38 protein-coding genes and 1 pseudogene are annotated in these 44983 nt (G+C 54.0%); 15 read left to right on the top strand and 24 right to left on the bottom strand.

Annotated features, from left to right (window positions below; translation table 11 throughout):
• From QZ517_RS06995 to QZ517_RS06955, 9 genes are all read right to left on the bottom strand, one after another.
• A partial coding sequence (locus QZ517_RS06995; RefSeq protein WP_294224203.1) for a biotin carboxylase N-terminal domain-containing protein occupies positions 1 to 1657 on the bottom strand: 1657 nt, incomplete at its 3' end.
• 182 nt (positions 1658 to 1839) lie between these two features.
• The gene (locus tag QZ517_RS06990) at positions 1840 to 3234 is read right to left on the bottom strand and encodes a TRAP transporter large permease (RefSeq protein WP_294224200.1); all 1395 of its coding nucleotides are present in this window, start codon (positions 3232 to 3234) and stop codon (positions 1840 to 1842) included.
• Positions 3231 to 3905, bottom strand: a complete 675-nt coding sequence (locus QZ517_RS06985; RefSeq protein WP_294224197.1) for a TRAP transporter small permease — start codon at positions 3903 to 3905, stop codon at positions 3231 to 3233. The genes QZ517_RS06990 and QZ517_RS06985 overlap by 4 nt, the downstream gene beginning before the upstream one ends.
• 83 nt (positions 3906 to 3988) lie before the next feature.
• Positions 3989 to 4990, bottom strand: a complete 1002-nt coding sequence (locus QZ517_RS06980) for a DctP family TRAP transporter solute-binding subunit (protein ID WP_294224194.1) — start codon at positions 4988 to 4990, stop codon at positions 3989 to 3991.
• A 91-nt stretch (positions 4991 to 5081) separates the two neighbouring features.
• Complete coding sequence (locus QZ517_RS06975; protein ID WP_294224191.1) at positions 5082 to 5882, bottom strand: AraC family transcriptional regulator; 801 nt, start codon at positions 5880 to 5882, stop codon at positions 5082 to 5084.
• Complete coding sequence (locus QZ517_RS06970) at positions 5879 to 6700, bottom strand: CoA ester lyase (RefSeq protein WP_294224187.1); 822 nt, start codon at positions 6698 to 6700, stop codon at positions 5879 to 5881. The genes QZ517_RS06975 and QZ517_RS06970 overlap by 4 nt, the downstream gene beginning before the upstream one ends.
• Positions 6700 to 7875 (bottom strand): CaiB/BaiF CoA-transferase family protein, encoded by a 1176-nt coding sequence (locus QZ517_RS06965; protein ID WP_294224184.1) that lies wholly within the window; start codon positions 7873 to 7875, stop codon positions 6700 to 6702. Before QZ517_RS06965 ends, QZ517_RS06970 begins: the two co-directional genes overlap by 1 nt.
• Positions 7875 to 9026: an acyl-CoA dehydrogenase family protein gene (locus QZ517_RS06960; protein WP_294224181.1), complete on the bottom strand. Its 1152-nt coding sequence runs from the start codon at positions 9024 to 9026 to the stop codon at positions 7875 to 7877. Before QZ517_RS06960 ends, QZ517_RS06965 begins: the two co-directional genes overlap by 1 nt.
• An 8-nt stretch (positions 9027 to 9034) precedes the next feature.
• Positions 9035 to 9883 (bottom strand): MaoC family dehydratase N-terminal domain-containing protein, encoded by an 849-nt coding sequence (locus tag QZ517_RS06955; protein WP_294224178.1) that lies wholly within the window; start codon positions 9881 to 9883, stop codon positions 9035 to 9037.
• A gap of 103 nt (positions 9884 to 9986) precedes the next feature.
• Here QZ517_RS06955 and QZ517_RS06950 point away from each other — a divergent pair, with 103 nt between their 5' ends.
• The gene (locus QZ517_RS06950) at positions 9987 to 10895 is read left to right on the top strand and encodes a LysR family transcriptional regulator (RefSeq protein ID WP_294224175.1); all 909 of its coding nucleotides are present in this window, start codon (positions 9987 to 9989) and stop codon (positions 10893 to 10895) included.
• Between the two features lie 9 nt (positions 10896 to 10904).
• On the opposite strand, the pseudogene QZ517_RS06945 reads toward QZ517_RS06950, so the two are convergent.
• From QZ517_RS06945 to QZ517_RS06935, 3 genes and pseudogenes are all read right to left on the bottom strand, one after another.
• Positions 10905 to 11687, bottom strand: a pseudogene (locus QZ517_RS06945) (IS481 family transposase); the annotation flags it as partial.
• Positions 11662 to 12585 (bottom strand): SLC13 family permease, encoded by a 924-nt coding sequence (locus QZ517_RS06940; RefSeq protein WP_294224210.1) that lies wholly within the window; start codon positions 12583 to 12585, stop codon positions 11662 to 11664. The gene QZ517_RS06940 and the pseudogene QZ517_RS06945, both read right to left, overlap by 26 nt.
• A gap of 157 nt (positions 12586 to 12742) precedes the next feature.
• Positions 12743 to 13264, bottom strand: a complete 522-nt coding sequence (locus QZ517_RS06935) for a DUF3124 domain-containing protein (protein ID WP_294224171.1) — start codon at positions 13262 to 13264, stop codon at positions 12743 to 12745.
• Between the two features lie 350 nt (positions 13265 to 13614).
• On the opposite strand from QZ517_RS06935, the gene QZ517_RS06930 reads away from it, so the two are divergent.
• The 4 genes from QZ517_RS06930 to QZ517_RS06915 all read left to right on the top strand — a co-directional run bounded on the left by QZ517_RS06930 (position 13615) and on the right by QZ517_RS06915 (position 19608).
• Entirely contained in the window at positions 13615 to 15186 is a 1572-nt protein-coding gene (locus QZ517_RS06930) for a tannase/feruloyl esterase family alpha/beta hydrolase (protein ID WP_366766014.1), read from the top strand.
• Positions 15187 to 15258: 72 nt separating this feature from the next.
• Positions 15259 to 16521, top strand: a complete 1263-nt coding sequence (locus QZ517_RS06925; RefSeq protein ID WP_294224168.1) for an MFS transporter — start codon at positions 15259 to 15261, stop codon at positions 16519 to 16521.
• A gap of 81 nt (positions 16522 to 16602) precedes the next feature.
• The gene (locus QZ517_RS06920) at positions 16603 to 17652 is read left to right on the top strand and encodes a calcium:proton antiporter (RefSeq protein ID WP_294224165.1); all 1050 of its coding nucleotides are present in this window, start codon (positions 16603 to 16605) and stop codon (positions 17650 to 17652) included.
• Positions 17653 to 17724: 72 nt separating this feature from the next.
• On the top strand, positions 17725 to 19608 hold the full coding sequence (locus QZ517_RS06915; RefSeq protein WP_294224162.1) for an alkyl sulfatase dimerization domain-containing protein: 1884 nt from the start codon (positions 17725 to 17727) through the stop codon (positions 19606 to 19608).
• A 332-nt stretch (positions 19609 to 19940) separates the two neighbouring features.
• Here QZ517_RS06915 and QZ517_RS06910 read toward each other — a convergent pair whose 3' ends face one another.
• The gene (locus QZ517_RS06910) at positions 19941 to 20981 is read right to left on the bottom strand and encodes an IS110 family transposase (RefSeq protein ID WP_294224159.1); all 1041 of its coding nucleotides are present in this window, start codon (positions 20979 to 20981) and stop codon (positions 19941 to 19943) included.
• A 436-nt stretch (positions 20982 to 21417) separates the two neighbouring features.
• Here QZ517_RS06910 and QZ517_RS06905 point away from each other — a divergent pair, with 436 nt between their 5' ends.
• Positions 21418 to 24384, top strand: a complete 2967-nt coding sequence (locus tag QZ517_RS06905; RefSeq protein WP_294224155.1) for an ATP-binding protein — start codon at positions 21418 to 21420, stop codon at positions 24382 to 24384.
• 240 nt (positions 24385 to 24624) lie between these two features.
• Positions 24625 to 25257 (top strand): tyrosine-type recombinase/integrase, encoded by a 633-nt coding sequence (locus QZ517_RS06900; RefSeq protein ID WP_294224152.1) that lies wholly within the window; start codon positions 24625 to 24627, stop codon positions 25255 to 25257.
• Between the two features lie 378 nt (positions 25258 to 25635).
• Here QZ517_RS06900 and ugpC read toward each other — a convergent pair whose 3' ends face one another.
• From ugpC to urtA, 11 genes are all read right to left on the bottom strand, one after another.
• Positions 25636 to 26685, bottom strand: a complete 1050-nt coding sequence (gene ugpC, locus QZ517_RS06895) for a sn-glycerol-3-phosphate ABC transporter ATP-binding protein UgpC (protein ID WP_294224150.1) — start codon at positions 26683 to 26685, stop codon at positions 25636 to 25638.
• On the bottom strand, positions 26685 to 27953 hold the full coding sequence (locus tag QZ517_RS06890; RefSeq protein ID WP_294224148.1) for a hypothetical protein: 1269 nt from the start codon (positions 27951 to 27953) through the stop codon (positions 26685 to 26687). The genes ugpC and QZ517_RS06890 overlap by 1 nt, the downstream gene beginning before the upstream one ends.
• Entirely contained in the window at positions 27950 to 29158 is a 1209-nt protein-coding gene (locus QZ517_RS06885; RefSeq protein WP_294224146.1) for a carbohydrate ABC transporter permease, read from the bottom strand. The genes QZ517_RS06890 and QZ517_RS06885 overlap by 4 nt, the downstream gene beginning before the upstream one ends.
• Complete coding sequence (locus QZ517_RS06880) at positions 29155 to 30396, bottom strand: sugar ABC transporter permease (protein WP_294224144.1); 1242 nt, start codon at positions 30394 to 30396, stop codon at positions 29155 to 29157. The genes QZ517_RS06885 and QZ517_RS06880 overlap by 4 nt, the downstream gene beginning before the upstream one ends.
• Positions 30397 to 30478: 82 nt before the next feature.
• Positions 30479 to 31831, bottom strand: coding sequence for an ABC transporter substrate-binding protein (locus QZ517_RS06875; protein ID WP_294224142.1), 1353 nt, complete (start codon positions 31829 to 31831; stop codon positions 30479 to 30481).
• A gap of 21 nt (positions 31832 to 31852) precedes the next feature.
• The gene (locus tag QZ517_RS06870; protein ID WP_294224140.1) at positions 31853 to 32968 is read right to left on the bottom strand and encodes a substrate-binding domain-containing protein; all 1116 of its coding nucleotides are present in this window, start codon (positions 32966 to 32968) and stop codon (positions 31853 to 31855) included.
• Between the two features lie 229 nt (positions 32969 to 33197).
• Positions 33198 to 33893 carry an urea ABC transporter ATP-binding subunit UrtE gene (urtE, locus tag QZ517_RS06865; protein ID WP_164646220.1) on the bottom strand — a complete coding sequence of 232 codons (696 nt, stop codon included), beginning with the start codon at positions 33891 to 33893 and terminating at the stop codon, positions 33198 to 33200.
• A gap of 3 nt (positions 33894 to 33896) precedes the next feature.
• Positions 33897 to 34637: an urea ABC transporter ATP-binding protein UrtD gene (gene urtD, locus QZ517_RS06860; RefSeq protein ID WP_294224136.1), complete on the bottom strand. Its 741-nt coding sequence runs from the start codon at positions 34635 to 34637 to the stop codon at positions 33897 to 33899.
• Positions 34634 to 35863: an urea ABC transporter permease subunit UrtC gene (gene urtC, locus QZ517_RS06855; RefSeq protein ID WP_294224134.1), complete on the bottom strand. Its 1230-nt coding sequence runs from the start codon at positions 35861 to 35863 to the stop codon at positions 34634 to 34636. Before urtC ends, urtD begins: the two co-directional genes overlap by 4 nt.
• Positions 35864 to 35866: 3 nt before the next feature.
• Positions 35867 to 37822: an urea ABC transporter permease subunit UrtB gene (gene urtB / locus QZ517_RS06850; RefSeq protein ID WP_294224132.1), complete on the bottom strand. Its 1956-nt coding sequence runs from the start codon at positions 37820 to 37822 to the stop codon at positions 35867 to 35869.
• 65 nt (positions 37823 to 37887) lie between these two features.
• Entirely contained in the window at positions 37888 to 39168 is a 1281-nt protein-coding gene (gene urtA, locus QZ517_RS06845; protein WP_294224130.1) for an urea ABC transporter substrate-binding protein, read from the bottom strand.
• A 551-nt stretch (positions 39169 to 39719) separates the two neighbouring features.
• Between urtA and QZ517_RS06840 the strand changes: the two genes are divergently transcribed.
• The 8 genes from QZ517_RS06840 to ureG are packed head-to-tail and all read left to right on the top strand — an operon-like array spanning position 39720 to position 44653.
• A complete protein-coding gene (locus QZ517_RS06840; RefSeq protein WP_294224129.1) occupies positions 39720 to 40391 on the top strand; it encodes an urease accessory protein UreD in 672 nt (223 codons plus the stop codon).
• Position 40392: 1 nt separating this feature from the next.
• Positions 40393 to 40695, top strand: a complete 303-nt coding sequence (locus QZ517_RS06835) for an urease subunit gamma (protein WP_294224128.1) — start codon at positions 40393 to 40395, stop codon at positions 40693 to 40695.
• 14 nt (positions 40696 to 40709) lie between these two features.
• Positions 40710 to 40877 (top strand): hypothetical protein, encoded by a 168-nt coding sequence (locus QZ517_RS06830; protein WP_294224127.1) that lies wholly within the window; start codon positions 40710 to 40712, stop codon positions 40875 to 40877.
• A complete protein-coding gene (locus tag QZ517_RS06825) occupies positions 40874 to 41206 on the top strand; it encodes an urease subunit beta (RefSeq protein ID WP_294224126.1) in 333 nt (110 codons plus the stop codon). The genes QZ517_RS06830 and QZ517_RS06825 overlap by 4 nt, the downstream gene beginning before the upstream one ends.
• Entirely contained in the window at positions 41181 to 42941 is a 1761-nt protein-coding gene (gene ureC, locus QZ517_RS06820; protein WP_294224125.1) for an urease subunit alpha, read from the top strand. The genes QZ517_RS06825 and ureC overlap by 26 nt, the downstream gene beginning before the upstream one ends.
• Positions 42942 to 42952: 11 nt before the next feature.
• Positions 42953 to 43405, top strand: coding sequence for an urease accessory protein UreE (gene ureE / locus QZ517_RS06815; protein WP_294224124.1), 453 nt, complete (start codon positions 42953 to 42955; stop codon positions 43403 to 43405).
• Positions 43389 to 44033: an urease accessory protein UreF gene (locus QZ517_RS06810; protein WP_294224123.1), complete on the top strand. Its 645-nt coding sequence runs from the start codon at positions 43389 to 43391 to the stop codon at positions 44031 to 44033. The genes ureE and QZ517_RS06810 overlap by 17 nt, the downstream gene beginning before the upstream one ends.
• On the top strand, positions 44030 to 44653 hold the full coding sequence (gene ureG, locus QZ517_RS06805; protein ID WP_294224122.1) for an urease accessory protein UreG: 624 nt from the start codon (positions 44030 to 44032) through the stop codon (positions 44651 to 44653). Before QZ517_RS06810 ends, ureG begins: the two co-directional genes overlap by 4 nt.
• Positions 44654 to 44983 lie beyond the last annotated feature (330 nt).

Below are 44983 nucleotides of genomic sequence, written 5' to 3'. Positions count from 1 at the left end.
GCATCCGGGTCGCCAGCAGCGACTGGTGCCCGTCGCGCATGGTGGTGTCGGTCAGAAGCAGTTTCTTCTGTGCGAGCATCCAGTCGGCCACAGCCTTGGCGCCCTTGTCTTCCAACAGGTTGAGGCTGCCCGTCGGGATATCGGTGCCATGGGCCGGTGCCTTCGGCGCTTTCAGCCCGTCCGCAGGTGCCGCGCGGCCCTCGGTTTCCGGGTGACCGTTCACGGTGATATCCGCGATATAGGTCAGCACCTTGGTGCCGCGGTCACGCCGTTTCTTGAAGTTGAACAGGTCCGGCGTCTCGTCGATGAACTTGGTGGTGTATTCATTCGACAGGAAGGTCGGGTGCTTCAGCAGGTTTTCCACGAAGGCAATGTTCGTGGACACGCCGCGGATCCGGAATTCGCGCAGGGCGCGGTCCATCCGGGCAATCGCCGCTTCAGGGGTTTGCGCATGCGCCGTGATCTTCACCAGAAGCGAGTCATAGTAGCGCGTGATCACACCGCCTGCGTAAGCCGTGCCGCCATCCAGACGGATGCCCATACCGGTCGCGGAGCGATAGGCGGTGATCCGGCCATAGTCGGGAATGAAGTTGTTCTGCGGATCTTCCGTGGTGATCCGGGTCTGCAGTGCATGACCATTGAGGCGGATTTCCGACTGGTCGGATTTTCCGGTCGCCTCGGCGAGCGTCTTGCCCTCGGCAATCCGCACCTGCGCCTGCACGATGTCGATGCCGGTCACCTCTTCGGTCACCGTGTGTTCCACCTGCACCCGCGGGTTCACTTCGATGAAGTAGAATTTGCCGGTTTTCATATCCATCAGGAACTCAACCGTGCCGGCGCATTCGTAATTCACATGGGCGCAGATCTTGTGGCCCAGTTCACAGATTTCTTCGCGCTGCTCTTCGCTCAGATAGGGGGCCGGGGCGCGTTCCACCACTTTCTGGTTACGGCGCTGCACCGAACAGTCGCGCTCCCACAGATGGTAGATCTCGCCATGGCTGTCACCGAGGATCTGGACCTCCACATGGCGCGCGCGGGTGATCATCTTTTCCAGATAGCCTTCGCCATTGCCAAAGGCGGCTTCCGCTTCGCGGCGGCCTTCCAGAACCTTCTCTTCCAGCTCATCCGGCCCGTGGATCGGACGCATGCCACGTCCGCCGCCACCCCAGGAAGCTTTCAGCATCAAGGGATAGCCAACCTCGTCAGCTTCCTTGCGGATTGCGTCCATGTCGTCGCCCAGAACCTCGGTGGCCGGAATCACCGGGACGCCGGCCTCAATCGCCACGCGACGGGCCGAGGCCTTGTCGCCAAGCGCACGCATGGTGGCCGCCTTGGGGCCGATGAAGGTGATGCCATTGGCTTCACAAGCATCCACGAAATCCGGGTTTTCCGACAAAAGACCATAGCCCGGATGGATCGCATCCGCGCCGCTTTCCAGCGCCACGCGGATGATCTCGTCAATCGACAGATAGGCGGCCACTGGCCCCATACCTTCGCCGATCTTATAGGCCTCGTCCGCTTTGAACCGGTGCAGGCCCAGCTTGTCTTCTTCGGCATAGACGGCAACCGTCTTCTTTCCCATCTCGTTGGCCGCCCGCATCACACGGATCGCAATTTCGCCACGGTTGGCAATCAGGATTTTCTTAAAGTCGGTCATGTAAGCCACTTTCTACTTTGAAAGTCAAAGAGCGATTAGTCACTTCGCCAGCGTATTCCATCGTGACAGTTTCAGCGGCACAAACCGAAAAGGCACCATGTGGGACAAGGCTTTTGCGAACCGATGTCTTTGAGTGTTCGAGTTTCTCGGGCCACAGAATTTCAATTGCCCGAGAATAGCTCTTACTTGGTGATGATCTCCGGACCCATAAAGGTGTTGGGTAGAAACGTAGATATCGCAGGGATGTAGGTCACCATAATCAGGAAGACGAACAATACAGCAAGGAACGGTAGGGCTGCTCGAACCACACCCATCATCGGCATCGCAGCAACGCCGGAGGTCACGAAGAGGTTCAGCCCGACCGGCGGCGTAATCATACCGATTTCCATGTTGACCACCATGATGATGCCCAGGTGAATCGGATCAATTCCAAGCTCGATAGCAATCGGAAACACCAACGGAGCAACGATCACCAGCAGGCCAGAGGGCTCCATGAATTGTCCGCCGATCAATAGGATCACATTGACCACCACAAGGAACATGACGGGTCCGAAACCTGCCGATAGCATCGCGTTTGCAACGGCTTGTGGGATCTGCTCCTCCGTCAACACATGTTTCAAGATCAGAGCATTCGCGATCACGAACATCAAAGTGATGGTCAGCTTACCCGCCTCAAAAAGCGTTCGACGTGTGTCGACATGCACCCAGGCGGTAATCAATGCTTGTGGTTTTTTGAGTATCGAACTTGGCTCACCTTCGTTTTTGGCTGCCAGAGGCCCCATATCCCGGTAGATGAAAGTTGCAACAAAGAAAGCATAAACAGAAGCAACGGCCGCCGCCTCGGTTGGCGTGAAGAACGCCCCTGTAACCCCAGGGATACCATAGATACCAACCATGATAATGACGATGAGTAGCAGGCCCCACGCTGCATCTTGGAAACTATACCAAATCTCGCGCCAACCTTGCCATTCGCCTTTCGGCATGTCCTTGATACGCGCCATGACATAAATGGCGATCATCAACATCAGGCCTGCCAAAATTCCAGGAATTACCCCTGCGAGGAACATACGCCCAACCGAAACCTCGACGGCGGCGGCATATACAACCATAACGATGGATGGCGGAATAAGGATGCCCAAGGTGCCTGCATTACATATCACGCCAGCGGCAAATTCTTTTGAGTAACCTGCTTGACGCATTGCAGCAATCACGATGGAACCGATGGCAACCACGGTGGCTGGCGATGATCCAGACAAAGCGGCAAACATCATGCATGCAAAGACGCCCGAAATTGCCAGCCCACCGCGCAAGTGGCCAACACAGGCAATTGAAAAGCGGATGATCCGCTGAGCTACACCACCTGTAGACATAAAGCTGGAGGCAAGGATGAAGAATGGAATGGCCAATAGCGTAAAGTGTCCTTCAAAAGCGCTGAAAAGAGTTTGCGCCACAGAGGCCAGCGAGGCGTCCGAAAACCACAACAGAAAAAGAACGGACGACATACCCAGGGCAACTGCAATCGGCACACCGATCAACAGAAAGCCAATAATCATGACGAAGAGGAGAAATACGGTCATTTGTAGGTCTCCCCGTGCAGCTCTTTGACTTCCTGGATTTCGTCTTCAACTTCATGGCTCGCAACGATCCGATCGTTTTTGCCAATCCAGACGAAGTAGACAGATTGTGAAAATCGAAACAGCAAGAGTGCCATGGAAAGCGGCAGAACCGCATACGGCACCAATCGGGGGAGCTTTTCGTAAGGCTCGCCCTCGTTAAAAACAGTCTCCATCCATCCCAAAAGGAACGGATGCGGAATGTCATTTACTTCATACCAACCCTTCCCAAGGTACTTGCTCTCGAACCCAAGAGGAAACCAACGCCCTTCGGTGCCGGGTAGGTTGGCAAAATTTGCCCAATAGTCCCAGGATCCCTTCAGCAAAAGAAATGAGAAGCCAACGCAGATGAGTGCTGCGATGATTGCGAGTAACCGTCGTGCGGGCGCAGAAAGTAAACTTATAATGGCATCTACGCCGAGGTGCGCCCCCTTTTGGACTGCATAGGATGCACCTAGCAACACAAGCCAGCCAAACAGGAACACCGTCAACTCCAGACCCCACAGAATGTTCGAATTAAACGCTTTGCGCGCTATCACATTGGCAAATGTCACCAATGTCATCACCCCCAACAAGATCGATATCAGGTTCTCTTCCAACCTATCGATCAGGGATTCTCCCGGATTTTTGTACATGATTTTCCTCCCATGTCTTGGTGTGGGATCAGCAATAAAAAAAGAAGGCCCGAACTTGCCGGGCCTTCTGGCAAAGTAGAAATTCAGAGACCGGCGTTGATCGCCTGCGCGGCATCGATGTTCTCTTGACCAACATCACCTGCAAACTGATCCCAAACTGGTTTCATGACATCGACCCATTGCTGACGTTGTTCGTTGGTCAGCTGACGGATGGTTCCGCCTGCCTCGATGATAGACTGCTTGGCCGCTTCGTTGACCGCGGTAGATTCACCGTTACGTGTTTCTGTGACCTCTGCCAGAATGGTCAGGAACTGGTCGCGAACGCCAGGTTCTAGACTCTCAAGCCAGTCGACAGAGGTCACGACGAGGTAATCAATAATACCGTGATTGGTTTCGGTCACACCGTCCTGTACTTCGAAGAACTTCTTGCCGAAGATATTCGACCAGGTGTTTTCTTGCCCGTCGACAACACCTTGTTGCAGAGCACCATAAACCTCCGAGAAAGACATCTTCTGAGGTGAGCCACCGATAGCCTCCATTTGCGCCACCAGAACATCAGACGATTGTACGCGGAATTTGAGCCCATCGGCATCGGTCGGCACTACAAGCGGAACATTGGCCGACATCTGCTTCATGCCATTGTGCCAGTAGGCCAGGCCTTGAAGGCCACGGCGCTGCATCGAATCCAACAGGCCTTGACCGGCATCAGACGACTGGAATGCATCGACCGCATCAACGCTCTTGAACATAAACGGCAGGTCGAAGATACGGAACTGTCTGGTGAACTTCTCGAATTTCGACAACGAAGGCGCTGCGAGTTGAATGTCACCCTGCAACATGGCTTCCAGCACTTTGTTGTCGTCATAGAGTGTCGAGTTGGGAAACACCTCCATACACACCTTGCCGTCCATCTCGTCATTGACACGTTGTTCCAAAAGAGATGCAGCTATCCCCTTTGGGTGCTTGTCTGTGTTAGTGACATGGCTGAATTTGATCACGGTTTCGCCGGGGTCACATGCCGCCAGTGCTGCCTGAGATGTGATTGTGAAAAGTGCGGCGCAAGCCAGTGTTTTTAGTTCCATCATGGTATCCTCCCATTTTGTTGTAGGGCCTTGTAAGTACATACTTTTGCTTCAATGATCCGACTCTCTCCTTTCTTGATCAGATCAAATTCTGTTAGATCTCGTTCAATTGCGGTTCTCCTCGCCCCCTCAGATGACTGGGGGGAAATTCGAAGTGCTTACGGAACACATCCGTAAAGTGGGAATGCGAAGAAAAACCCGTATTGTAGGCGATTTCGGCCAGCGATTGTTCCGACGTCTGAAGGCGTTCAAGTGCGCTTTGGAGTCTTGCCTCGCGCAAGACTTTCGAAAAACTTGTTCCTTCCCGGGCCAGGTTTCGACGCAAAGAGGCTTCACTCATTCCAAGTTTCACAGCGACTTCCGTTCCACGCCAAGGGTGGGCCAAGTCACCTGCCAGCATCTCTCTGAGTCTATGAACCAGCGTCAGTCTGGCTGAATACGACAATCGAATTGCAAGCCGCGACAGCCAGGCCTTCAGCTCTGTGAAACGCGCGAAAACTACCTCATCGGGAAGCTCGGAATGCTGCGTGGCCATTCGCATTCGGGCAAACGCCTCAACCATTTCCGTTGGTGGTTTGAAGCATCGAAATGCCTCGCTCTTGTTTTGGCTGTGAGCCAATTGGTCAGACAGACCGTTCCCGTGGAAAACCAGACCCTGCGCTACGTAGTCGCCCAGTGGACCAGTATTGTTTCGAATGGTGAATTCTGTGTGGCTCTGCAAAAACACAAAGTCACCCGAAGACGCACACTGGGTTTTATTGTCAAGAGTGCTGATCTGTTTGCTTCCCGCTTCAATATGAAGAAGGATGGACGCCGGGAGAAGCAACGTGCGCACCTCAGTGTCTGCACATTGACGATAGGTTATAGCCCGTATGTCCGGAAGCCGCTGGTTCATCCCAAAACCTCTGCGTTCAGGATGCCCTTGGCCCTATCCAAGACTGGCTTGTCGATCATCTGACCACGAAACCGAAAGCTGCTTTTCTCGTTGGATGACGCTTCAATAACTGCCTGGGCCCATTCGATATCCATAGCGCTTGGAGCAAACGCAGTGTGCACCGCGCCTATCTGGCGAGGGTGAATGCACATCATACCGCCCATTCCAGATGCCCTGGCGTTTTCCGCGGCCGCTATCAAACCGGGTTCGTCATCCAGCGAAGGAAATACGCCATCGATCGGTGGTGAAATGGCGGCCATGCCCGAAGCGGAAACCAGCTTAAATCGCGCCTGATCCAACATGGACTTACCACCGGGGTGAGCCACGTCCAAACCCATCTCATTTGACAGGTCGATTGTGCCGAGCAACAAGCGCTGTACATTGTGTAGCACTGCAAATTCACGGACCTCGGAGACACCTTGAATAGTCTCGACCAAGGGCCAAACAGGGCACTCCATCTTGTGAAGCAATTCGGTAACATGCCGAGTGTTGGCCTTTGGGAGGATCACACCCGAAAGGTTTGGGTGCTGAGCTACATCAAGATCGCCTTCATAAAAGGCACTTGCTCCGTCATTGATACGAACGAGAACATTTCCACCCGCCCCGTCATTGAGGAATTTAATAATATTGAAACGAGCGTTAGCTTTGTCTTCAGGAGAAACAGCGTCCTCTAGGTCAATGATGATAGCGTGGGCACCCGACGCAGCCGCTTTCACAAAGCGCTCGGGGCGGTCCCCGGGGACAAAGAGAAGGCTGCGTGCCGAATTCAAATCGGTCATCAGATCACCTTCTCATTTTGCAGTTCGCCGATTCCTTCTTCGGAATAGCCAATTTCAGCCAAGATTGCGTGAGAGTGCTCACCGAGATCCGGCACCGCGTCCATGCGTGGTTCTGATCCGATCCCACCCGGAGGAAGGAGCGCGGGAATTCGACCAGCCGGCGTGTCTACCTCGCGCCAGCGATTGCGCGCTTCGAACTGTACATGTTTCCAGACGTCTGACATCTCGTTCAGGTTTGCGTTGGCGATGCCCGCGTGGTCCAGCCGCTCGATAACTAATTCGGTCGTCAGATCAGAGAATTTGGCTGTGATAATCTTTGTCAGTTCAGATTTGTTTTTTGCGCGCAAACTATTTGATACAAACCGCACATCAGTGGTCAGGTCATGGCTTTCAAGCACTGTCTCGCAGAAGGCTTTCCACTCCCGTTCATTTTGTAACCCGAGGATCACGGTGCGCCCGTCGCCCACTGCAAAAGGGCCATATGGAAAGATCGTGGCATGGCTTGCACCGGCGCGTGCGGGGGGTTCGGCCCCCTCATAAGCGTAGTACAGGGGATAGGACATCCATTCCGTCATCGCGTCGAGCATAGACAGGTCGATTTCGCAGCCTTTACCAGTCCTTCCGCGCTGGATAATCGCAGCCAGAATATTCGTGTAGGTATACATGCCCGCAGAAATGTCGGCGATTGAAATCCCGGCTTTGCTTGGGGTTTCAGTTGTGCCGGTTGTTGTGACAAATCCAGATTCCGATTGCACAAGCAGATCATAAGCCTTGCGCTTTTCATCTGGGCCACCTTTGCCGTAGCCAGAAATGTTGCAAACGATAACGCCTGGATTGGTCTTGGAAAGTTCATCGTAGCCGAGGCCAAGCCGTGCGGCGGCGCCGGGAGCAAGATTCTGAACAACCACGTCAGCTCCCGCGACCAATTTCTGAAGAATGACGCTGCCTTCCGCATGTTTAACATCGAGCGTCAGGCTTTCTTTCGACCGGTTCGTCCAGACGAAGTGCGAGGCCATCCCATTCACGCGGGTGTCGTAGTTGCGCGCAAAATCCCCAACGCCAGGGCGCTCAACCTTAATGACACGTGCGCCCATGTCAGCAAGCTGGCGGGTTGCGAAAGGCGCAGCAATCGCATGTTCAAGACTAACGACTGTAATTCCTTCAAGTGGGAGCATTAGAAAGACCTCGGCAGGCCGAGAACATGCTCGGCGATGTAGGAAAGGATGAGATTGGTGGAGATCGGCGCGACCTGATAAAGCCGGGTTTCGCGGAATTTGCGCTCCACGTCGTATTCAGTGGCGAAACCGAACCCGCCGTGAAATTGCAGGCAGGCATTGGCCGCTTCCCAGCTGGCTTTTGCCGCAAGATATTTGGCCATGTTGGCCTCGGCCCCAAAGGACTTCCCAGCATCAAAGAGCTGACAGGCGCGAAACCGCATAAGGTTGGCGGCTTCCAGCTCAATCTTGGCTTCTGCAATCGGGAACTGAACTCCCTGGTTCTGACCAATCGGCCTTCCAAAAACCTCGCGCTCTTTTACATAAGCGCTCACCTTGTCGATGAACCAATGGCCATCACCGATACATTCAGCAGCGATCAATGTGCGTTCTGCATTAAGTCCGTCCAGAATGTAGCGAAACCCCATGCCCTCTTCGCCGATCAGGTTCTCCGCAGGGATTTCCAGATCATCAAAGAAAAGCTCACTGGTCTCGTGGTTGACCATGTTCCGGATAGGGTTCACATCCAACCCATTGCCGATGGCATCTTTCAGATCGACCATGAAGATCGACATGCCAAGCGACTTCTTTTTGACCTGATCAATCGGTGTAGTTCGTGCCAGCAGAATCATAAGGTCCGAATGTTGTACTCGGCTGATCCAAACCTTTTGACCGTTGACGACGTAGCGGTTTCCCTTTTTGACCGCCGTGGTCTTGATCTTGGTGGTGTCAGTCCCGGTGGTCGGTTCCGTCACCCCCATAGATTGAAGCCGCAACTCGCCACTGGCGATCCTGGGCAGATATCGCTGCTTTTGCTCTTCAGAGCCGTGACGCAACAAGGTACCCATGTTGTACATCTGGCCGTGACAAGCGCCGGAGTTGCCCCCTGCCCTGTTGATTTCTTCCATAATGACGCTGGCTTCTGTAAGGCCCAGGCCCGATCCGCCATATTCTTCTGGGATCATGGCTGCGAGCCAGCCGGCCTCTGTCAGCGCATTTACAAATGCTTCTGGATAGCCCCGCTGCTCATCAATTTCCCTGTGATATTCAGCTGGGAAGGTCGCGCACAGCCCTTGAACGGCTTCGCGGATGTCAGTGTGCTCGAAATCCATGCTACGCCTCAAGCAATTGTTGCTTTGGCGTTCATGGCAAGCGAGCCATCCTGCCGGCGGGCCCAGAGACGGAAGTTTTTTCCATCCTCTTCCGCCGCGCCGTGCACCGAGAAAATTTCGTTATCGAAGATCGTCGACAACGCGCGGAATTCAAAGCTTTTTACAATAGCATCAGGCTTCTCGCGACGCAGCAGATCAAGCAACATTGTGGCAAGCAGTGGGCCATGCACAACCAAGCCCTTGTAGCCCTCAGAGGTCACGCAAAACGGCTGGTCATAGTGAATTCGGTGACCGTTGAAGGTCAGAGCCGAATACCGGAACAGAAGAACCGGGTCAGGATTGATGTCGCGACTAAACTCCCATTTTTCTGGAGCTTGAGGCGGCACCGGCGCGGGCGCATCGACGCTCGGCTCTTCGCGATAGACTATGTCATGCTCTTCGTCGCTTCCAAGCGTGTCGCCGTCAAAAATCTGGTGACCGACGGTTACGAAGACCAATTGACCAGACCGCCCAGACTTGGTTTTCACAGATTTGATCGTCGATACTTTCCTCAACTCTCGCCCAATCCGTAGCGGTGCATGGAAATTCAGTCGGCTTCCTGCCCACATCCGACGCGGGAGCGGCACCGGGGGCAGGAAACCTCCGAGTGCGGCATGACCATCATACCCAGCCTCGGAAAGTTTGAAGAGCTGAAGAAAATGCATCCAGTGCCAAAGGGGCGGCAAGGAAGTACCGTTAACATACTCCGGATCCTCGCGATCCAATGTCGCGGCTAGCGCATTTGAAGGAAATGGGCTGACAGTTTCGAGTCGGCTTTCCGACTTCCCAATCCAGTTTTCCAAATGCGCGATATCCATCTTCGTCTCACTCCCAATTTCGATGATGGATATTTGTTACATAATGAGTGCGTTCTGAAAATTCGTATTTACAACACGCCGCGTTCGCGCCAAACAAACACAAATGAAAATCGAATTGATTGACCTCAAACTGTTCAAGAACATAGCCGAATGCGGGAACCTCACCAGGGGCGCAGAGAAGTCTTATCTATCTCCTCCATCGGCAAGTGCGCGTATCAAGGCACTTGAACTGGAAACCGGCCAACAGCTGTTGTTTCGGGGAAACAAAGGTATAAGCCTAACTTCCGCCGGAGAGCTTTTCTTGCGTCAGGCACGTCTGGTCCTGAGGCAGATGGATTTTCTTCAAGAGGAAATGACGAACTCTGAAGCCGGTCATATTCGGCTTTTTGCAAACACCACGGCGGTCACAGAGTTTTTGCCAGAGATCATGGCAACCTTACTTTCAAGCCGCCCGGGCGTCACTGTCGATCTACAGGAACGATTGACACATGACATAGTTCGGTCCGTCCTCGATGGTAGCGCAGACCTCGGGATTATTTCGGGAGAAATCAACGAACAAGGGCTTGAGGCCATTCGGTTTTCAACTGACCATTTGGTGCTCGCGACCCCCCCTTCTCATCCTCTAGCCTCAGACAAGAGCATAAAACTTTCAGAAACACTGGAATATGAGCATATTGGCTTGCACGAGGGCAGCACTCTACTTGACTTTCTGCGACGCCAGTATCGGCGAAATGGGTATGACCGGACTTTACGCATCCAGGTTCGCAGTTTCGAAGCCATGTGCCGGGTTATCGAAGCGGGGGTGGGTATCGGTGTTGTTCCGGAATCCGCAGCGAAGCGGCATGCTCAGACTATGAACATCACCTTGCTAGACTTGGAGGATGCCTGGGCAACACGGGATCGTTCCGTGTTGTTCAGGGATAAATCCGCACTACCAGGTTCAGCGCTTATGCTTATCGAAATGTTAATTAACTCCGGTGCAGGTGGACGAAAGACTTCAATGCGATGCTAGAATAGCACCCTAGGTGTTCAGTCCCGGCATCTGGTGGATCGGATTTAAGATGAATCGATCTGGCTCGGATGTCCAGATTTTGCAGATGTATTCGTAAGGTGTGAGACCGCCGAGCGTCTTGAGACGGCGCGCGTAGTTGTAAGCATCGAGAAAGTCGCTGAGATGCGTGCGGAGTTGGTCATGGCTATCGTAGTGATAGCGTTTGACGGTAGCGTCTTTAATCGTGCGGTTCATGCGCTCGACCTGCCCGTTCGTCCAAGGGTGGTTTGGCTTGTTCAGGCGATGCTCAATGCCATTTGCAGCGCAAATCATGTCGAACCGCATGGGTCGAGAATAGGCTGTATTCCGGTTGCGAGGTTGTTCACAGAACTGGATCCCATTGTCCGTCAGTATTGTGTGGAGCTTGTAGGGCACCGCTTCCAATACGGTCTCTAGAAACTCCCATGCCGTCTTGCGGTTTGCTTTGTCGACCAGTTGCGCGACGGCAAACTTGCTGGTTCGATCAATGGCTACAAAGAGATACAGCTTGCCCTCATTGGTACGCAGCTCAGCGATATCAATGTGGAAATAGCCAATAGGATATCGTTTGAATTTTTGCCGCTTGGGCTTGTCGCCCTCCATGTCTGGCAGTCGATATATGCCATGCCGTTGCAAACAGCGATGCAGGGCAGAGCGCGTTAGATGTGGGATCGTTGGCTTAAGCGCATAAAGACAATCATCCAATGGCAGTAGCGTATGACGCCGGAAAGCCACGACCATTGCTTCCTCATCTGCGCTCAGCACTGTGGAACTGGGTTCCGTTGGCCTCGGTCACAGCTCCGAGATATTTAAATGACGAAAGTTCTGAGACTTTGCCCAGTTCATCCCGCGTCCCAGAAATCAGGAGTTGGTCGCCAGGTAAAAGCTCCATACCGGGGACAAAGGCATCCGATTGACTGTGCTGGTTCGAAGGGCGACTACGCGCGAGAACCCTGGCTTCACTGTCACGAAAAATCACCTCAAGGTCGGCTCTTGGCTTCGAGACCACTTCGACAAGGTGGAATTGGTCCAGTAGAGCGTAGTCGTCCAGAAACTGCAGTGTGGATTGCCGGTTCTTGGCTCGCCCCATTGTCTGTTCACTGGCGTCGTGTGCAAACCCGGTTAGAAGCTTGCGACCAAAGGCCAAGAAGTAGATGATGGTGGACATCAAAACGACCAGCCCGATAGGGAAAAAGCTAAAAAAGCTGAGCGCTTCGTAACCGGCTTCTTGCAAGCTATCGCTGACAACAAGGTTGGGTGGCGTTGCGATCAACGTGAGCATCCCGCTAATCAATGCGGCATAGGACATCGGGAGCAAAAGCCGGGATTGTTGCAATCCGGTGTCGGCCGCAATCCTCAGAATGACCGGAATGAAGATCGCGACCACGGCAGTAGAACTCATCACGCTGCCGAGTAATGCGGCTCCGAGTATCAACAATATGGTTAAGCGTGTTTCACTGCGCCCTCCATATCCCAAGATCAAGTTGCCAATGGTGTGCGCGATGCCGGTGCGTTCCAGCATTTCGCCGACAATGAGCAACCCAACAACCATTATGACAACGGGACTGCCAAAACCGGACAACGCCTCATCCGAGGTCAGCACACCAGACACAATCAGCGCGATTACTACTATGAGAGCAACCAGATCATATCGCACCCGATTGCTTGCCATCATTGCCCCGGCGACCGCGATCAGAACAAAGACAAATTCTGCGTCTCCCATCATGTCTGGGTTTTCTCCGAATTAGAACGTCAAATAGCTAAAGGTAGGGCTCGGTTGCCGGATGGCACATTTCGAAGCTTGGTTGCTGCCGGCTAAATTATGTTGGCTATTGATGGCGCTCGATGACTTTACCACTTGTTTGAAAAGACAACCCCTGAGTGCCGGTTCCGCCGACCATCAGGGCGTTGGCCATTGGTTCAACGACCATCGACGGCGCCTCCCACTTGACGACAAAATTAGCGCCGGTTCCGCCAGTGTTTTCGCGAATGCCAATCACGTAGTCACTCGATTGAAAGCTGGATAGCGGGAAAGGCTCATCGACAAAATCGCGTAACAAAGTACCATCCTTGCTATAGTACCGCACGTCCGTCAGCTTGATCTTTTCTCGGGTATCGACGTTGTGAACAACCAAAGTTGCTGCCAAGGGCTGCTGCTCAGAATCGCTGACGGCGACTTGTGAAAAGGCCGGAACATAGATTGTGCCGCCTTTGGATAGGACAATTTGATTGTCCGCCTGAGCTGCGGCTGAGCCGGAGACAAGCACAATTAGGGCAAGCAGTTTTTGAAAGACTCTGGTCTCTTTAAGTCTTGGCATCATCCTGTCCATTTGCTCGTTTGCTTGGGTCATAGTGACATGACTTCAGGGGGTGTGAAAGTGCGACTATCAGAAATGCATGCCAGTCAAAGCGAGAGAGTTGCAGTGGGTTTTCTAATGGTGCGTACCATCTGTTGGCCCGTAAACCGTTCCATTATTCCAACAACAAGTTCAAAGTCAGGGTCGACACTCGGCCCGGCTGTTTCAGGGCCCTCAAATTGAAGGCGTAAATCAGACGCATGTATTTGCTTTCTCAATGGCCTTGAGATCTTTATGTATTTCTGCAAGGCCAACATCTCACGGCGGTTGTAGTAGTTCGTTACTTTGTTCGTCCATCGGAACCCACTCAACACGCCAATCATTGTCTCTAAAGGAGCCTCAATATGCGTCGTAGGAAACCAATAAACGTCGCGGCGAGCTTGTCTCTTGTCTGTGTTGCTCTGACTTCTGAGGCGATGGCTGGTGAATGTAATGCGGCGGACATCCCAGTTGTGCCCGATGTTCGGATCCTAACCGCAGAGACTGTGACCTCTCCCGCCCCTCATTGCCGTGTGGTTGGGGAACTTGGGACCGAGACAGGGTTTGAGCTCCTTTTGCCGGATGACTGGAATGGCAAGTTCGTCATGGGCGGTGGGGGTGGCTTCTCTGGCGATTTCAACAACGCAGCTTTGCGGATGGCAAATATCCTTACCGACGGCTGGGCGACCGTCACGACAGACACTGGGCACAAAGGCAACAACATTGTAGCTTCCTGGGCCCTTAATAATCTGGAGCGGCAGGTCAATTTCGGGTTTCAGGCGGTGCACCGGACGGCCGTCACCTCCAAAGCAATCATTGCAGAATACTATGGGGACGATATCCAGAGAAATCTCTTCGTAGGATGTTCCCGCGGTGGTGGGCAAGCGATGATGGTAGCGCAACGTTCTCCAGAATTATTTGAGGGGATCTATGCCGGGGCGCCAGCCTATTATTGGACCAAGGAAATGGCCGGTCGCTGGACCTATGACGCTATGAACATGTTTCCTGACCCGACCCAAATCTCCACTCCTGTCATTGATGGCGAGGCTCAGGCCCTGATTGGGAACGCGATCATGGCGAGGTGCGACGCAATAGACGGGCTGAAGGATGGGATCCTGAACGACCCGAGGCAATGTGACTTTGAGGTCGCAAGCCTTCAATGCGGTGAGGGGGGCAGCAACCAGTGTCTAACAGAAGATCAAGTTCGAGTGGCCGAAGATCTTTTTCGTGAGGTGGAATTTGGCGGTACATCCTGGCCAGGTATGCCGATGGGCGCTGAGCTGCCTGGCAACCCCCTCGGATGGTCGATGTGGACCACAGGAGGGTTTGTCGAAGGCAATGACCTCGACTTCCACCCAGGTGAAAGCGACGGTGATGCATTTGAAATGCCTCCCATTCCCAATGCCACTTGGGGGTTCGCAACGCAGATGATGAAGTACTTCTTCTACAGCGATCCCGAATGGAGCTATGAGGGGTATGATTTTGCTGATTTTGCTTTTCACGCTGCGCGTCTGAGCACAACGCTTGATGCGAATAATCCTGACCTTTCTGGGTTCCGGGCCAAAGGTGGCAAGCTCATCCTCGACAATGGCTGGATGGATGGATCACTGTCAGCTTTCGGAACCATCGATTACTTTGAGGATGTCTTGAACTTTGACGCGACCGCGTACGAAGATGTGCGCTTGTTCATTCGGCCGGGGGTAACGCATTGCGCAAATGGTCCCGGCCCGGACGGCACCAACTACATCGCCGCATTGGAAGATTGGCTCGACTCGGGCGTTGCCCCTGATCAACTCCACGCCCCATTCGTGGATCCGCTCACGCGACAGGCGACCGGAGGGGGACGTATCATCTGCGCACATCCATCCATTGTCACCTACGACGGCAGTGGCGATCCCAATGCCGCCGATAGCTTCTCATGCCAAACTCCCGAATGACGTGACGGCTGCCCAAGCGCAGCCTCTGCGGCTGTGATGCCCAACAAAACGCCCCCTAATTAAGAGCAATAGATGGACCCGTTCAAAGAAAGACTGCTGACCTTGCGATCGCTTTTTGTTGCAATGGCTGCAGTTCAACTTGTCACCGCCGCCTCCGGCACGCTCGTTGCTCTCTATTTTGCCGAGACCGGCGCTTCACAAGAGGCAGCAGCACTTGCACCCGCATTTTATTCACTTGGGTTTCTCTTAGGCTGTTTTTACATCGCAGGCTGGCTGAGCGCGATTGGACATGTCAGGGCGTTTGCGGCAGGTGCGGCAATCTGCATCGCCTCGACGCTTGCCTTCTCGGTGAGTGAGGCGGTGCCATTCCTTCTATTGGTCCGCTTCTTAACAGGAGTCGCAACTGCCGGTCTTTTTGCCATCGGCGACGCATGGATCAGCGAATCCGCTGACAAAGAAAGCCGAGGCAGGCTTCTCGCGATCTACGCGATTATCCTGGGCACAATGTCGGTTGCCAGTCAGATACTTATTCAGGTCCTTCCGGATGACCTGAACGAAGCATTTGTTCTGATTTCTATGCTGTTCTGCATTGCAATCGTGTTCCTGACGGCCGCACGTACCGATCCGCCACCGCTGAAGGCCGTCGCCAATGTCCGCATCAAGGAGTTGTTCAAAGACTCCCCCACCGCTTGGGTTGGTTCGTTCGTCGTGGGCATGGTTGCGACAACTTTATTGAGCGTGGTGCCGTACCGAGCCGCTGTGCTTGGCATTGAAGCCACCGACATCGGTTTGGCGATTGGGGTTCTGTATTTTGGTCGCATCATGTTCATGTATCCGTTGGGCAAATTGTCGGACCTTTTTGATCGCCGGCTAATCATCTTGATCAACAGCATCATCGCTTCTCTCCTGCTCGCGGCCATAGCCATCCTTGGGTCTGGAGACGAGACTGCCTACATCCTTGGCGCCAGTGTGGGCTGGCAGCAGCTACAGCTTGCTGTGTTCCTACTGCTGGGCGGCGCGCTACTGACAATGTATTCGTTGCTGGCGGCCCATGCGATGGACCGGTCTCCTCCGGTTTACGTAGCATCAACATCTGTCACCATGTTGTTTGTGAACACGGTTGGAGCCGCATCCGGCCCGCTTCTGGCGAGCACGGTGTCTGGCATTGTCGGGGACATCGCTCTGTTCTGGCTTTTGGTCGCCACGATGGCTGCCCTTGCGGCCTTTGTCGGGCTGAGAATGATCCGGCATCATTCCGCATCCAACGCAGAAAAAACACAACACAAAGATATCCCGACAACAAGTGTCGAGCTGACGCCGACGGAAAAAAGGTAAGCAAGAAAAATGGCTAATACAGCTGGGAACACGCTGAAAGCGGAATGGCCGGTTGGTCTGATCTGGGTGACATTTGCGATCATGACCGCAGTCGGTACGTCACTGAAACCTGAAGTTATCGGATCCAGTGCATCCTGGGTGATGCTCGGGCTAATTTTCGCAGTAATGCTGACTACGGTTTTTCGAGTTGTTCATCACGCGGAGTGCCTCGCTGTTATTTTTGGAGAACCCTTCGGCACGCTGATCCTGACCCTGTCGGTGATTGGCATCGAAGTTGCCCTGATCACGGCAGTCATGCTCAATGGTGATAACAATCCAACCCTCGCAAGAGACACGATGTTTTCTGTGCTTATGATTGTGATGAACGGCCTTGTGGGGCTAAGCCTTTTGATCGGTGGCCTGCGGCACGGGTTGCAAACCTTCAATCTGTCAGGCGCGAACGCGTACTTGGTGGTGCTGCTTCCGATTGCCATAACCAGCCTTGTGCTCCCAAGCGTCACCACTTCTGCAGGAGGGGGAGGTTTGTCACCGGTTCAAACGGTCTTTCAGGTGATGATGTCTCTGGTCCTATACGGGATATTTCTTACGTATCAAACCCTTGGGAAACCGGAGATATTTAGACAGCCTGCCGAGGAGATTCCAACTGTTGGTGGCTCGTCCGCGCATGACCTTGAACCCAAAGGGATTGCTTACCACGTTGTCGGATTGTTGTTGGCGATGTTGCCCATTGTCCTGTTGTCAAAGATGCTTGCTGTCTATGTGGACTTCAAAATTGGCGAGCTGGGCGCGCCCGTTGCACTTGGAGGTTTCCTTGTGGCGGCCATGATCCTAACGCCGGAAGCATTGGCTGCACTTGATGCTGCAAAAAGCAACCAACTGCAGCGCGCAGTCAACATCTGCTTGGGGTCTGCTGTCGCAACCATTGGCTTGACTGTCCCTGCTGTGTTGATCGCCTCGGGCATTGTTGGGCGACCAATTGAGCTGGGGCTGGGCAGTGCGGAGATCGTGCTTCTGTCCTTGACGCTCGGGATCAGCATCCTAACCTTTGTCGGGACACGTACAAATGCGCTGCAAGGCGTAGTGCACCTGGCCGCCTTCATGACCTACGTATTTTTGATTTTCGACAGCTAAAGGGCTGAACAATTCAAAGAACATTGCCGCGCGCGAGATCAGAGTCGGACGTCGCCCAAAAGGAAAAGAGAAATGATCTCAAGACGTGAATTCCTGCAATCTTTGCCAACCCTTGGCTTGATGATGGCCACCACAAGTCTCACCACATTGACAGCGGGTCATGCATTCGCAAAAAGTAAGCTCACGCCGACTGATACCTCACGTCACCCCCCCATGTCCTATCGAGGGAGTTTCGACGACAACCGTGTTGAATTTGCCAACGGCGGTATCGCTAATGGCAACTATGTGGACTGGCTGTCCGGCCAACCCAATGAGGCGACGATTTTTGAACCGCAAGAGGGCGTGTGGTCAATTGTCGGCTATATGCTTGGCAACTTTACCTTTGTGCAGAGCGAGACCGGGCTCATTGCTTTTGATGCCGGAAGCAACATCGGAATGGGCCGCGACATCCTCGCATTGCTGCGCACCCGCACAGAGTTGCCCATTGTGGCGATCATCTATTCCCACCACCATTATACCGCAGGGGCGCGAGCCTATGCCGAAGATCGCGGTACCGACCTGCCGATTTATGGACACCCAGATGTCGACAGGAATTTGTTACTGACGGCAGGTGAACTTGGCCCCATGCAGTTCCGCCGAGCCAGTCTTCAACTCGGCTTCTACTTGCCGCACGACGGGCCAGACGCTTACGTTGGACCAGCAGAGCCAACGTTTGACGATCCTGAGCTTCAGGCCAATGGGCATTTACCGGTGACGCATCCCGTTTCCGATGGTGAAGAAGTGGTGATTGATGGTCGTCGCGTTATTTTCCATCACGCGGTTGGCGACACACGGGACAGTCTGATCGTGCATTTCCCGGACCAAGACCTTGTCTTGCACAACACAAACGTCACGCCGATGGCCTTTTCCATGTACACCCTGCGCGGAGATTTCTATCGTGCGCCAGATGACATGATCGCTTCCATCGACAAGATGCGCGCGATCCGGCCTGCTGTGCTGGTTGGATGCCACGGCGTTCCGTTGTTCGGCGATGAGGCTCACGAGGTGATGACCGCACATCGCGATTACTACGCATTCATCTACAACCAGTCCATTCGCGCTATCAATCAGGGTATGACACCTGAACAGATGGTAGAGACTATTCAGATCCCAGATCATCTTGCCAAACACCCGTGGCTGTATCCTGGCTATGTCGAACATGAGTACAACATCCGGGGCATTTATCGGGGTATCGTCGGGTGGTTTGCCGAAGACACCGCTGACCTACACCCACCAACAGACGCAGAACTTGGTAACGAGATGATCCAAGGGTTTGGTGGTGTGGATGCCGTCATTGAACGGGCGAGAGAGGTATTCGATCAAGGTAAATACAATCTCACGGCTAAACTCATGAGCTTTGTTATTGGCGCAGATCCGACCAACGGCGAAGCCCGTCAACTGAAAGCCGACGCCTCGCGAGCCATGGGGCAAACCGCTCAGGCGGGCATTCAGGCGCGCAATTTCTTTCTGACACACGCGCGGCATCTGGAAGGCAAACTGGATTGGACGCAACCTCCTGAAATCGGATTTTTCACCCTTCCTGGTGTTGATCTCGTCATGTCCACGCCGCCAGGCACATACCTCAAGCTGTTGCAATTCAATGTGGATCCAGTGGGTAGCGCCAATGTTAACGCAGTCGCCAAATTCAATTTCACCGATTTGGGGCAATCCTGGGCTGTACATGTCCGCCGTGGTGTTGTGGAAATCACCGAAACCGTTCCGGAAACAGTCGACGTGACCATCGAGTTTGACCGTAAGACCTGGGCACAAATCGCGCTGCGGCAGATGTCATTGGCGGACGCCGTGCAAAGAGGGCTGGCAGCGGTATCTGGCGATCAATCCGAAATGGCGGCGATCTTGGGATCGTTTGACAAGATTCCCACAGCTCAACCCGAACCAGAACAGATGAATGGGTAAGGTTCTACAAGATGTTGCGAAGTGTTGATACGGCATCACCTCGCAACATCTTGGGAAGGCATCGGATCCGCAATTCGCAACTCAGGTTGTAAAAGCGGTTCTCTGTTTGCGGAGAAGTCAAGGAACTGGGTTACTTGTCTTTCGGGGTCGTGGTTCTCTCCGAAGTCGGCATTGCCGCTTCATGATGGCGTCCGGGAGCTGATCGGCCAGAATGTCATTCGCGAGGTTGGAAGCGTTCCACCTCTACCGCTTTAGACTGGCTTGATCCGCCACCGTCCCGAAGGACGCTGAACCCACCCTTAGTCTCTCGGGCAGGTATTCGTAATTTCTGATTAAGCTACGCCCTCCATGCTTGGGTCAAAAACAGCGTCATTGCGCCAGATGCAGTGCATGATAACTGCAATCTTCCTTGCGGCTGCGACAGCGGCCTTTTTTAAGCCTTTTCGCTCGTTCAGGCGCGTAGCCCATGTCAGCAAAGGTGATGGCTTTTTGACTTGTGTGATCAAAGTTGTGGCCGCCGAGTACAGCAATCGTCGCAGATCACGATCTCCGCATTTTGAAATGCGCCCTGACCAATCCATTTCGCCAGATTGATAGCGTCGCGGTGTGAGGCCCAGGAATGCGCCGACATCTTTTGACTTTTTGAACCTTGCTGCATCATCCAGTGTTGCGATGTAGGCAAGAGCGACGATAGGGCCGACACCCGGAACTGTCATGAGGCGCACAGCAAGATCGCTTCCTCGCGCGATGGCCCTAAGCTCAACGTCCATTGCGTCGGCTGCAGAGCAAAGCGCCAGATGGATTGGGTTAAACATGTCCACCATCACACCGATGGCAGGGTCGGTAGTACCCGCCTCGGTAAGTTGATCACGGAAGGCTTGCCGCATTTTGGAGCGATGCACGCCTGACATGCAGATCCCAAAAACTTTCAACACCCCACGGACATGTCCTTCTAAATCTTTGCGCATCTTGATCAAGCGTTCACGTGTGCCGATCAGGACACGAATGCGTTCTGACGTCTCACTGCGGATGTGAACCCGGGTGAACCACCCAGTTCGCGCGAGATGCGCTAAGCCTTCGGCATCCCCCCGATCAGACTTGTTAAGACGGCCTGACAGGGCTTTATGCGCCAGCCGTGCATCAATACAGATTATCGGGAGGCCCCGCTTCTCCAGTTCGCGGGTCAGCCAGATCGACAGAATGCCGCTCTCGTGGACAACACGTTCAGCATCGGGCGCATGCCTGAACAAAAAGGCGGCAATCTGATCCGGATCAGACGAGACTTCACCGCGTGCGACAACAGCACCATCCGCCTCAACAACACAGATCGAAACGGATTTGACGGACACATCGAGTCCTACATAATATGACATGGTCGTTCTCCTCTACGGCTTAAGATTTGTGAGGCCAGTATACTGGACCTCGTTCGCCCGAGGAGAGCGACAACCGCAAACACACCATGTCATTCGCTTTGAGGCATGTGAATGTCAGCTCTGGGCCGCTCGCGAAACTTTGCAAACTCCGCTTCCTGCGCATTGCGGTCATTCGATCCACCCTGCCAGCGGGGTTAGGCTGAAGGAAACTGTCGGATGACTGCAGGCAGCCCTTAGCTGACGTGGACGTTCCACACATCGTGCGGAGAGCGGACTTTTGCTGTAGCCAAAAAACAGTAGACGTCTATGCCGGAGAGCTGCCGTTCGCTACAAGTTGACCGGCAGACGTTTCAATTCCAATCGCGTGAACGAACTGGTTTTCTTGTGAACAATTTGTCATAGTTCGCCCATAACGTGAGTAATTAAGAAGAGCAGAATGAAGATTACCGAAGTCGTACTTGAGCGGATTAAAGACAACCAAGAATTGGATGCCTACGTCAAAGGTGCTGTGTCGAAAATTTCGAAGCATATTACCTCGAACAAAATGATCTTCTTTCCAGAATATACGGATCACGACATCACCCATTTTGAGGCGGTTCTTGAAACCGCAGTCGATCTTGCAACGGAGAAATCACGCGAATTGATGTCTGACGTCGACTTCGCACTTCTTACAACCTCCGTCATGCTTCATGATCTTGGGATGCATCTCACAAAGGACGGTTTTTGCACGCTCATATCGGCAGACGGCCCGCTCAGACCGATAGAAGGGTTCGGCGACCGGCCATGGAACGAGTTGTGGGTCTCTTTCTTGGCTGAGGCACGCCGGTTTGATGCGAACAAACTCGAGTCCTTATTCGGTACCAACTACAAGCCAGTAACGACATTTCCTTCGTTTGATGATCCGTGGGATGAGTTTGACATTCTACTGGTGGGAGAGTTCCTTCGTCGACACCACCCGAGATTGGCTCACGAAATTGCACTGCAAGGCCTGCCTTCAATCGATGGTTCAGTTGTGCGACTCTGCCAAACAGACACCGACTACGAGAAGTTTCTATCAGACATCGGAGGTTTGGTTGCGCGTAGCCACGGCATGGGACTTCGTCAGACATTTTCTTACCTTGAAAGTAAGTATAACAATAAGATTGAAACGCGCTCAGCCCACCCAATTTACTTGATGTCGCTCTTGCGGATTGCAGACTACCTTCAAATCCAAAGTGAAAGGGCACCTGCGGCCCGCACACAAGTCTCGAAATTCAACAGCCCCATCTCAACTCGGGAATGGTCTGTGCATCAGTGCGTCTCTGACATCACAAATCTGACCGATCCCGAAGCAATTGACATCACGGCTCAACCAGAAGACGTCGCGACATTCTTGAGGTTAAAGTACTGGGTTGAAGACTTGCAGAGGGAATTGGACATCACTTGGGCTATTCTAGGTGAAGTTTATGGGCTGCACTCTCATAGTGGCCTAAATAAACTGGGCCTACACATTCGTAGGATAAAATCAAATATCGACGACGCGGAAGGTTTTGCAAAGACCATAAATTACATTCCGGAACGCATTGCTTTTGAAACGTCGGGCAGTGAACTCCTCAAGCTCCTCGTTGGACCATTGTACTCAAATGACATTTCTGTTGGCCTGCGTGAGTTAGTGCAGAACGCCACCGACGCAGTGAAAGAGCTGGACCAGCTCGTTTTAGATGGCTCGATTGATGAACCCAAGCGTCGCGCAGATGTCATCGGAGATGTGCAAATCGACTTCGAACTGTCTAACGACCAACAAAGTGGGGCGTGGACTAGAGTAACGAAAATCGTGGTCATTGATCGTGGCGTCGGTATGACGCAAGATATCATCAAGAATTATTTTTTGATGGCGGGTGCATCGTTTAGAAGCTCTGACGCATGGAAGGAAAAATTCGAAAGACCTGACGGACTAAAGACAGTTCAGAGGAGCGGCAGGTTTGGCGTAGGAGCACTTGCAGCATTCTTGCTTGGCGACAAGATTACCGTTGAAACTCGCCATTATTCAGAACCGACGACAAGAGGTTTGAAGTTTTCAGCGGGTATTGAGACCGGAGCAATCAACGTCCTTCGGCACGATTGCGAAGTGGGAACCAAAATTCAAATCGAAGTGCCGGAGCGCTTGCAAACACAAGTAGGGAAACTTCTACCTAGTAGGTACAGCAAAGAGGTTAGTTCACATCAACCTATCAGCCAATATTTTGGTAGATACCCGAAACTTGTTTACACAGAGGACGGCAAAGAAATTCCGTGGGATGAAAAGTGCTACCTGCCGTCCAAGTCCAACAGATACGAAGACCCGTGGAACTACTTCGAAACCGAAAATTTCGAAGTGAACTGGTCTTATGAAGCCCATGCGCCGGATTTGGCAGTAAACCAAATACGTGTATCTGGAAGTAATGAGGAACGCTTCGGTCCGCACAATATCGAGCGGTCATTCAGTTCAAGCATTTTTAATCTCCCGTCGCTTTCGATTGGCGACAATTCCGGCTCGTTTCCCTTGAATTTACAACGAAACTCTTATGCCTCAAAGGAGCTTTCGTTTGCCGATGAGATTCTGGCAGACATCACGGACGAGTTTGTTTTTTCCTGTCTTTGGCAAATGTCAGAAGACCGAGAGCTTGTATTTCCGAGGTATCGGGGCCAAAATCTTGGGCCGTCCTACGACCGCCGGAAGCACGTGTGGCTCCGTTGCTCAGATGGTGTAATCTTGAATAACGCGCACTTTTTGAATTGCTACACTCCGAGGTATGCACTGATGCGTTATGGTGGACGGGATGATGCATCGACTCTCGATCAGCTAATAGTTGGTCTGCCTGCCAAATCTTTGCTGGCACATGACGCAAACGACGAGTTTTCAGGACGAAAATTCACCATGAAAGGCAAACTAACCAGAACGCTTCAAGGTCAAGCAATCGAGTTCATCTCACAATCGACAACTGCATTGAATGTCTTTATTCCATCCTCTTTCGTCGACTTGATAAAATCGAAGATGAAGCCGGGGCAATCCGCAACCAAGCTCTTGGATGGACTTGAAAAGGATGTGGTGGACGGCTGGATGATTCAGCGTGGGACCCGCCTATCGGAGCCTGAAGCCGTCCATAATTGGCGGAAGACACTCAAGAAAGACGGCAGCGATACTTCGGTGATCGGCTTCCATGAACTATCTAATTATAAACAGCCACCAAAGAAGAACCGTGATGTGGTCGTCTTTGACCGATGGATTGAGCTTGTTGGTGTTCCTTACCTACCAAACTCGAAGGTCAAGGTGGACCAATTGCTAACCCAACTTAGAGAAAAGCTTGGCGAGAAATATGAGATATTTGAGCGCCGTGCTTACAAGGCTATGCAAAGTAAAAAGAAAAGGGCTGAAGGCAAGTAGAAGCACTTGGTTTCAAGTGTCATTTTCTGAGCTTAACGACCAATGTCTGCTTCGGGTAAGCTGCACTGCGGCAGGTTCTATTGGATACGAACTGCCGCTTAGGGTCGTTCGCACGACTTTGCAAATGTCGCAATCTGCGCATTGCGGCCATTCGTATCTAGTGCGGCATCCTTTGATATGGTGGCTGGGTCAACATCGTGTTGTCGCCGTGGGAGGGAGTGGTGGATCGGAGGATCCACCATGCAAACACCAAACTTACCCGCCATTCGTGCATGTCGCCCTGCCTGGAACAAAGGCCGCATTATCGGGCAGAAACGTCCGCTTTTGCCTAAGCATGTCTGGGCAATCCGTGTGCGCCTGGAAATCGCTGAAAGTCACCGCGACCTTGCTCTGTTCAATCTTTCCATCGACAGCAAACTTAGGGGGTGCGATCTGGTCAAATTGAAGGTGGCTGATGTGTTCGCCGCAGGACAGGTCAAAGAGCGGGCCTCGATCATTCAAAGCAAGACACAGAAACCTGTCCGCTTTGAGATTACCGAGGGAACGCGGAAGTCTATTTTGAGGTGGATGGAAGAGCCGCTAATGATCGGCTCCGAATTCCTATGGCCAGGGCGCTTCCATGAACGACTACACATTTCGACACGGCAATATGCGCGGCTGGTGCGAGATTGGGTGAAATCAATCGGGCTGGAGCCGAGTGCATACGGCACCCATTCAATGCGGCGGACGAAGGTTGCGCAGATCTACCGGAAGACCGGCAATCTGCGTGCTGTTCAGCTCCTGCTTGGACACACCAAGATGGACAGCACAGTCAGATACCTCGGTGTTGAACTAGAAGACGCTTTGACGATTGCCGAGGCGGTAGAAATCTAAATCTCTGGGCCGTCCTCACAGACGGCCCAAATCGGACTTTTGCCAACTGAGACAATGCTGCGATGCAGCTTTCTCACAGCGGACATTCGACATAACTGCAGCCTTTTGGAACGCTCAAAATCATGTGCGCGTAGTGGGCAATTTGTAAAATGCCCAATTAGGTGGAAACGCTGCGTCCTTTTGCCAGCACCTATACGGTTACCGTATTTCATGGCAGCCTTTGAATGGTATGCGGCCTTCAGCCGGCGGTAAAACAGCAATGTTCACAGCTTGGTTTTGAACAAAACCCGGCTTGAAGTCGAACGGTCTGGAATGATCGCCTCTCTTGTCTAGCCGACTTGCCACCCCGGGAACGCGGGAGCGTCTCGAGCCATAAATTCAGCAAACCGCCTTTCCGTCGCTATCGAAGAAATGAATTCGTTCGGGCGGGAAATTCAAGCCAACCCTGTCTCCCGACTTCAAAGTGGTTTCGCCAGAAACGCGGGCTGTTAATTTCCCCAACGGGCCACAGTCCAAGATGACAAAACAGTCAGCGCCAAGATATTCGACGACATCAATCACACTGTCCAACGCGCCTTCTCCAACAGACACAACTTCCATGTGCTCAGGGCGAATGCCAAGTTGGGCGGCTTCGCTTGCCCCGTGATACTCGCCGCCACGTCCGCCAGGGAGGCTATACGAAGTTCCCTCTGTGCTGCATGGAATGACATTCATCTTTGGTGAGCCAATAAACTGCGCCACAAACAGATTGGCCGGACGTTCATAGAGTTCGCGCGGCGACCCGACCTGCGCGACTTTACCGAACTCCAGGACCACGATCTTGTCCGCAAGCGTCATCGCTTCGACCTGATCGTGTGTCACATAAATCATGGTAGAGCCAAGGGATTGATGAAGTTTGGCAATTTCGTAGCGCATCTCCACCCGGAGCGCCGCGTCCAAATTCGACAATGGCTCGTCAAACAAAAAGGCCGTGGGGTCGCGTACTATTGAACGCCCGATCGCAACCCTCTGACGTTGGCCGCCAGACAGGTCCTTGGGGCGTCGGTCGAGGTATTGCTCCAGCTTCAGAACACTGGCTGCGTGATTGACCTTGTCGTCGATCTCAGACTTGGGTGCACCAGCGGTTTTGAGCGAGAACCCCATGTTGTCGCGCACGCTCATATGCGGATAGAGCGCATAGCTTTGGAACACCATGGTTAGGCCGCGTTTTGCCGGTGGCTCGGCCGTCACGTCGCGACCATCGATCCTAATGGCTCCGCGTGAGGTCTCCTCAAGGCCACCGATCATCCGCAGCAATGTGGATTTTCCGCAACCGGACGGGCCGACAAAAATGACAAATTCGCCGTCCTCGATGTCAAGATCGATGCCTTTGATGACTTGGACATCGCCAAACCATTTTTCGACGCCTTCAAGTTTAATCGATCCCATTAGAACGCTCCTTTTGGACGTGACGGTGAGGCCCAGCCCAGCCATACAGCCGCAGTCCAGGTGAATGTGCCTCCACCTGCGGCGTCTCCTGTAAGAGGGTCGAAATATTCGGCAAATCCATGTTCGCGGATCAAGTCAGCCGTGGATGTGCGCAGGCTTTCTGCTCTGTCAACAAGGCCGCAGTCCTGTAAGCCAATCCCGATGAGCGCGTTCATGATGCCCCACGTAGGCCCTCTCCAATAGCGTTTGGGATCAAACCGGTCGGAGCTTGGGTCGTGGCTGGGAACCGGATAGGTGCAGACCGACGTGATGCGGTCGTATTGGGCTTCCATGGCTGGGTTCTGGATCCCTGCGTACCAACACAGAAAAGAGGCGTTGGATACGCAGTTGGACCATTGGCCCGAGCGGACATCGCGCGCGTCATAGCTGCCAAGATCGGCGTTCCATAGCGTCTCGGCCCCTGCCTCCAAAACTGTGATTGCGGCTTCGATTTCGCTGACGTCTTCTTTCAGAATACGGCCTAGCGCCGCTAGGTCACGCTGCGCGCGCAAAAGGGTGAATGTCATTGTCGGATCGGCCACGCGGAAGGGGTTTTGCTCCAGCAAGGCCGTCTCATCCCAGTTTAAACGACGGCCCAGTCGCACCAACCAGACATACCTGTCGTAGTCATACTTCGTGGGGCGCATCTCTGGATCAACATGGGAGGTGTCTCGACGGGTGTAGTCCCCGACATCTTTGGGATCGATGCCAGCCATCGCACCATCCCAATCCGGTGTATTGTCCCGGCCTGCTTCCCAAGGATGCGTAATACAGACTGCCCCTTGATCAAGGCGCCACTCCATAAACCACCGATGCCACGCCAGCATCTTGGGGAAGAGACGCGCCACCACTGGAAGGCTGGCATCCGGATCAAGGTCGTAAATCCGCCGTGCGAAGCTTGCGGCAACAGGTGGCTGGCTGATGCCAGATGAGGCCACGGGCCCTATGCCTCCCCATACTTCAGGTCCCGGAAAGTATCCTGGGTCAGGGCGATGAAACAAGATGTGCGGCACCATGCCATTGTCCCACTGGCCTGAGAACAAAGTCTCAATTTCATCCCAGCCTCTTTCGACATCGAAAGTGGCAAATCCCCAAGCGGCAAAGGCGCTGTCCCAGTTCCATTGATAGGGGTATAATCCAGCGGTCGGCACGGTGTATCCGCCGCGATCGTTGCCGCGCAAAATCGCGCGCGCTTGTTCATCCATATCTGGCATAGCTTGCGCGTTCATCCTTTCACGCTCCCTGCAGTAAGACCTTTGGTCATGAATTTCTCCAACCCGAGAAACAAAACCATAACCGGCACGGTCGCAATGACCGCCCCTGCCATCAGATGTTCGCGGGGAATTTCTGAGCTGTTAAGCATGGCGACGCCACGCGTGAGTGTGAATTTCGAGGGATCGTCCAACAGCATGAAAGCCAGAAGAAACTCGTTCCAGGCAATCATGAAGACATACAGGCTCACCGATGCCAGCGCCGGCAGAGCCAAAGGCAGTGTGATTTTCCAGATGACTTGAAGGCGATTTAACCCGTCCATAAGACCCGCTTCTTCCACCTCCGGCGGCAGGCCACGAAAATAACCTTGCAACATATAGAGCGCCACGGGGATCGTTGTGACCGGATAGATCAGAATGATGCCGATCACCGTGTTGCGCAGACCTGTGACGGAAAACGCGATGTAGATTGGCAACGCCAAAACGATCATTGGCACCATGTAGATCAGGAGAATTGAGCGCGAAAAGGCCTTTTGACCACGAAAATTCAAGCGCGCGACGGCGTAAGCCCCTGGAATGGAGAACGCGAGCGTAATCAGAACGGTCAGCACTGAGACATAGAAACTGGTCCACATATAGGTGCCGAAATTGAAGTCTCGGAACAGCTCATAGTAGCTGCGAAAAAGCGCCGCGCCTTTGTCGAAATCCAGCGAGAAATCCAGCGGGTTTTGCAACAGATCAGATTGCGACTTCAGCGAGGTCATCACCATCACATAAAATGGGATCAACACGATTGCGGTGAAGAAAATATAGCCAAACCCTGTCAGGAACCGGATCCAGGCCTCCTCCATTTCATGCCGTGACAGGCTTCCAAATGGCACGGCAGCCATGATCGAGACAATCGACCAGCCCATCACAAGTGCAAGCAAGATTGCGACAAAACCTTGAGAAGTTGCGGTGCTTTGCATCACGGTCGGGCCGAAACCAGTGAGGGAAGTTGCAAAAACCAGAGCTGAGATCATGGCAATTTTTGTGGTTTTGTTTTGCGGCGTCACTGCGATCCAACCTGCCAAGGCACCCAAAACCAATGATGACACCAACGCGGGTCTAAACGCGTCGCCGGTGGCGAAAGACATTGTGACCGAAATGGTGGTAGCGAGGACAAAGAGCCAGATAGCGCCGATGACGGGGCCACTCACATATCCATACCGTAAGAGGCTCATAGCCCTTCCTCCCGGCTGATAAACTTGAAGAAGAAGACACTGAACACCAACAAACAGCCAAAGATGATAACCGCCACGGCAGCACCAGCACCGATGTTTGAGACCGCAAACGCTTGTTCATAGACGTTGACGGTCAATGTACGTGTTCCTGCGTTGCCGCCGGTCAATAGGAAGATGTCGTCAAACTTGTTGAACGTCCAAATGAATCGCAGCAGGAAGAGGACCGACAGAATGCCCAACAACATTGGCAAACTCAGGTACCAAAATTTCTGAAACGGCGATGCCCCGTCCATATCGGCCGCCTCGTACATATCGGTGTCGATGGATTGAAGCCGCGCAAGGATGAAGAGAAAACTGAGCGGAAAATAGCGCCAGATTTCGAACACAGTCACCATGATGAGCGCGAGCGGCCGCTGTCCAAAGAAGTTGATGGCCTCACTGGTCACACCCATCTGCAATAGCAGCGCATTTGCCGATCCAGAGAACGGATCAAACAGGTTAACCCAAGTAAACGCCACTGCAATCACGGGGGCGACATATGGAAACAGGTAGAGCCCGCGCAGGATGCCCTGACCTCGAAAGCTCTTGTTCAAAAGCAGAGCGGCAAACAGCCCCAGAAGCAAAGCTCCCACGGTGCCAAACACGGTGTAGAAAATCGTGACCCACATCACGGACCAGAATTCGTCTCCGTCAAAAACCTTCACAAAGTTGTCGAACGTAAACTCAAAGTTTGTCAGGATAGACTCCGCGTTGCCCCGCACGTGTGGCCTGCTGCCTTCGGCGGCGTCTTCCGCCGCATCCTTGTCGGCGCCATCTGCTAACATAACCGGCACACGCAGCCGTTCATTAAAACCCGGCTCTAAGGCGCCCAGGTCACAGGCAAATACGGTTCCATCCAAATGACATCCTGCAGGTAAGTCTCCGACAACAATCAGGCTTTCAGGCCAGGTGTCGCGTATCGTGACATCAGTTATTTCGGTGTCTCGGCTCGAATTTCGCAACCGATACTCGATCCGCAAGTCGTCTCCCGAGCCACGCAAACTCTCGCGCAGCACAGGCGCTGGGGGGCGCAGGTCAGCGAGCCCTATGGGCTTAAAACTGATCCAGAAAATCGCAAGCAACGGCAAGATCACCACCAGCGACACCATCGTGATCGTTGGCAACAGCAAAGACCACGCCAATCGGGCTTCACGCTTTGCCAGCGGGCCGCGCCCTTTAGGAGGGGTTGCAATGTTCATGAAGGTCTCCGGTCAACACAAAGGTTGAAGTGATGAATGTCCCCGCCCCGACAAATGTCGGAGCGGGCTACCGCGCTAACTTCTACTCGACTGCAGAAAGTTGCTCGTTCATGGCGGTCACAGCAGCAGCAGCATCAATTTCGCCGTCGATGTACTGACGCACCACGCGGTTGATGACCTGGCTGTTGATCATTTTGGACGCAAGTCCCAGCTGACCTTCGGCAACGCCCCAACGCTTGGCAACATCAAGACCACCAACGATCTCATTGATCATCGCTTGTTCATACAGGTCGCCAAGCGGCGCCTTGCGGTCCACGCCAACCGGCAACTTCGACCAGGCCTCCGAGAACTTTTCTGGTTCGTCTGCCGTGCCGCGACGCACCGGGAACTTGCCTTCCGGCGCAATGGACAGCGTTTGGGTGTAGCCCTCATCCATTGAGAACTTCACAAAATCCATAGCCAGTTCGGTGTCAGCGTCATTGGTGATACCAAAGTAACGCACATCGCCCCATGCGGCCCCATCTGGGTTCGAAGGTCCCGAGAAATTGGTTACGATGCCAGTCTTTGACGCCAGCTCAGACGAAGTAGGGTCGTCATTGATTGTGGGCGGAGCGCTGTCGCGCAAACCGGCCAACTCATCCAGAATAAACGGTGACCAGATGATCATCGCAGCTTGGCCCGCAAAGAATAGCTCGCGCGATTGTTTCCAGTACAGTTCGCCGGGAGGAGAGGCTTCGGCGATTGCTTTGTAGAATTCGAGCACCTCGGTGGTTGCAGCCAGATCGAGCGCCGCAGCCCCGTCATAGTTCACAGGCGAAACGCCATTGGCGAGGAACACATGTTCCAGCACTTGCGACATGAAGTTTTCGTCCACTTTTGTGGCTGCAACGAAGCCGTACATCTCTGGTGGGTTGTGAAGTTTGTCGAGTGCCGCAACGACGTTGGCGAAAGATGTTGGCGCTTCTAGGCCAGCTTCTTCGAACTTGTCAGCACGGTAGACGATCATTTGTGTCCAGCCATCCACCGGTACAGAGGCAACCCCACCTTCGACGGCTGCCATCGCAAGTGGACCGGGTGCAAATGTGCCTTGGCCAAGTCCTTCGACAACTTCTGATGCAGCCTCAGTATCCAAAATGCCGGCTTCTGCCCAAGGCAGCGCATATTGCAGCGGGTGGTAAATCACATCGGGCAGATCACCGGCGGCAAACGCGGCGGTTGCGCGCGTGCCCAAATCAGATTCTGTTACCGGAATGACCTGCACTTCGGTGCCGGTCGCGGCCTGAAACTCAGCCGCCATTTCCTGTTGCTTAGCGAGCCGCTCAGGTTGCTCTTCGGTTGTCCAGAACCGGATCGTGTCCGCATTGACGGCCCCCGACACCATCACCAGCGCAAGTGCAGCGCTGCTCAATAATTTGGTTTTTCTCTGAAGTTTCATGTTGGTTCCTCCCATTGGACTTCACGTTTTTTGTATGTCCTTTAAACACCGTGCCAATTCGGCGGGTGTCAGACGTGGAGGCCCATCTGACCCCCGCTCAACGAGCGTGGCCGGAGCCAACTCGCGAAGTTCTTCCGGAGCGGTGCCCCGAATTTGTTTAATCAATAGTGTTGCAAGCCGATCCCCCGCTTGACGGCTGTTGACCGCAAACGTCGTAAGGCCAGGGTTCGCGTAGGCGCCTTCAGGAATGCCGTCATAAGCAATCACCGAAAAGTCACTGCCAATGCGCAGTCCCAAGTCTTGCGCCACCCGGTAAGCACCAAGTGCGGCGCGATCCACAGCGAAGGTGATCGCTGTGGGTGGCTCTGCCATCATCAAAAGGGACCGCGTTGCAGCCTCTCCAGCGTCATGTGTAATCGCAGGTGCAGTGATCAAGGCAGGGGCAATCGAGAGGCCGGCGGCAGCCAAGCCATCGCGGTACCCGTCGATACGCAGCTTGGAATAGGTGTATTCGCTGCCGCCGGGTACGTGCGCAATCCGCTTGTGCCCTTGACTAGCGAGGCGTGCCGTTGCCGCACGCATCGCGTCCTCGCCTTTGATATCGTACCAAGAACATCCTGTCGGGTCTTCTGTGCGCCCAAACATGACAAACGGGATGTTTTGGGCACGCAGCGCCTCAACGCGCTTGTCACGTGACCGCGTGCGCGGAAGAATAAATCCGTCCGCTTTGTGCTCCTCGACAAGACGCGACAGCGTTTCCTGCACCCCGCGTTCGGTTTCGGCGGTTGCAATTGTGACGGTCCAATTCTCGGCACTCGCTGCTTGAGTGACCCCTGCGATGAAATCTGCAAGAAAAGGGCGGGCGCTGTCTTCGTTGTCGACCTGAAGCACCAGCCCAAGCGACCGCACTCGTCCCGTACGGATTGCTTGAGCATGGCTGAGCGGGCGATACCCAAGACGCTCCGCCGCCCGACTGATACGCAACCGTGTGCCTTCTGCGATATCGGTGTAGCCGTTCAAGGCGCGACTTACCGTGCTTTTTGTCACACCTAGATCGTTGGCAACATCCGCAATTGTCACCCTTCTGCGAGTGCGCGACGGCAGTTTTGATGGCGTTTTGGGCATTCCGGTTTGCACGAGTCATTCTCCCTTGGATGACTAGCAAAGTTTCCGAAACCGGTTTCGGCAAGAGGTTTTGACGATTTTTTGCAAAATGATTGAAATGACCTTTGGCGGTTGGTGCAAAATGGATCAAATTTCAGAGGTCGAAATCGTAGCGCTTAGTAGGCTAAATGGTCTGCTGCGGTTGAGGTATTTTGCCTCGCTCCGTTGGGGTGCTCGGCTCTTTTACCGCCCAGGTTTCCACTCACACAGAAACGCCTTTCAGCAGGTCCTCTTTTGAAATGGTGTCTTTCGTGCCAGCCATCATGACTTCACCACGCCGCAAGACCACGAACCTATCCGCCAGCTCATAGGCAAACTCAAAATATTGCTCCACCAGAACAATCGCCATGTCACCTTTATCTCTTAATTGCCGGATCACCTCACCGATCTGCTGAATAATATTGGGTTGAATGCCCTCCGTGGGCTCGTCCAAGAGCAACAACCGTGGCTTGGTGATTAATGCCCTGGCAATCGCCAACTGCTGTTGCTGTCCGCCGGACAAATCCCCGCCACGCCGGCTCTGCATTTCTTTAAGAACAGGGAAGAGCTCAAAAATTTCATCCGGTATGAAATGCTCGGCAGGTGGCAAACACACAAACCCGGTTTCCAGGTTTTCGCGCACTGTCAGAAGGGGAAAGATTTCCCGTCCTTGAGGCACATAGGCAATCCGCTTATGCGCCATTTTTTGCGCCGGCAAAACGTCCAACACTTCGCCCGCCAGTTCAATGTTGCCACCCGATCTCGGGTGGGTTCCTGAGATGGCTTTAATCAGGCTGGTTTTACCAACTCCGTTGGTGCCCATCACGCAAGTCACTTCGCCGGGGTCGGCCTGCATCGAAATTCCGTTGAGAATTTGCGAGTGCCCATAGTGCAAGGTAAGATCTTGAAGTTTCAACATGATTCAGCGCCCCAGATAGACATCAATGACGTTTTGGTTGGAGGTGACATGGTCAAGGCTGCCTTCGGCCAAGACCGACCCCTCGTGCAGTACGGTCACCTTGCAATTCAAACGCCGCACAAATTCCATGTCATGTTCCACCACCACCACAGCGCGGGTTTTGGCCGCTTCCAACAATAGGTCAGTGGTGTGTTCGCGCTCTTGCGGTGTCATCCCGGCGGCTGGTTCATCCACCAGGAGCAGGCGTGGCTCCTGCGCCAGCAACATGCCAATTTCGAGCCATTGCTTTTGCCCGTGACTCAATTCGCCGGATTTTCGGCTCAACTCTTCTAGCAATCCAATTTCCTGCGCCAGGGCTGCTGTTTTTTCAAGGTCCGCAGTGTTGGCCCGATACATCAGAACTGAAAGCCAGCCGCGCGGTTTTTTCAGCGCCATCAGCAGGTTTTCTTGAACCGTCTGGTCTTCGAACACCGTGGGTTTCTGAAACTTGCGGCCAATTCCAGCCTGCGCAATTTTTGCCTCATTCATTTTCAGAAGGGACTGGGATTTGTCCCCCCAAGTCACGCGGCCCTCGTCCGGTCTGGTTTTACCGGTGACGATATCCATAAAGGTGGTTTTGCCCGCTCCGTTGGGGCCGATAACCGCACGCAGCTCAGCGTCACCAATCTGGAACGATAGATTGTTGATGGCGCGAAAGCCGTCAAAGGTGACTGATACGCCGGAAACTTCAAGGAGCGTATTCATTGGCTTGCCTCCTGTTCGCGCAAAGCGCCGTCGTCCGGGCCCAAGTCTGCGCCATGACGATTGGGGCTTTTACGTTGCGACAGCAGATCAACCAGACCACCCATACCTTTGGGGGCAAACAGGGTGACTACGACAAAAGACAAGCCCAAAAGCACCAGCCACCAGTCGACCCATTTGACCGTGTAAAACCCCAGCGGAATGTCCGGTGCTTGGCCTCCGGTGAACCACGTGCTTAGAAGGCTGACAAAGGCGGCGCCGATTACAGCACCATAAAGCCGACCACGCCCACCAATTGCGACCCAGACCGCCAGATAAATCGACGCAATAGGTGCGATTTCAGCGGGATTGATGATCCCTGCCTGCGGGTAGTAGAGCGCTCCAGCGATTGCGGCGATACAGGCGGTAAATGTGAAGACCACCAGCTTGTAGGTCTCGACCGAATAGCCAAGAAAGCGCACCCGCGCCTCGTTGTCTCGGATGCCAAGAATAACAGAGCCAAGCTTGCCGGAAACAACCCAAGCCGCCAGCAGATATCCAAGGCCAAGGGCCAAAGCTGAGGCCCAGAGGAACCATAGGGACACCTCGTCCTGAGAAGCGGTCACACCCGGCAAATTTTGCAGGCCTGAGAGCCCGTTGTTACCACGCAGACCGCTGTCGTTTTGGAATAGATACAAAGCCAGAGCCAGCGTCATCGCCTGGGTCAGGATTGACAGGTAAACCCCGGTGACGCGGCTTCGGAAGGCGAACCATCCAAACACCAGTGCCAACAATCCTGGCACCAGAACCACCATTGCGAGCTGTAGAACCAGACTGTCCGAAAAAGCCCAGATCAGTGGGAAATCACTAGAGCCGACCACGCCGAAGATTTGGTTTCCAATGCCGTCAATAATTTCGGAACTGGTGGCAGGAATTTCTGTTTGGCTGAGTGTCTCAACCACGATCAGGCGGGTGCGCTCATACATCAGCCACATGCCAATCATGTAGCCCCCCAGGCCAAAGAAAGCGAAATGGCCAAGCGACAGGATACCGGTAAATCCCCAGATCAAGTCCATGGCCACTGCAACCAGACACAGGCACAGAGTCTTGCCAAGTGTTTTGACAAAGCTAGTTGAAATCACCCCGACGCCGAAACCTTCAGACAGAACTGTCACAATCAGAGTGAACAAGGCCAGGCAGGCAAGAAAGATCAGAACCGAAGGGTTCTTGGCAATGAAAGACCGTTGCATGGATCAATCCCCCGCAGCGCGGCCTTTGAGGGCGATGATGCCCCTTGGCCGGAATTGAATGAAAATGATGATGAAGACGATCATGTAGGTCTGTGCGGCGAGAGTGTTTGACGGGTTCAGCCACTCGATCCCTTTTTGGAAGAAGCCGATCATCGCGGCGCCCGCAAGCGTTCCCCAAATATTGCCCACCCCGCCGACCACCACGGTCATGAAGCTTTGGACGATGTAATCGCTGCCCAGCTCGGACGTCACTTTTGCAAAGAGACCGATAGCGACACCTGCGATGCCGGCAATGCCTGACCCAAGACCAAAAGTCAGCATATTCACTTTGCCGGGGTTGATCCCCATTGAAGCGGCCATGCGGGGATTTTGGGTCACAGCGCGTGTTTCCAGCCCCAGCCTAGTGCGCTTCATGATGAATAGGAAAACGCCAAGGAAGACGAGCGCAAGGATGAAGATGGCGATGCGAATAAAACTGATCGACACCACATCGTTCACCACAAGCGCGCCGTCGAGCCACCCTGGTGCAGTCAGGGGACGGGCTTGCGTGCCAAAGATGTTTTTTGCCAGCTGTTGCAACGCAATTGAGATGCCAAAGGTTGCAAGCAGCGTTTCCAGTGGGCGGTCATAAAGCCATCGGATCACCAACCGCTCCATTGCCACACCGGCAGCAAAGGTCACGGCGAAGGCCATTGGGATTGCGACAATGATCGACAAGGTGTGATCCGGGATCATCTGTTGCACCACGTAGCCCGTATAGGCGCCCATCATGATGAATTCGCCATGCGCCATATTGATCACGCCCATGACACCAAAGGTGATGGCGAGGCCGATCGCGGCAAGGAAATAGATCGAAGCCAATGATAGCGCGTCAAGCGTCAAGTCTAAGGCCTGGTTTATACCGACCTTCAGGTTGATGGCCTCCAACGCATCGGTGGCCGCCGTTGTCACATCAACTGAGGGTTCTGCAAAAGTTTCAAAGAAGACATGGTTTGCAATCGCGGCGTCCGTGTCCGCTTGCGTGATAAATGCGGGCACTTGTCCGGCGTCCGCGAGCGCCGCGTAGGCAGCTTTTCGCGCTGTATCGTTGTCCAGCTGAGCCACCGGAATGCCGCCAACACGGCCGCTTTCTATATTGGCGGCCAGTGCCTTGCGAATATCGCCAGACGAAACCAGCGCCGGAGCCATGCCTTTGGCCACCAACAGGTCATAGGCGTCGGTCTTGGACAACTGATCAGTGCCAGGTTCCAGTAATGCAGCCACATTTACACCGGTTGGAGAGCCCCCGATTGCTACATTGAGAGTCCTTGCCACCAACGGGTTGAGAGTCGCACGGACATCGACACCAAGGTCGCCAGACATGTCTTTGATGGCATCGACACGTGCTTTTGTGTCGTGATCATAGCCTATGGTGAGTAAGCGCTCGAGCCGTTGTTTCTGCGCCTTCAGCGATGCATCGGTTTCACTGTCAATCGAGGCACGTAAAGGGGCTAGAAGCGTGGGACCGGGGTCTCGTTGAATTGAGGTCAGTGCATCTTGCCGTTTGGCCGCATCCGGGTCCATCAACTGAAACTGAACCAACGCTGTCGCAATCATGGCGCGGACGCCGCTGTTTGGCTTAAGTTGTTTCAGGTCACTCTTGGGATAGCTTCCAACAACATCTCCGCTGTCAAAATCTGTGAGCTGGTAGCTTTTGGCGTCGGTCTTCTCTCCGACAAAGAAAAGACCGTCTGACTTGCGCATCCACATATTTTTGGCGGCCCATATCTCAAGCATGAGCTGAGCCTGTGGTGATCCGCTGGTGGCGATTGCATCAATCACCGGGCCAATGGTCTTGCGCGAGCTTTTGGCAATTTCTGCCTGATACTCTTGCAAGATGGGCTGGATGTTCGCGTCCTGCGCAGTGGCCGTCAGGCACGACAATAGAATTGCGAGACCCGCAAGGAATGGTCTTATCATGTCGGAGTTGTCCGCGTGTTTTGTTGGAAGAGGGTCAAGATCGACCCTCTTCGCAAGTGCTGGTCTTAGTAGTTCGACAAAGTCTGAACGCAGGTCTTGGTCTCGGTGTTGTACATACCGCAGTCCAAGTCCTTCCAGTCGGACATCAGAACAGCTGATTCCGGCAGGAAGTCAGTCCAGGCATCGCCTGGGACTTCGCTGGTCTGGCTGATGATATCAAATTGACCGTCGTCTTGGATTTCACCAATCAGGACGGGCTTGGCCAAGTGGTGGTTTGGCAACATCACCGCGGTCCCGCCTGTCAGGTTCGGGTATTCTTGTCCGTACATGGCAGACCGCACGGCATCTACTTCAGTAGACCCAGCTTCGGTGGCCGCATTCACCCACATGTTGAAGCCGATGAAGTGGGCCTCCATTGGATCGTTGGTGACCCGCTCTTCCCCCATTGTGGCCTTCCAAGTTTTCACAAACTCGGCGTTCACCTCAGCATCTGCGGACTGGAAGTAGTTCCACGCTGCGAGGTGACCCACGAGGTTAGAGGTATCGAGGCCTGCCAGTTCTTCTTCGCCCACTGAGAAAGCGACAACTGGAATATCGTCGGCAGACACACCCGCCGCAGCCAGTTCTTTGTAAAAGCCGATGTTGGCGTCACCGTTGATGGTTGAAATCACGCCAACCTTTTTGCCGTCAGCGCCCAGAGCCACAACATCAGCCACGATTTTGGACCAGTCAGAATGGCCAAACGGCGTGTAGTTCACAAACAAGTCGTTATCGGAAACGCCTTTGCCTTTGAGATAGCTTTCGAGGATGTTGTTTGTGGTGCGCGGGTACACATAGTCTGTTCCCAGCAGCGCAAATTTTTCAACGCCCAGCTCTTCCAAGAAGTAATCTGTAGCCGGGATAGCTTGTTGGTTTGGCGCGGCACCGGTGTAGAACACGTTCTTAGACGATTCTTCGCCTTCATACTGCACCGGATAGAACAGCAGGCCGTTCAGTTCTTCGATAACCGGCAGTACCGATTTACGTGACACAGATGTCCAGTTTCCGAAGATCACGTCAACGTCATGCACCGTCAGCAACTCGCGCGCTTTTTCGGCAAACAGTGGCCAATCTGATGCAGGGTCGACCACCACAGCTTCCAGCTGCTTACCGAGCAGACCGCCCTTTGCATTCTGCTGATCAATCAGCATCAACATAGTGTCTTTCAAAGTGGTCTCAGAGATTGCCATCGTGCCAGAAAGAGAGTGCAAGACTCCAACTTTGATGGTGTCTTCGTCAGCCATGGCGATACCGGCCAGTGACGCAAAGACGACAGATCCGGCGAGAGTGGATTTGAGAAAATTCATATTAGCCTCCAGGCAGGGCGCAGGAGAGAGACCTTGCACATATGTGCCGATTTCTCTTACCTATCCCCGCAACGTCATGTTGCAATTCGTGTGGCGGCCGCTTCGAGGTCCAATTCGTATGGTCGTCACACACCTCCGGTTTTTTGACATCGTGTCTCCGGCAGGTGTCCAATCGATTCTGCATTGCGGCTAAATAAGCAAACCTGAGACACTGCAATTCCTTAGCGGCCTTCGCGTATGCTTGTTTTTTGATCGAAATTCACAGCGAGCGCGCAAAAAATAGGCGATCGGCCTTGCCTACGTCCTCAAAATGGTCGTTTCGGATGGTGTTTTGCCCTCTAGGCGTCAGAACCAAGAACAGTTCTACGCGCCAAGAGGATACGCTGATCACACGTCTGGCAGACATATCGCCCCCCCATACTACGCAGCCTCCGCGTGCGAAGGGAACGCTGCGCGTGAGCACAAAAATGGTCGGAGATCGTTCTGTTTTGGACGATCTTCACCAAGCCGGGTCGTTCAGATGTTTGTTCCCTAAATCCAGCGGGGCCGCGATGGATGTCGTCCTGTTGAACACTGCGGGCGGGATCACAGGCGGCGATCAATTCACTTTCTCGGGTCATTTGGCAAAGGACACCACACTCACCTTGACGACCCAAGCTTGCGAGCGGGCTTACAAGGCGCAACCCAATCAGACTGGCCAGATCCGCAACCGCCTTCGGGTTGAAGTGGGGGCACGGCTCAATTGGTTGCCTCAAGAAACCATTCTGTTCAACGGGAGCGCGTTGGACCGTCGCCTGAGCATTGATCTGGATCCGGACGCGTCTCTGCTCATGGTCGAGCCTTTGGTTTTTGGCCGCCCGGCAATGGGCGAGGTGCTGACCGATATTCGATTTCGTGACCGGATTGAGGTACGGCGCGCGGGCACGCCGCTCTTTCTCGATGCGATGTCTTTCGCTGGAAGCCTACAGGCCCATCTGGACAAGCCATTTATCGGCAACGGTGCTGGGGCGATGGCGCTGGTGGTTTTGGTTGCAAAAGATGCGGAACGGCACCTGGCCTCGCTGCGAGAGACGCTTCCGGAAACTGGCGGTGTGAGCCTTCTCCAACAGGATGTGTTGGTCCTGCGCCTGCTTGCTGATGACGATTTCACCCTCAGAAAAACCCTGCTGCCAGTTCTGCGAGAGCTGCATGGTGGCGACCTTCCTCGATGCTGGATGATCTGACATGAACCTGACCCCAAGAGAAAAAGACAAACTGTTGATTGCCATGGCTGCCGAAGTGGCCCGCAAGCGCTTGGCACGTGGTGTTAAACTCAACCACCCGGAAGCCATCGCCTTGATTACCGACAGCGTTGTGGAAGGCGCGCGCGATGGCCGTTCTGTGGCCGATATGATGGAAGCGGGTGCACAGGTTGTCTCAGTCGACCAATGCATGGAGGGCATCCCGGAGATGATCCATGAAGTGCAGGTCGAAGCCACGTTCCCGGATGGCACCAAGCTTGTCACCGTTCACAATCCAATTCGTTAGAGGAGCTTGAGCCGATGAAATATGTTGTACCGTTTTTGACTGGGCTCTTGGCCTCTCCGGCCATGGCCCATTCCGGAGCACACGCTCATAGTCACGGGGAATACGCTTGGATTGCGGTGGTTCTCTCTGCAGTGATCGTGGGTGGGACGATGGCTGTTGTTCAGTTGCGGCGGCGCACATGATCCCGGGTGAAACATTTCCTGCCGAAGGTTCGCTTACACTCAACGCGGGGCGCAGTGCGCGTATGGTGTTGGTGGCCAATACCGGCGACCGCCCCGTGCAAGTGGGCAGTCACTATCATTTTGCCGAAGCAAACCCAGCGCTGGACTTTGATCGGCATGCGGCTTTAGGGCGGCGATTGGACATTCCAGCTGGCACTGCCGTTCGGTTCGAACCAGGACAACGCCGGGAGGTGATGCTGGTGCCCTTTATGGGACGGCGACACATCTACGGCTTTAATCAACACATCATGGGAGCGCTGAAAGATGCCGGGCAAGATAAGCCGGAGTGACTATGCTGCTATGTTCGGCCCCACAGTGGGCGACAAAGTGCGGCTGGCGGACACGGACCTCATCATTGAGGTTGAAAAAGATCTGATCGTAGAGCGCGCCACTGCCGCGCAATTCAGTGCGACGGGCTTGCGAGAGGATGTCTACGGAGAAGAAGTGAAGTTTGGTGGCGGCAAAGTCATCCGCGATGGGATGGGACAATCCCAGGCCACACGCGCCGAAGGGGCCGTGGATACGGTTATTACCAACGCGCTGATCGTTGACCATTCCGGCATCTACAAAGCGGATGTTGGCCTGAAAGGTGGGCGTATCCAGACCATTGGCAAAGCCGGAAACCCGGACACACAGCCCGGGGTCGATGTCATTGTTGGCCCGGGCACCGAGGTCATTGCGGGCGAAAACCGCATTTTGACAGCCGGTGGATTTGACAGCCATATCCATTTTATTTGCCCACAGCAGATCGAGGACGCGCTGCATTCCGGCCTGACCACAATGCTGGGCGGCGGTACCGGTCCTGCACATGGCACCTTGGCGACCACCTGCACGCCTGGTCCCTGGCATATCGGTCGGATGTTGCAGGCTGCGGATGCCTTTCCAATGAACCTCGCCTTTGCCGGCAAGGGCAATGCGTCACTTCCGGCTGCCTTGGAAGAGCAAATTCTAGGTGGTGCCTGCGCCCTTAAGTTACACGAGGATTGGGGGACAACGCCTGCCGCCATCGATTGCTGCCTGTCAGTTGCCGATGACCTGGATATTCAGGTGATGATCCACACAGACACGCTCAACGAATCCGGTTTTGTTGAGAACACTGTGGCAGCCCTAAAAGGCCGCACAATCCATGCCTTTCACACCGAAGGTGCAGGTGGTGGCCATGCACCGGACATCATCAAAATTTGTGGCGAAGAGCATGTCTTGCCGTCCTCAACCAATCCCACCCGCCCTTTCACGGTGAACACTCTGGAAGAGCATCTCGATATGCTGATGGTTTGTCACCATCTCGACAAGTCGATTCCGGAAGATGTGGCCTTTGCGGAAAGCCGGATACGTCGCGAAACCATCGCTGCTGAGGACATTCTGCATGACATGGGGGCGTTTTCGATTATCGCCTCGGACAGTCAAGCCATGGGCCGCGTCGGCGAAGTGTTGATCCGAACCTGGCAAACAGCCGATAAGATGAAAAAACAGCGCGGCAGACTGTCTGAGGAAACGGGAAACAACGACAATTACCGCGTGCGCCGCTACATCGCCAAATACACCATCAACCCCGCAATTGCGCATGGTATTGCCCATGAAATTGGCAGTATTGAAGTTGGCAAGCGCGCGGATTTGGTGTTGTGGGATCCGGCCTTCTTTGGTGTGAAGCCTGAGATGGTTTTACTTGGCGGTAGCATCGTTATGGCGCAGATGGGTGACCCCAACGCTTCGATCCCAACGCCGCAACCTGTCTACTCCCGTCCGATGTTTGGTGCTTATGGGCGCTCGGTTGAAAACTCCGCCGTCTGCTTTGTCAGCGAGGCCGCGCAAGACGCCGGAATTGGCGCACGATTGGGCCTCGCCAAAGACACGCTCGCGGTAAAAAACACCCGTAACATTGGCAAATCCGATCTGCTTCTGAACACAGCAACCCCAATGGTCGAAGTGGATCCTGAAACCTACGAGGTGCGTGCTGACGGCGAGCTTCTCACCTGCCAACCCGCCGTGGTTCTCCCCATGGCACAACGCTATTTCATGTTCTGAAGGTGCATCCAATGACCACGCTTCCCCCCAGCCGCCAAATTCGCAAACCCGGCCATTGGTCCGGTGCTTATGATTGTGTAACGCTCAATTACGATGACCGTTTCCTTCGGCGCAAAATGTTATCGACAGTGCGTGCCGAACAGTTTCTTGTTGATTTGGCGCATACAACGTCACTTGACCATGGGGACGCATTTGCCTTGGAAGACGGCCGCTTGATTGAGGTTGTTGCCGCTAATGAAGACCTGCTGGAGGTCACGGGAGCCGACCTGCCGCGTCTCGCCTGGCATATCGGAAATCGCCATACGCCCTGCCAAATTGAGGAAAGTAGGCTGCTCATACAACGCGACCACGTGATCCGTGACATGCTGGGCAAGATTGGCGCCACGGTGCGTGAAGTGGTTGAGCCCTTCACTCCAGAAGGCGGGGCCTATGGGCACGGACGCACCCATGGCCACAGCCACTGATATCCTCACCCTGACACAATGGTTCTCGCCTGCCTTTCCGGTGGGCGCTTTCGCCTATTCACATGGGTTGGAGTGGGCCATTGATGTCGGAGACGTGGCCAATTCAGAGCAGGTCGGCGTCTGGATCTCCGATGTGGTGCAACATGGCGCTGGATGGAACGACAGTCTGTTTATTGGCGCGGCCTACCAAGCGAGTACCGACGAACTGGGTGAGATCGACGCGATGAGCCGCGCTTTTTCGGCGTCGGCGGAACGGTTAAAGGAAGCCTATTTGCAGGGCGCGGCGTTTTGTAATGTGACGGGTGAAATCTGGGGTGTAGACTTAAAAGGACTGACCTATCCGGTTGCTGTTGGCCGCGCTGCGCGGTTGCAAGGCTTGCCACTTGAACTCACCAACCAAGTCTTTTTGCAGGCCTTCGTGTCCAATCTCGCGGCGGTCGCAATGCGGCTTGTACCCCTTGGCCAGACGGAAGGTCAAAAACTGATCCATGCACTGACCCCACTTTGCTGTACGCTCGCGGAAAGCGCTGCGACTGCCACGCTGGATGACTTGGCCAGTTCGAGCTTTGTGACGGACATCGCCGCGATGAAACACGAAACCCAATATTCAAGGATATTCCGCACATGACCCAGATGAATGGCCCGCTTCGTGTCGGTATTGGTGGCCCTGTTGGCGCCGGAAAAACGACGCTCACGGCAGCTCTGAGCGAAGCGTTGCGGGACACCCACTCAATAGGTGTCATCACCAATGACATTTACACGCAGGAAGATGCTGAGGCGTTGATGCGCATGCAGATTCTACCACAGGATCGCATTATCGGGGTTGAGACCGGCGGGTGCCCTCACACTGCGATCCGAGAGGATGCGTCGATCAACCTAGCCGCTGTAGCCGAGATGGTTGATCGGCATCCGGATGTCGAAGTTGTTTTGATTGAAAGCGGTGGCGACAACCTATCGGCCACTTTCAGTCCGGAGCTAGCGGATGTGACGCTCTATGTGATCGACGTTGCCGCTGGCGAAGAAATTCCCCGTAAAGGTGGGCCAGCCATCACCAAATCCGACATTCTGGTCATCAACAAGACAGATCTTGCCCCTTATGTTGGCGCGTCGCTGGAGGTTATGGACCGGGATGCCAAAAGGATGCGCGGCACGCGGCCAATTGTTTTTGCCTCGCTGCGCAATCGTGAAGGCGTGGACAAGATTGTAGCCTTGCTAGCAAGTGCTGGTGGGCTGATCCCGCAAGTTTAGCTTAGAGGCTCGGGCGGTGCCCGATATCCAAAAGCGCATCACCTGCGGTAACGACACGGTGTCGACTTTTGGCAATATTTGAATTTCCCAGCTTAAGCTTTGCGAAAGCTCAGGTTGGCTTGCGCCTCTGTCGGGCAACCGGTTGATTATGGTCTTTCGCCGAATGCGGTCACCTCCCAAAGATCGACAAGAAACGCTTAGGTTGGTGAAAAGCGAAGCCAGAAGGGAGTACCACCTGCATGTCCGCTTCCAACCCTTAGGCGCGAATTACTCTTGACTGCAGCGAATGCCCGCAATCCGCCCTTTGTGCAGGGTGTTGCGACCGGCCCT

Source organism: uncultured Shimia sp., assembly GCF_913054185.1.
GTDB lineage: Bacteria > Pseudomonadota > Alphaproteobacteria > Rhodobacterales > Rhodobacteraceae > Shimia.
This window is presented reverse-complemented; position numbering and strand designations above follow the sequence as displayed.

Coding starts and splice junctions, on each gene's coding strand:
- QZ517_RS06975 (WP_294224191.1), bottom strand. CDS start 5,882: ATGAACCAGCGGCTTCCGGACATACGGGCTATAACCTATCGTCAATGT.
- ureC (WP_294224125.1), top strand. CDS start 41,181: ATGCCGGGCAAGATAAGCCGGAGTGACTATGCTGCTATGTTCGGCCCC.
- urtE (WP_164646220.1), bottom strand. CDS start 33,893: ATGTTGAAACTTCAAGATCTTACCTTGCACTATGGGCACTCGCAAATT.
- urtD (WP_294224136.1), bottom strand. CDS start 34,637: ATGAATACGCTCCTTGAAGTTTCCGGCGTATCAGTCACCTTTGACGGC.
- QZ517_RS06955 (WP_294224178.1), bottom strand. CDS start 9,883: ATGGATATCGCGCATTTGGAAAACTGGATTGGGAAGTCGGAAAGCCGA.
- QZ517_RS06920 (WP_294224165.1), top strand. CDS start 16,603: ATGACCGCAGTCGGTACGTCACTGAAACCTGAAGTTATCGGATCCAGT.
- ureE (WP_294224124.1), top strand. CDS start 42,953: ATGACCACGCTTCCCCCCAGCCGCCAAATTCGCAAACCCGGCCATTGG.
- QZ517_RS06915 (WP_294224162.1), top strand. CDS start 17,725: ATGATCTCAAGACGTGAATTCCTGCAATCTTTGCCAACCCTTGGCTTG.
- QZ517_RS06835 (WP_294224128.1), top strand. CDS start 40,393: ATGAACCTGACCCCAAGAGAAAAAGACAAACTGTTGATTGCCATGGCT.
- urtC (WP_294224134.1), bottom strand. CDS start 35,863: ATGCAACGGTCTTTCATTGCCAAGAACCCTTCGGTTCTGATCTTTCTT.
- QZ517_RS06925 (WP_294224168.1), top strand. CDS start 15,259: ATGGACCCGTTCAAAGAAAGACTGCTGACCTTGCGATCGCTTTTTGTT.
- QZ517_RS06935 (WP_294224171.1), bottom strand. CDS start 13,264: ATGACCCAAGCAAACGAGCAAATGGACAGGATGATGCCAAGACTTAAA.
- QZ517_RS06990 (WP_294224200.1), bottom strand. CDS start 3,234: ATGACCGTATTTCTCCTCTTCGTCATGATTATTGGCTTTCTGTTGATC.
- QZ517_RS06905 (WP_294224155.1), top strand. CDS start 21,418: ATGAAGATTACCGAAGTCGTACTTGAGCGGATTAAAGACAACCAAGAA.
- QZ517_RS06900 (WP_294224152.1), top strand. CDS start 24,625: ATGCAAACACCAAACTTACCCGCCATTCGTGCATGTCGCCCTGCCTGG.
- QZ517_RS06840 (WP_294224129.1), top strand. CDS start 39,720: ATGGATGTCGTCCTGTTGAACACTGCGGGCGGGATCACAGGCGGCGAT.
- QZ517_RS06880 (WP_294224144.1), bottom strand. CDS start 30,396: ATGAACATTGCAACCCCTCCTAAAGGGCGCGGCCCGCTGGCAAAGCGT.
- QZ517_RS06910 (WP_294224159.1), bottom strand. CDS start 20,981: ATGTCATATTATGTAGGACTCGATGTGTCCGTCAAATCCGTTTCGATC.
- QZ517_RS06970 (WP_294224187.1), bottom strand. CDS start 6,700: ATGACCGATTTGAATTCGGCACGCAGCCTTCTCTTTGTCCCCGGGGAC.
- QZ517_RS06810 (WP_294224123.1), top strand. CDS start 43,389: ATGGCCACAGCCACTGATATCCTCACCCTGACACAATGGTTCTCGCCT.
- QZ517_RS06875 (WP_294224142.1), bottom strand. CDS start 31,831: ATGAAACTTCAGAGAAAAACCAAATTATTGAGCAGCGCTGCACTTGCG.
- ureG (WP_294224122.1), top strand. CDS start 44,030: ATGACCCAGATGAATGGCCCGCTTCGTGTCGGTATTGGTGGCCCTGTT.
- QZ517_RS06930 (WP_366766014.1), top strand. CDS start 13,615: ATGCGTCGTAGGAAACCAATAAACGTCGCGGCGAGCTTGTCTCTTGTC.
- urtA (WP_294224130.1), bottom strand. CDS start 39,168: ATGAATTTTCTCAAATCCACTCTCGCCGGATCTGTCGTCTTTGCGTCA.
- QZ517_RS06960 (WP_294224181.1), bottom strand. CDS start 9,026: ATGGATTTCGAGCACACTGACATCCGCGAAGCCGTTCAAGGGCTGTGC.
- ugpC (WP_294224150.1), bottom strand. CDS start 26,685: ATGGGATCGATTAAACTTGAAGGCGTCGAAAAATGGTTTGGCGATGTC.
- QZ517_RS06825 (WP_294224126.1), top strand. CDS start 40,874: ATGATCCCGGGTGAAACATTTCCTGCCGAAGGTTCGCTTACACTCAAC.
- QZ517_RS06950 (WP_294224175.1), top strand. CDS start 9,987: ATGAAAATCGAATTGATTGACCTCAAACTGTTCAAGAACATAGCCGAA.
- QZ517_RS06980 (WP_294224194.1), bottom strand. CDS start 4,990: ATGATGGAACTAAAAACACTGGCTTGCGCCGCACTTTTCACAATCACA.
- QZ517_RS06965 (WP_294224184.1), bottom strand. CDS start 7,875: ATGCTCCCACTTGAAGGAATTACAGTCGTTAGTCTTGAACATGCGATT.
- QZ517_RS06890 (WP_294224148.1), bottom strand. CDS start 27,953: ATGAACGCGCAAGCTATGCCAGATATGGATGAACAAGCGCGCGCGATT.
- urtB (WP_294224132.1), bottom strand. CDS start 37,822: ATGATAAGACCATTCCTTGCGGGTCTCGCAATTCTATTGTCGTGCCTG.
- QZ517_RS06830 (WP_294224127.1), top strand. CDS start 40,710: ATGAAATATGTTGTACCGTTTTTGACTGGGCTCTTGGCCTCTCCGGCC.
- QZ517_RS06885 (WP_294224146.1), bottom strand. CDS start 29,158: ATGAGCCTCTTACGGTATGGATATGTGAGTGGCCCCGTCATCGGCGCT.
- QZ517_RS06985 (WP_294224197.1), bottom strand. CDS start 3,905: ATGTACAAAAATCCGGGAGAATCCCTGATCGATAGGTTGGAAGAGAAC.
- QZ517_RS06940 (WP_294224210.1), bottom strand. CDS start 12,585: ATGGCAAGCAATCGGGTGCGATATGATCTGGTTGCTCTCATAGTAGTA.